We start from the raw sequence: 57,671 nt of genomic DNA on the forward strand, positions 1-57,671 counted from the left end.
CTAAATGCGTCACATCCAAGCCAAGGTGAATTCGACCTTCTCGATCCTCTGCGTGCAATATATCATTTGCTTTCGATCTGTTGATATGGGGATAGCGGCTCTCGAAGTCGATTTGATTAATATCGACTAATGCAATCTGGTTGAGTTTGTCCCGTTTTTTAATCTGGCGCATTTCATTTTTACAAAGTGGGCATAAGCCATCATAGTAAATTGTTAGCTCTGTACTTTGGTTGAATTGATTGTTCATTTTGCCCTCAGAATATTGATGCTTTATGTGTTCTTATTTAATTGTGAATAAAATGTCACAAATAAATTATGAGTGAAGGTCGTTTTAATTAGGCTAATTCGATACTTAATTAATCTGTACGATTAATTACCAAAAAAAGATTGATTTGATTAAATAAAAATTGTTATGTCAATGTCGATTTAATTGATTTCACTTAGGTAAGTTTTTTTATTTCAATAGAATAGGTTCATTTCTCGTTTTTTTTCCTTTTTTACTAATTCAAACTAACCTTTAAAAATACATCTTGGTTCATCCGTGTAACTGTAAATGGAAAACTAAGGGGGTTGTTACTTCCCAAATATTAATTTGAGGTTAATATGAAGCTGAAATTAGCACATTCACTGTATTTGGCATTTGGCTTAGTGTTAGCCATCTTGATACTGTTTTCGATGTTGGTTTATAGCCAGCAAAAAGAAATTATTAATATTTCTTCCGAGGTAGAGAGTGATGATGTACCTGGTGCCATGTTGTATATGCAAGTCTTGGATGAGATGGGCGATATGCAAACCAATGTATTAGAGTACTTAAATGGGGAGTTTGAAGAATCGCAAGCCTTTGAAGATAATTATCAAGAATTTAAAGGTTTTTTTAAACAACTCGTGCCATTAGAGTCTGGCAAACAATCAGATCGAGATAAAATGGCCTTACTCGAATCCTTGTCTGAGCAGTATGCCAGCGTGGTTCGAGCGGAAATCTTTGCTAAGTACAAACCAGAGCAAGAGCAAAAAGCTTATCGAGCCATTAATGAGTTAGAGGCAACTACAGGTAAGGCCTTAGAAGAGTTACTCGACAAGTTAAAAGATGAAGAATTCAACGATGCGTTAAAAAGTGTCGACCTGCAAGAATCACTTAATGATGACTTACCTGGCGTACGCTATTATCTCGAGATGGTTGATGAAGCTGGTGATATGCTGTCGTCCATTATCAAATACGTGGCGGGGGATACGAGTCGGAAAGACGACTTTGAAAAAGATCGAGCATCGTTTGCCTATTATCTTGAGCTCATTAAACCTTTAGAGCAAAAACCACAAGAATTACAAAACCTTGCCTTGATTCAAAAATATTTTGATGAGATTACAAAAACTGCGGCCGATATTTTTAAAAATTACGATCCTCAATCTAAAATAAATGCCTTAAAAACAGTAGATGATCTTGAAAAGCAAGTGTTTGACAAAATGGAGGCAATCCTTGATAGCTCTTCGGTAGAAGAGCGAGCTGATGCTTCTCTTGCATTGACAACCTTAAATGAGAAATTAACAGCCATGATGACCAAGCTAATCATCATTACTGTTGTGGCTGTTGTACTCGGTTTCTTTATTGCTTGGTATTTATCAAACCGCATTACTTCTCGAGTCAATCTAGTAATGGAAAAAGCAAAATTAATTGCAGCCGGTGATTTATCCAGCCCCGTTAGTGTGGATACATCAGGTGATGAGTTAGGCATGTTGGCGCGTTCGATAGATGAAATGCAAACATCGCTAAAAACCTTGATTGCCGAAATCAGTACGGTGGCGGGTCAAGTGGCAAATGAATCCGATGCCCTTGAAAGTGTCAGCCGTCAGGTAAGCCAAGGTAGTCAAGACCAAGCTCATAAAGCTCAGTTAATAGCGACCGCAGTTGAACAAATGACCGCAACGGTTAATGAGGTCGCAGAGCAATCTTCAATGGCAGCCACATTGGCGCAGCAAGCAGGAGATCAAGCCGATAATGGCGGCAATATCATGCAGCAAACGGTGACCAGCATTCAAAAAGTGTCTACCGTGGTTAATGAATCTGCCGCTGCGGTGGATGAGTTAGGTAAACGCGGTGAAGAAATAGGTCAAATAATTAAAGTGATCACCGATATCGCAGAGCAAACTAATTTACTTGCGTTAAATGCCGCCATTGAGGCGGCTCGGGCGGGAGAGTTTGGTCGAGGTTTCTCGGTGGTGGCTGATGAGGTGCGAGGCCTTGCGGAGCGTACTGCTAAGGCGACGAAACAAGTCGCTGAGTCTATCAATGCAACGCAAAGTGAAACGAATAAAGCGGTTGCGCGCATGGATGAGGGTACTGAGCTTGTTAATCATGGGGTTAAGCTTACCGAAGAGGCGGGAGAAGCCCTTAAATCTATTGTCGAAAACGCCAAAAATGTAAACAGTATGATCCACTCCATCGCCGCAGCAACAGAAGAGCAAAGTGCAGCAACGCGAGAAATAGCTTCGGATATTGTCTTTATCAGTGATGTGGCCGCTGAGACGGTTTCATTAGCGGGTAATGCCAACGAAGCTTCTGGCCGTTTAAGCGATAAGGTAACTCAACTAGAAGGCTTGGTTGCCAAGTTTAAATTGTAATTCTCACTGTGATCTAGTTTTACCGAAACAGGAAACAAGCTTTGGCTTGTTTCCTGTTTTACATTGCCATTGCCTCAACCCGCCTCATGAATGTCCCCTTAGCATCTAACACCTCAGCATCTAACCACTCAATATTTAGCAACTTAGCGTTTAGCTGTTTGAGCTGTCTAATTGGTTGGGCTTAGGCGCCCTTTTATTGCTCAAATGTTATTAGGATTTGCTTTTCCTTCTGAATTGACTGCCGGTTTAGCTTCTCGCTCTGCAGCTTCTTCCTTCGCCCTTTGCAAAATGGCGTGCTCTTGGGCATCCAGTGGCAGCAAACTAATCAGTTCAACGCCATTGGGCAGTTGGTTATTTTCTGTTGCCGAAATCACCTTCAGCTTGTTTTGTTTCGTAAGATAGACTAACGGTATTGCCGTGTCGCCATAGCGCTTTTTGAAATGTTCGAAGGTAAAGCTATCGGTAATACTGGTCAGCTTCAGCGTTGCTCCTTGCGCCATTAAGCTGGCTATTTTGCCATAGGTCACATTTTCACCAAATAGGCATAAGCGCTTCAAATAGGATTCCGATAATTGATGTCTTGCACTGCTATTTTCGGGATTATTTAAGCCATAGACCTTATCTTTTCCCAGTAGATCTTGATAATGAAAACTAACTAAAGGGTTTAACTGGCGATAAGGGGACATGACCAAAACGCGTCCTATGCCGCTCATGTCTAAATAATTACTGGCGTGCTCAGAGGCCGGATTACCAAAATAGACGGGTAAGTTTTGCATTCGAGCTAAGCGTATACTGTCGTAGTTGGTATCGGCCAATAGCACCGGAATTTGTTTTGACTGCAAAATAACCGCCAGCTCGCGGGAAAATTTGGATGCACCAAACATCAACAGGCCTTGTGGTGAGCCGGCTTTAACCCCTAAAAACTTAGCCCAACTACCTGCAGTTAAGCTTTGTATTATCACTGTGCCTATGATGATCAAAAATACCAAGGGGACTATCATTTCAGAGCCTTTAATATTGAGCTGCTCTAACTTGATAGCAAATAGAGAGGAAATGGCCGCAGCAACGATACCTCGAGGCGCAAGCCAGCTTAAAAACCACTTATCGGCTTGGCTGAGACTGGTTCCAATACCAGAGATCCAAACACTGAGTGGCCGAGCAATCAACATCACCACCATTAATACACCAATACCAGACCAACCAAGGCTGAGCATGGCCTGCGAATCAAGGCGAGCGGCCAAAAGAATAAACAGAGCAGAAATCAGCAGCACGGTGAGGGTTTCTTTAAACTCGAGAATATCTTCAATATCAACGCCGCGCATGTTGGCAAGCCAGATCCCCATCACGGTAACAGTAAGTAGCCCCGATTCTTCCTGCAGTGAGTTAGAGGCAACAAAAATGCCCAGCATGATGGTCAGTACCGCGGTATTGCGAAGATAATGAGGAAACAAGTTTTTACGAATAGCTAGCCCTATTCCATATCCGCCTAAGCAACCTAAACCAAGGCCGACCAGTAGCGTAAGGCTTAATGAGGTAAGTATATAGGTTGTTGGATCTGCAGTTACGGTAATAAATTCAAACACGAGTACCGCTAATAGCGCGCCAATCGGGTCAATGATGATTCCCTCCCAGCGAAGAATACTGGCCAGATTGGATTTCGGTTTGACCGAGCGCAGCATGGGTACGATCACGGTTGGCCCTGTTACCACGACTAATGCGCCAAATAACAAGGCGATAGGCCAATCAAAACCGAGTAGGTAATAAGCGGCTGGGGTAACACAAGCCCAAGTGATCAACATGCCAATGGACACTAAATGCGTGACCATTCGGCCATGCTCTCGAATTTCTTTAAAATTGAGGGTGAGGGCACCTTCAAACAAGATCACCGCTACACCAAGAGAAATGATCGGGAATAGAAGCTCACCAAACAACTCATCGGGTTTGAGAATATCTAAACCAGGACCAAGCAGTAAACCACACAAAAGCAGCGGTAAAATAGCAGGTAAACGCAAGCGCCAGCCAACCCATTGGCATAGTAACGACAGTACGCCGATCAGTGCTAGCATGCCTGTTATGTTTTCGTCCATAACGTATCCTTACGTTTTTAATGAAAAATTAACGATTTACAATGTAACAGTATAGCTACTCAAATGGAGATCATTTATGGCAGTGCTGTGATTAGAAAAGATAAATAACAGGAAAAAAGCCAAGAGGGGGGAGACTAAGTTAAGTCTCCATTGGTCAATTTAGAGCCTCAATATTACTCGGCTTGGCTAACGAGTTGCTCTAACTCTCGGTGCAGTAATTCATTGTCGCCCATATTGAGCTCAACCAGTCGTTTCAAGTGGGTGGCACTTTCTATGTCTATGCTGGTGGTTTTTAGGCCAAGGTGATCGGCTTGCTGATGACAAAGAATGACCTTCATGCTTAGCTCTATGTTGCTCTCACCTAAAGTGAAATTTAACACATATTCTTCACCTGTTTGACCGCTCCAAGATGCAGGCGTCTTAACTAAAGCACCTTTAAGGGATAAATCCAATAATTGCGTTGGCCAATGTTGCTCACCTAGTTCAAGAGATGCGCTGGCTTCATAGACCACGCGGGAAAATTTTCTACGTTCAGACATGCTATATTTCCTGTCGTTAAATTGACCTCAATGGCGATTGCCGTTGGCACAAACGGCAGATTAGCGCGTTTTTGATTAGAGATCACTTACTCTGTTTTTAAGCATAACTAAGATGTGATGATTGTGCGACTTTACCAAGAAAAACGCCCTGCAGAGCAGGGCGTTTAGAGCGATTAAGAAATTCGCTTGTACTTGATGCGGTGTGGCTCTGCCGCCGCCGCGCCATAGGTTTTCTTCAACCAAGCTTCGTATTCGGTGTAGTTACCCTCGTAGAAGTTCACTTGGCCCTCATCGCGGTAGTCGATAATGTGGGTAGCGATACGGTCAAGGAACCAACGGTCATGGGAAATAACCATGGCACAACCGGCAAACTCTAATAGCGCATCTTCTAATGCACGTAGGGTTTCGATATCCAGATCGTTGGTTGGTTCATCCAGTAACAGCACGTTACCGCCTGTTTGTAGCAGCTTAGCTAAATGTAAGCGGCCGCGCTCACCACCTGATAGCTCGCCAACACGTTTTTGTTGGTCGGTGCCCTTAAAGTTAAAACGGCTGACATAGGCGCGGCTAGGAATTTGGATATTACCTACCTGCATCATATCACCGCCACCGGTGACTTCTTGGAACACGGTTTTGCTGTCGTCCATGGCATCACGGAACTGATCCACGCTCGATAATTGCACCGTTTCACCAATTTTAATTTCACCTGAGTCGGGCTGCTCTTGGCCAGAGATCATCTTGAATAAGGTCGATTTACCCGCACCGTTGGGGCCGATAATACCGACAATCGCGCCTTTTGGAATGGCAAAAGACAGATCATCAATCAGCACGCGATCGTTGAATGATTTCTTAAGGTTGCTAACTTCAATAACTTGGTCACCCAAACGTTGCCCTGTTGGGATAAACAGTTCATTGGTTTCGTTACGTTTGGCGTAGTCTTGGTTGTTAAGCTCTTCAAAGCGTGCCATACGTGCTTTACTTTTCGATTGGCGACCCTTGGCATTTGAGCGAACCCATTCCAATTCTTTTTCAATCGACTTCTTACGAGCTTTTTCTTGTGACGCTTCTTGTTGCAGACGCGCATCTTTTTGCTCAAGCCAAGAAGAGTAGTTACCTTCCCATGGAATACCTTCACCACGGTCAAGCTCTAAGATCCAGCCAGCTACGTTATCAAGGAAGTAACGGTCATGGGTAATGGCCACTACAGTGCCTTCGTAATCGTGTAAGAAACGCTCAAGCCAAGCCACGGATTCTGCATCCAAGTGGTTGGTTGGTTCGTCTAATAACAGCATGTCTGGCTTTTCAAGTAGCAAGCGACAAATCGCTACACGACGGCGCTCACCACCCGATAGGTGTTTGATTTTAGCATCCCACTCGGGCAAACGTAGCGCATCGGCAGCACGCTCAAGTTGGTTGTCTAGGTTATGGCCGTCATGTGCTTGGATAATGGCTTCTAACTCACCTTGCTCTTTGGCTAGGGCGTCAAAATCGGCATCTTCAAGAGCATATTCGTTGTACACTTCATCAAGACGAACCAGTGCATTTTTTACTTCGGCTACGGCTTCTTCTACCACTTCGCGCACTGATTTTTCTAAATCTAGCTTTGGCTCTTGGGGTAAGTAGCCAACCTTGATGCCCGGCATAGGGCGCGCTTCACCTTCAATTTCCGTATCAACGCCAGCCATGATACGCAGTAAGGTTGATTTACCCGCACCGTTTAAACCCAATACGCCAATCTTAGCGCCGGGGAAGAAACTTAAAGAAATGTCTTTCAAAATCGTACGCTTAGGCGGTACGACCTTGCTCACGCGGTTCATGGTGTAAATAAATTGCGCCATTAAAATGTCCTTTAAATATACCGTTAAAAACGAGTCAAAAAGTATCGGCTAAATGATAGTGCACGTCATTGCAAATGGCAGTAAAGCATGTCGGCTTTGCTTATTTGTTCGCCGCAACGGCTAATCAAAAGCGATGATGGCGTTATTCTACTTTGTTTCGAGGTGGGTGCAATCATCATATACCCAAGACACTTCAAGATGTAGGATTCAGAGCCGCTCATTCTGTTCAGTTTGAGGCAAAAAGACGAAGGAATGGCATTCCCTTTCGAGGCTTTTTAACGACAAAATGGACATAATGAGCGGCTCCCAAAGGGCGAGTTTTGTAGGCTGTTATGCTTTGTTGCTGATTTTCAACGTAGTTTAACAACCGTGAATCACTATGTCTCAAAGCAGCGTCGCGCCTAACGACCTACGGCCAAGGCCTACAAATTCTCGCTGAACAAGCATCTTGAAGTAACTTGGGTATAGGTATGATCCAGAACTAAAAAGCAATCAGGTATACGCTTTAGCAAAGAGGCGAACGTCAAATTGGCTAGTAGCAATCACTGGTATATGAATAAATAACCTGAGCTTTGGATAAGCTATATCGTATGAATAATCCGCAAAAACGCGGTGAATATGTCCCTATACGCTCTGCGTTTTCATCCCTGAAAACGAAGTTTTGCTACTTATTCATACAATATTTATTGGCTGGCTCCATTAACCAGAATTGAGGCTAAATAGATAACCTAATCCTTAAGTCTCCTTGACCCATTGAAATTCATCGATTTAGCGCAGGGTTTTGGCATAACCAGATTGATGTTTTGTTTATTTACTAGTTATTATCTGTCCCGAGTTTGTTCTGATTTAACAGGTGGCAAAACAGTTCGATAGGCCAGCAAATACCTGTTATTAAAGTAAGGTGAGCATTGAAGCATTTAATTACCGCGTTGGAAAACGAGCTGCAAGTATTGCGGCATCATCAAATTGATTTAGCGGTACGCATTGACCAAGCAGAAGGTCAGCTTGCCGAGATTAAAAGCGAAATGGCCAAGGCCAACCTTGAGCCCAATGTCACCACGACGTCAATGGAAGTCGCGGTTGAAACGCCGCCATTGCGCTCTGTGGCACAAGCGCCGAGTATGCCTGTGGTAGGTGATACTGCACTTGTTGAACCAGCAACAAACATCACACCTCCAGCGGCGCCGATTACTCGTTCACTCACAGCAGAAAAATCACCGATACAAGAAGCTGAACAACCAGCACAAAAGCCAAAAGTGGTTCATTCAGCGGCGGCTCAACCAAGCACGTCTGTCACTTTGCAGCAAACGAGCGCCAAGGCTACTGAGTCTTTGCCACAAAAAATGCAAAAAAATGCCCTTGAGCAAGCCAGTAATGAGTGGCTCGATGCCTTGTTAGGGCCAATTGCTAAGGTATCTCGGCAGTTAAAGGGCTTCTACACCCATTATCAGCAGCGCGGTCTTGGTCCTGTGTTTTTAATGACCTTGGCGGGAATTGCGGCATTAACCTTAGGGTTTGGCTACTTGCTGCAATATTCATGGCACCATGTCTTTAGTGATGGCATGCGTATTGCGGTCTCTGTGTTATTTGCCAACTCCATTCTGGCGGCGGGCTTATGGGTCTATAAAAAGAAACCGGATATGTCTGAATATGGCTCGGGACTCGTTGGTCTGGCCATCATTTTAAATTATTTATGTGCCTATTTTGCCGGCCCTGATCTTGGGCTGCTTAACCCCTTATCATCACTGATTTGGTTAGCCGCGGTGACCTTGGTCGGTTATGGTTTTGCGCAAAAACTGGAAACAGAAATCGTTGCCGTGATTGCTTTGCTCGGCGGTGCGTTTTCTCCCTTAGTATTTGGAGTTGAGCAGAACTATCCAACCCTTTATCTGCCTTATATTTTATTGCAGGCCGTGTTTGCTTGGCGAGTTTGTCAGCTGTTGCGTTGGCATGGTCTGCTTACTTTGGCGAGCATGACCCATATCGCCAGTGTTGAAGCCTTTATTCTGTTGATTGATTTTCATGCGCAGCTTGATGTTTGGCGCACCTTGTTAGTTTTATTGTCTATTAACTTACTGTTTTTACTCTATACCCTTACGGGCATAGTGAAATTGCGTAAGCTAAAATTTGATCAACATTTGCTGGCTATACCCGTGGCGCAATTGGCCTTTTTTATCTTGGCCATGCTGCAACTGGATAATTGGGGAGGCAAAGTATTAGCCCTCAATAGCTTGTTATTCCTTGGTTTGTTCGCTTATTGGCGCAAGCAGAATGAGGTGAAACACCTGTGTTTAGTGTTTGCGGGTGTGCTCGCAGGGTTCGCAGCCACCATTTTGGTTTCGACTGAATTTCAAGGGGTTATTTGGTCACTTGAAGGGGCCTTGTTACTTTGGTTAGGGTTACGCCATGGTTACTTGGCTGTTCGTGGTGAAGCTTATGTGCTGTTAGTGATTGGTTTGCTTAGCACCGCTTACACTTGTATCAATTTATTACTGATACCCAGCGAAGCGGCGGCGCCTTTGTTTACTTTAGCTGCATTTGGGGTGAGTGCGCCTTGGTTGAGCTTTGCTATCACCTTGGCGATAGTACGTGGCTGTGAGCGGTTACTGCATCATTATGTTGATTTGGTCGGTACTGACTTTGGCAAAGCCGAGCGGGGCGTGACGCAAGGACTTGCCGAATTGCTCTCGCTGCTGTTGGCGTTATTTGTTTATTTCAGTTGTTATATTTGGCAGCCATCCTATGTCTTGGTGGCTTCCCTATTTGTGGCTCCCTTATTGCTGTGGCGTACTACGCGTCAAGCCTTACCTGTTACCGAGATATTGTCTTGGTTGGCCTACTTACCTTTATTCATTCAGATCCTAACCAGTGTCCAGCAGGCACAAAGCTGGCGCTTTGTTGAGCAAGATTTATTAGGGCAACTGGCGCGTGTGGGTGTATTTGCCCTAATGTGGTTAACTTATCGCGTTTATTGTCGTTATTTGCCAAGCTCTGCCTTATTGCCTGTTGCAAGAGGGATGAACTTACTTGTTTACTTGGCGATTCCGGCTTACGTTACGATTAAAGTGGGTAAGGTGGCTCTGGATTGGGTGTCACTGGCTGCATGGTTAAGCGTGGCCATTGCGTTGACCTTAGATTATTGGCGCAAGGTAAAAATACTGCGCATTGAAGCCTTGCTACTGCTTGTTGTGGCGCTATTGCTGTCCTTTTCGCAGGCTGTGGTCGTTGGCATTTGGCAAGGCTGGCTTGCTTTACTGCTTGGCTGCGCCATGTTCGCGGCGATTGAACTGAATGTCGCTCGTTGCCGAGCGCGTTTACGTGCGTTAGCACCGTTGTCTGTATTACTCAAACTGACGCCGGTCTATTTCTCTGTCGTGGTGGCGGCGCTGCTTTGTTTCTTATGGCGCTGGCCGTATTACCTAGCTATCTCTATTTGGGGCTGTGCACTGGTGGTGTTTGCTTTGCATGCTTGGCTGGCGCATGTTTGGTTCCGTTATCAATTACTGGCGCTGGTTTGCTTGGCCAACATCGCCATGGTGATCAGCTTATTTGCCGAAGTACCTCAAGGTTGGTTGTCCTTAGGCATAGGTTTGGTTGTGTTTAGCGCATTGCGAATTCGTTTAACCCAGTGGCGCGGTTGGCTGTTTAAACACCAACCTCTCACCTTGTTAAGAAAAAGCGTTCCGTATTATTTCTCTTTGCTGGTGGCCATTTGTGTTTATGTTGCCACTAAGTTTCCTGACGCGCTTTGGTTTAGTCTATGGGGCTGCGCTGCGTTTGCCTTGGCCTTGCATGTGCCGATCCGCCATGTTTTATTGCGCTCTTTGGCCATGATGTTGCTGATGCTGGCGAGCGGATTCAATTTATACCTTATCTTAAGTGAAGATTTTAATGGCGTGCTGGGGTTAGGGATAGGTTTAGTTGCGATAATGGCGTATAGCTATGTTTACCCAAGCCGTCAACGCTACCTGACGCGCTTTAAACCATTAGCCATGGCCTATCCGGTGAAGCCTTATTTTATGGCTATTGCCGGGTTAGCCTTGACCTATTATTTCACCGATTGGTTCGCGCCCGCTGTGCTGGTGGCTTTTGCTTGCTGGTGGAATGATTTAAATCGCTGGCCACTGCAAGGGGCTATTCGTCCAAGTTGGCGACTGGCTCTCGCTTGTGTGGTGATGGCTACGCTTAGCTTAATGGGCTTGCACGCCTTAGCATTACATTATGAACAGCGCGACGTTCTATTATTCGCCCTATTTGATGGCATTGCATTACTTGGCCTAGGTTGGCTGCTATTTTACACCCCGATTAAACGTGCGCTATCGGCATATTATCTAGGCTTATTGCTACTTTGGCATGGGCTCTTTATGGCCGCTTATTTATTAACCGGTTACAGCTTGGGTCCTGAGGTGTTTGCGCCATTAAGCTCAGTGGCTTTGGTAGCACATGGTAGCTGGCTGATGATGTTGAGTTTACAGGTGAGAAAACAGCGTTTAATCAGATTGGCCAGTGCCTTGTATGCGCTTGTTTTGATCAAAGTGATATTTTGGGACATGGCCGGTTTTGCTTTGGTGCAAAAAGTTGTGGCATTTATGGCTATCGGCGCGGTATTGCTGCTGGTCTCTTACTTTTATCTTAAACAAAGGAATAAACAGTTAGCTCAGGTGTCTATTGTTAAGCCAGTGCCGGACCTAAAAACTGAAGCCTAGCCAAATTGAAATATTCGACCGCATCAATGTGACTGATTTTTTAGACGGCTGTGGTCGTTAGTTCTTCGATGTTAGCTTGTGATGTCGAGATGAAATAGCATTCGTTTAGGTGCTTGATAAGGCAAGCGTAGACATCTGGATCTAGCCGGTGCTGATCTACCATAGGTTGCATAATGGCGATAATTTCTTGTTGACTCATTATTCCGCGATAGGGTCTGTCCTGTGAAAGTGATTGAAATATATCGGCAATGGCAATAATTCGTGAAGGTAAATCCAGTTCGTTAGCGGTTTTATTATACGGATATCCACTGCCATCTAATCTTTCATGGTGGCTTGAGGCCCATTCTCCTATCTTCGAGTTAGGGAACACCATATGCAAAGCAATTTCTGTATCCACCGCGTGCTTTTTCATATGGGCATATTCTTCATTGGTGAGCTTGCCTGGCTTGTGTAAGATCGCATCGGGTGTGCGAAGCTTACCTATGTCATGAACTAACCCCGCGACATAAAGCATTCGGCAAATCTTATGAGGTAGTTGCATTCTGGCACCAAGAAATCGTACTAGGTCAGCAACCCTGAGTGAATGCTGATAGGTAAAGGGGCTTTTGGCATCAACGATACCAGCAATAAAGCGGCCGAGTTCGGTTAAAGCGTCAAGGGATAAGTTCATTTTTAGCCAATCAAGATGGGTAAATGAAAGGGGGAGACTTTCTATGTGCTCCGATTCCATGGAATACCAAAAACCATCTTTAGCAACTTGCTTAACGAGTGCATCAACAAAGTCTGGATTGAATAAACTGCCTTTTTGTTGCTGAAGCTCTTCACTTATTGCCTGTTTGTGTAATGTGATGAGGTTACTATTTTGTTTATTTAGATAACGAGCTCGGATGAAGTCTAGTCGGTCAGCAAGAAAGATAATCGCGCTAATGTCTTTATCGTAGGGGGGGAGGTCAGTATGGATTAGGTCTGCCCAATGAGTGTGATGAAATAGCACGATATTGGCAAATCGAGTGAGTAGATGGCATCTATTTAGAGCTTGGTAACCCGCTACGCAATGACGTTGGCTATTATCCGGTGTCATCTTACTAACTAGAGCAATATGCTCTTCAGATTGTGAGACGCCGCAATCATGTAGTAACCCAGCCATAAAACAAAATTCTTGTTTTTGTTGGTCCCAGCCTAATTGTTTGGCGATTTCATAGGCAATATAGGCAACACGATGGCCATGATGATTATCATCTATGCCAACATAATCTAGCGCTCGCGCGATCCAAATCAGTGCGTGCTTTAAATCAATAGAAAAAGCCTGATCTTGATTCTCAGTAAGGACCTTCATCTTCTTCTCCACCAGCTAACGTTGAGTATTTTTGGAGACCTATATTTTAGATTAGCTCAATTTTTTGCTTTTTATTGATTTGTCAATTGCAGTGACTGGATTAAATGGACGGTAATTTGTGTGGGTTTTATTATCTACTTGTTTAAAAATAGATTTATTAATTTAGCTGGGTAAAAACGATTAATTATTTTGCGTGTGGCACTTTGAGGGGGGCATTTCAACTCGTTGTTTTAGCAAAATACCAAGCCTAGCTGATCCTAGGCTTGGTAAAAATAGCGTGATTACAATAGCGCAGGGAAACCTGGTAATTGACCAACAAGTGCCAATGAACCTACACAGATAATGAAGGTGATCAATGGAATCGTTAGTTTATCGGTCCAAGAAAGTGACTCTGCACGCTCTTTGTCACCGGTTAGACCTAAGTTATCTAGCAACATAGCTAGCGCCCAACCAAACACTGGGTTAACCAGTGCACATGAGAACATACAGATACCCGCACTTTGTGAGTTTTGTGCGCTGCGAACCATTTGCATACCCGCTTCAAGTAAAGGCAAGAATACGCCTACAAGTAGTGCTACGCGCAGTACTGGCTCCCACATTGCAAGATCCATTGGGTAGCCGATGATAGAGGCAAGCACACACACTAAGCCAGTTAGTACCGCACCGCCTGGGATTGGGCGCTTAGCAATCGCTGCTGGGATCATGTAAGTACCCCAAGAAGACGCTAAGTTACCCCCACCAAGACCGGCACCAACAATTTGGCGCACCGAACATACCGCCATGGTGTCATCCACGTTCATCAGTACCTTGTTGGCTTTACGTGGGTAGTTCAGCTCTTGGAATACGCGATGACCAAGGAAATCTGGTGACCACATGGCGACGGCTAAGATAGCGAATGGAATAACCGCAATATAGTGATGCAGCTCTGGCCAACCCATTTGCCAACCTGTGTCTTCACCCCACCAATAGAATGGGCTCATGTTAGGTAGACCTGGCTCGGTAACAAAGCTAAATGGCGTGCCCATAGCGTAAGCTATGATACCGGCTAAGGCCGAACAAAGCGGAATAGCTAACCAACGCTTTTCTACTTTTGCAAGGTAAGCGTAAATCACGATAGTGGCGAAGATAACCACAAAGAACACGGGCTCTTGGTCGATATTGACAGACCATTCATCAAATTTCTTGATTTGACCCACTAGCCCCATGGCACCTAAGTAAATTAACAAGCCGCCGCGAACCCCTTCACCGGTTAAGGTAACGAGTTTAGAGCCGCCTTTACTGGCACTAAGGAGTAAACCAAACACACCTACCATGATACCTAAGGCGAGCGGATGGCCTCCGGCCGCAGCAATCAAGGGAATCAGCGGGATCATGGGGCCATGAGTACCGGCCAAGTTGGTAAGCGGGTTAATTAAGGCAGAAAATAAAACCACAAACAGTACGCCGGCGATAAGTAACTCGTAGCGTACGTTTTCAACAATGAACTCGGGTGACAAATTAAATTGTGCGGCAAAAGCGGCCACCATGGCTGTTACCATTACGATTTTACCAATGGTGGCAGCAAAGGCGGGAACCCAGTCTTCCACTTCGATGCGGTAATCACGACCAGGTAAATTTAGCTTCCAGCGCTTTAGCTCCATGATCTCGAGCTCGTGCTCTAGATATTCATTGCGGCTGTTAAACTCACTGGCAGGCTTGTGTTTTTGCTGATAGTTACTTTGCTCTGCTGGTGGTTTTGATTCAGTTGGATTATTTGGTGAGTTCATATCTTCCCTCTATTATCCCTAAAAAATTAAAGCGTCTTGTATCCGTTTGACGGACATCCTTTGGGGTGCATTTAAAATGGCTTTGCTATTGGGTTTACTGATCTAAATCAGATTCATGTATTTATTTTTCTTATGAGCGATATAAGCGTTTGATATTTTTAACGGCTTTATACACTGTATTTTTGTTGTTTTACAGTTCAATATTTTGCTCGGGTGTGCACTTGTTATACTATTGTTATTAAATGGTTTATCAAAATGGCTTTTTTGAACTTTCTATATCCCCCCTATTTTTTTGCTAACTGTTTGCTGTTAAAGGATATAGATTAAAAGTTTATGTATTGGCTAGGGTTTTTTGGGTTTTTCTGAGGGGCAGATTATTTTGTTGTACCAATTATGAATTATGAGATCTTTATCTCAGTCAACTGAAACTGAGCAACATCTTTAGGTGGTTTGTTTTTGTACAGCTTGGTGGCAGGGAGCAAAAGTAATACCCCAAAAGCGACCTTTGATTCATAGCGGGTGTTTTTGAATAGATCTAGTTTAAGCGAGCGGATGCAGCTAAGTCGGCACGGTGTGGCGCAATAAAAATGAGCAAGCAAAAAATGAATACGCTTAACTGCAAGTCAATGCAGTTAAGCAAAATACAAAGAATAATACCTTGTTAGCCGATTAACGGACTCGGCTTGGGTAGGCTTGGGCGAAGCTGATGGGATCTTTGAAACACAATACATGGACAAAATTAGTGATGGCTACTAGCCAAAACTGAAATAAACTCAGAGGCTTAAGTTTTTTTTCAAACACCCAGTTACGATGGATTAATACCATCATGGTCACTAATGAAATGGCAACAAATAAATAAAACATGCTCAACTCCTTTGAACCTTGTTAAGTTCAACATGCCGCTGTTTTTTTTTAAGCGCAATCCTTTCACGGCAAAATTTCTAACTTGTTCACAAATGCATCGTTTGTAGTTAGGCATAGGCGAGTTTTTTGCGTTATGTCATAAAATGTCATTAACTATTTTAAGATGAACAACTTAACGGCATTTGCGGTGAACCGGCAGGGGCGGGCATGGCATAGTATTCGGATCCTGGCTGCTCATCAAAAGGATGCGCAAGCAAATTAAATAAACGGGCCATTTCTTGGTAATCACCTTGTTCGGCTTTGGCGATAGCCTGCTGTAGTAAATGGTTTCTTAAAATGTATTTGGGATTAACTTGGCACATTTGGGTTTGTCGCTGTTGCCAATTGATGTGCTCTAAACAAGCACGTTTAAGGTAACGGTTAAACCATGCCGTAAATGCCGGATCCTGGTTAAACAGATCTTGCATTTGCTGACTGTTTTTACACTGACTTAAACGGCGAAAGCACGTGCTGTAATCAACGTGGTGTGTGGCCATTAGCTGCAAAAGTTCACGGATTAAATCCCCATCTTGCGGCTGCGCGATGGCTAATCCAAGTTTACCTAGCATTAGCGTGCGATAATGATGGATCAGTTGAGGTTCAAATTTTTCAAGGGATTGATTAAGTTCATCATGACTGATTATGGGGGTTAAGGCATAAGCTAATGCGGTAAGGTTCCACAGCGCGATATCCCCTTGGCGATTAAAGGCGTAACGGCCCTCGTAGTCTGATGAATTACAAACATAATCGGCCTGATAGCGCTGCAAAAAAGCAAACGGGCCATAATCAAAGGTTTCGCCTAGGATTGACATATTGTCGGTATTCATCACCCCATGGCAAAAACCGACCGCTTGCCATTTGGCAATCAGTTGCGCAGTTTGCTCAATAATACGCTCAAACATGGCTTGATAAGGTGATGTATTTTCGGCTAAATCGGGCCAGTGTTGCTGAATTAAGCTATCAGCAAGCACAGCTAAAAGCTGGTGCTGGTTGCTGTGATATAAGTATTCAAAATGGCCAAATCGGATATGGCTTTTGCTTACCCTTACAAGCATTGCAGCGGTTTCAACTTGCTCTCGCTTGACTGGCTCATCACCGCTAATTAAACATAATGCGCGAGTGGTGGGAATGCCTAAATGATGCATCGCCTCACTGCACAGGTATTCCCGAATACTTGAGCGTAAAACCGCGCGACCATCGCCTTGACGGGAAAATGGGGTTTTACCGGCGCCTTTTAAGTGTAAGTCCCAAATTACCTTGTTCTGATCTTGTACTTGCCCCATCAATAAGCCTCGGCCATCACCTAGATGAGGATTATAAATACCGAACTGATGGCCAGCGTATTTCATGGCCACGGGTTGCATGTTGTTTAGTAGGGTATGCCCTGAAAACAGTTGCACAAATTCGGCGCGGCTTAATTCGCTTTGAGCCAAATTAAGTAACTGCGCCACCGCTTGATTGGTGTGCACCAACTGCGGATGGGGCAAAGGAGTCGGTGACACATGCCGATAAAGGACATTGGGCAGCTGAGTAAATGGGCTGACAAGCTTCAGTTGCTCTAAAGTATGGCTCATAGTGTGGTCTTTGGTTTTAGTTTGGTTTTAATGTTTTAGCTATAAAGGTATCCCTTCAAGCATAAAGCATCTTGAGATAACTTGGTTATATACCCAAGTTACTTCAAGATGCTTGTTCAGCGAGAATTTGTAGGCTGTTAGGCGCGACGCTGATTTGAGACATAGTGATTCACGGTTGTTAAACTACGTTGAAAATCAGCAACAAAGCATAACAGCCTACAAAACTCGCCCTTTGGGAGCCGCTCATTATGTCCATTTTGTCGTTAAAAAGTCTCGCAAGGGAATGCCATTCCTTCGTCTTTTTGCCTCAAACTGAACAGAATGAGCGGCTCTGAATCCTGCATCTTGAAGTGTCTTGGGTATAGAAACCGACAATCAGCAAGGTCAGCCTCAATGGGTGAGCAAAGCTGTCTATACTTGTGATATGCCGACAAGGTAGACGGTCAAGGACGCTCGCTATGATGCCAAGTTTAAGGGTACTGTTTTTTCGTGTTAGCTACGCTTTGTGCATTGTCTTATTCGTTGTGATATATCCCGAGCCTTGGGTGACATTGCGTGTGCCCATCGAGGTTGATTTTTGGCCGCAAGGCTATGCCTTTTTTAGTGGCCTTTGGCAGTGGGTGGCCCCGCTACAGCCTTTGGTTATTGCCTTGTTATTGATGGCTCAGTGGATCAGTTGGCGTAAGTATCGATTGGAAAAGGAAAAAATCTACCAACAAAAGCAAGAGCGTATGGCGGAGTACCAGCAGCTTGAAGCGCAAATTTATGAAGGTAAGCCGTTATTTGCAAAGGGAATGGGCGCGGTTGAATATAAGCCGCTATTGGATGCGTTATACTGGCAGCAGCAACAGTTAACCGCGTTACAGCACAAGCAATTGCAGTTAGATAAGCATTTTGCTCGTGAGCGAGAGCTTAAAGCCAAACTAGAGCAGGAAAAGCGCAGATTAAGCCTTTCCTTATTGGAAATTAAGGAAACTGATAAGCAACGATGCGAGCAAATTCGCCATCTCAAGCTTTGCTTTGCTGATGAAGTTGCCGACTTAAAAGAGCGTCTGAACTATTTTGGCGCATTACGCTCGAGTACTTATCAACATTGGGCTCAATTACTTCCTCAGCTGATAGAAACTTGCCAGTATCTTTACTTGGACGTTAATCACCCCGCCCATGCCATGTTAGTCAAACAGTTAAAATGCCAGTTAGAGGATGAGTTGGACGCCTTGGTCAGCTATTTTGATGTCTCTCCCGAGCGAGCACAAAGTATGCGCTGGCAGATGCCCAGCATGTTGTCGCCGCTTGCACAAGTGGCGCAGCAGCATCATCTTGTCAGTACGGCCCAAGCTAATCAGTGGCAGTTTATGTTAGTTGGCAATGGCTTAAATTCATTATTTGAGCAGCTTGTTCAACAAGGGTTTAATGCTCAGTTCGTCGCTGATATCGCATCACTGGTGCCACTGGTACAAAGCGCTGCCACGCAATCAAAATCAATCTGTGTCGTGGTTGATTGCAACTCAAGTTACCTATCCGGCCAAGGCCAGCAACCTCAGCAAGATAACCTTAGAGTTGATTATTCTGAGCTGTTTAATGAGTTAGACGCAGTGTTACCGCCCGATATTTTATTGGTGGCCGCTAGTCAACAATGGTCTTGGCAAGGGGTGCACCAGTACCAAATGCGTGTTGATGGCCTATTGACTTACCCCATTAGCTTGTTTGATCTGTTGCGCTGTTTACCCGTTTCATCGGTGCCAAGTGATGAGGATAACCTCAGTCAACTTGAGCAATTACTGCAAACTCAATTACCTAAAGAGCCAGACTTGACCTTACTCGCCAGTAATGAAGAGATGCAACAAAAGCACATTTTAGATACAGAGCAGCATTTATTACCTGAGGTACCCCAAGCCTTGTTTGATTTAGCTGAAGCCGCCGAAGCCCTAACCAAAGAGCAAGGGGTGGCGCAAAACAGTGCCACCTTGATCCGTTTGAGTGAGCAACTTGCCTTGCCTATGTTGGCTGTGGTGGCGAAAGAGCTGGTGGCACAGCATCAGCAAAACAAAGACATTAGCGCCTTGTGTATTGTGTTGTGGCAGTGCTATCAAGAATCGGTGCGCGCTTTTAATGCTCGCACCGAATTTTGATGTTATGTACCTAATGAAGTTGATGTTAGTTACTGGTTAAGCTTAAAACGCATAAGCCATACCAATCGAAGCCGCTACGCCTTCTTCGTCATAAAAATTGATGTTTGAGTCTTTCTCGCTATAGGTGGCCATGGCGGTAAACGTGGTATTTTCCCAATCAAAGGGCTCACTGTAACTATAGAAGGCAAACACACCAAACTCGTTGTCTTTACGAACCTTATTAAACACAGGATGGCGCTCGTCATAATTAGCTTGGCCGACCAAGACACTGGTGGCGAGATAGCTTCTTTCACTAATCAGAGTAAGCAGAGGTAATTGTAATTCCACATTGTCATAACGCATGGCTTTACCTTTTGCATCACCTAGGGTGTAAGTTAATCCCGGTTGGATCACTATCCCTTCGCTTATTTCAAATGCATATTCAACATAGGCTTGATGATAATGGCTATCTCGCACTAATAAAGCTTGTTGCTCAGGAGTGAGATTTAATGGGTCGCTGTAACCACTGCGCTCTTTGTCGTACTCGGCTTCAGCCCAGCTGTATCGAACTTTTAACGGCAGCGAGAACAGGTTCTCAAAGCTCATTCTTAAGCCTTGTGACTTGACATCGGTTTTACGTCTTTTTTGGTTAACTAGAAAAGGGTCTTGCCACGCATCGGATACAGAGAGTAGCGGCACATAAGCAAGCGAGAAAACGGTGCCATTATCAAATTCCTGACTGACGCCGAGTTCAACTTTAAAGTCACCTAAGACGACGTCATCTTCACTGTTACCAAGGTAAAATTGCGTTTTTTTATTTGATAAGGTGTATGAAAGCCGACCTAACACAAAGGCATCAATGCCACTGAGGCTGTGGCCGTTATTGTTTAAATCCTTGGTGATCGCATTTTTCTTATCCGTATTAAGTTGTGATGAAACCTCGCCAGCACCGATATTAAGATTTAATACAAAATCAAACCCCGGCTCTTTGGCTAAATCAGCAAAAGCTAACGTTGGAGCAAGGGTAAGTGTGCTTGCAGTCAGTGCTAAACAAAGTGATTTACAAATTCTAGATGCTTTGAACTTGGCGTGATTGCTCATGATAATGCCCTGTCATGGTGTAAGAGTTCCAATTAAGATGAAGCAAGGGCGAGGTAAAGTCTGTCAAAGAGTTGGAGGAAAAAGTCAAAATTTGTAAGTAATTGTTTTCCCTTTAGGCGTTATTCAATTTACTGAATTGAGTCGCCGCTATTGCTGGCGTAGCTTGACTACGGCTTTTTTCAAGTTAGTCGCATCATTACAATTTTTTACAAATTATCCTGCCTAACAGACTGAATTAAATATTTCATTAACATATAATTTTCACTTCTTTAGTTAATCATTTAAATGGAAGTAAATGACAACACTCCAAGGGATGGTCATGTTACTGCTGGCATTATTGATATTGCCAGTACTTGCTCATGCAGATAGCCCCTCCGACATAGAGCAACAAGAGACGTCCTTTTGGGATGACTTGCGCTGGGACGTGAGTGCTGGCGTTGGCGTCGACTTTAGTCACGATATTCTCGCGGTGGATGACGAACGAAATATCGGTGTTTTTGTCGATGTTAATTTGTCTCTGGAATATAAGAACTTCTACTTTGATGTTCAGCGCAGTAATTTGCCCGGCGGCGCCTTTATGGGCTACCAACTGTGGCAAGGCCCAGATTGGCAAATTGACCTAGTAGGGGGAACCTACACCACGGGGTTTGATGAAAGTGGTAATTTTTACACTAAAAAGGCTGGCCTTCGCTTAGCGGGTATCTCAGAGCGTGATGATGATTTTAACGTGGGGCTTAAGTTAGCTCGTCAATTTCAACATCTGGACTTTAGCTCAGAGCTAGTTAATGACATTAGCTCTGCCCACGGTTCTTGGATGTGGCGAACCGTGGTCAGTAAAGCTATTCCACTGGGTAACTGGGATCTCCGTGGTGGGTTTGGGTTTGATGTCTACTCAGCTCAATTAGCAAATTACTATTATGGCGTCAGCGCAGCAGAGGCCAATGACTATCGCCCTCAATACCAACCTGGCATCTCATTTGGTGGCTATGTCATGCTGGTGGCGGAATATCCCATCACTGAAAACTGGGTGTTCAATAGCGGCGCTTTGTTTGGCTTGGCCTCTCCCAGTATTTATAACAGCCCAATAACGAATAGTGATGTAAAAAGCGTCGGATATTTGGGGGTTAAATATGTCTTTTAATCCTCTTACTACGCTGATAACAGGCGTTTGGTTGTTGGTCTGGTTAATTCCTGTTTTGACTTTCGCACAGTCATTAAACGAACAGCTTGATTTACATGTAAAACCAGAGAAATGCGTGGCGTTGCGTGAAGGTCGTGATTGCTTAGCTGAGCTGACGTTTCAATGGCATGCCAAAGTGCCTGGGGATTATTGCTTGGTTGAGCAGGATAGTTTTGAAGTGCTGAGATGCTGGGAGCAGAGCACGCAAGGTGAATATCAGTTTAAATTTACCGGACAACAGACTACGCAATATAACTTGGTGGAAAAAGGTCAGCGTCATATCTTGGTTTCAACTCAGGTAGAAGTGAGCTGGGTGTATAAAACTAAAAATAAGAAGCGCCGTTGGCGTTTATTTTAGGAGGGGCCATGGAAAATCAAACGCATATATTGGTCGTTGAAGACGATATTTCATTGGCGCAATGGATCATTGAGTATCTAGATAATCAAGGTTTTAGCACCGCTCATTTAGGTCGAGGCGATGAAGTTATCGCATATATTAAAGCGCACCAAGTTGACTTGGTGTTGCTTGACTTAATGTTACCTGGCTTAGATGGACATCAAGTTTGTAAGCAATTAAGAACGTTTTATAGTGCCCCGATTATTATGTTAACGGCGCGTGATGACGAGTTTGATGAGGTACTCGGCTTGGAGCTCGGCGCCAACGATTATCTATTGAAACCCGTTCGGCCCCGTGCGTTATTAACGCGTATTCGTTCTGAATTACAAAAATACCAACAAGCTCAGGTTAGCTTAGGTCAACAGCAGTTGCAGCAGAGCTGTTCGCAACTGGTGTTTGGCTCGTTATTACTGGATGAAAAATCGCAACGGGCGGATTTCGCTGAGCAGGATTTGAATCTAACCACCACCGAGTTTGAGTTACTCTGGTTATTGGCGAGCTCAGCTGGGCAAGTGTTGGATCGTGATACTGTGTTTAAGAAAATGAAAGGATGGGAGTATGACGGCTTAGATAGGCGCATTGATGTACTCGTGTCTAGCTTACGTCGCAAAGTTGGGGATAGCCAAGGAAAAGCAAAGCGCATCAAAACGGTTTGGGGAAAGGGATATTTGTTTGTTGCTGATGCTTGGGAATAGGCATGCGTCGACTTTATTTAAGTTTAGTTGTGATGGCCTTGGCATCCTTGTTTTTTTTAGGCTGGACCTTAGATCAGTTTCAGGACAGTGATGCTGAACCCGTTTATCAGAGTGAATACCAAATTTATTTTGATTTAATGGAAGGATTTGCAAAACAAGCCGAGCGACTTTCAACCCTTAAGTTAGCAGAGCAAGTCAGTGCTTGGCAGCAGCTTTATCAATTACCTATTACCTTACATCACATTAATGAATTGGCTCTCCCTGCTGAATTAGAACAACAACTACTGGCTTATGGCGGGTTGTTGTTAGAGTCGGATCAACGGCCTTATTTGGTGCGCTCCTTGAACGCTCATCCAGAGCATCAGTTATATCTTGATTTACCTAAGGTCGCTTCTCATTCAACCTTAGATCTTGGTTTAACCTTGGCGTTTTATATTGGCGCTGGCTTACTGATGGCACTTTGGTTGTTGCCACTAACGCGGCGATTGAGCTTGATCCACAAGATGGCCACGGAGTTTGGTAAAGGTAATTTAGCCAGTCGGGTGCCGCCCAGTCGGTTTTCATATATTCATTGGTTGGAGGGGAGCTTTAACCGCATGGCCGCGCAAATAGAGCAACTGATTGCAGAAAATCGCATGTTAGCCAGCGGCCTCTCCCATGACTTACGAACCCCCTTGGCTTGCTTGCGATTTGGGATTGATGCGGCTCTTGATGCACCAACGCCAGAGCAAAAAGATGCCATGCTACTTCGGATGGAGCAAGATTTAGATCAAATGGAGCAGATGGTCACGGCGTTTTTGGATTTTGCGGGCTTAGAGAAAAAGCGCGAACAACTGCAACAAACTTGGTGTTCTCTTGATGAGCTAGCCGATGATATTGAACGTCAAGCGCAAGTACTGGCCAAGCAGCAAAACAAGACCTTTACTGTGATTAATCATAGCCAAGGGGGAGGGGTATGTGCCGATAAGGTTTGGTTAACCCGCGCGGTACTAAACATAGTGGCGAATGGGGTGCGCTTTGCCCAACACCAAGTTGAGCTTAGGATATCAGTGCAGGGCGCATTTTTGTTATTAACCATAGAAGATGACGGTCCGGGGATCCCCGTGGCTAATTGGCAGCAGGTGTTCAAACCTTTTGTTCGATTAGAGGCAACCCGAAATCGAGAGCAAGGCCACTATGGCTTAGGCTTAGCCATAGCGCAAAAAGTGTGTGAATGGCATGGTGGCGAGATTAAATTGCAGCAGCCGAAGTACTTATCGGGCTGCTGCTTTTGTCTTATGATTGAAGCTGTTAGCTAATTATTAAGGCAATTTCCTTAGAAGGTATAAGCCATACCCGCAGCAACGCTGAGCATATTCGATTCGTAAAAGCGAATGTTTGAGCTGGTATCAGTCCATGCGCCAAACAAGGTAAAGCTCGCATTTTGCCAGTTAAATGGGGCTTTATAGCTATAAAAAGCAAATGCTCCCCAGTTATCATCTTTTTGCTTGCGGTCAAATATAGGGTTGGTTTTGTCATGCTCTGCGTGGCTGTAGAATAAATTACCCGCGATCCTGTGCTTCCCCTGCATTTTTACTAAACTTAAGCGTGTGCCGTATTCGTCATAACTCATCGCCTCGCCTTTAGCGTCGCCTCGGGTATAGGTTAGCGCTGGCTCAAAAAACAATCCGTTGCCCAAGGGGACTAACATTTCTAGGCTGCCTCTATGATAGTCGCTATCACGGCGTAAGGTGCGAAGCTCGGCTTCTGATAAAGCAAGACTTTGACCACTTAACTCATGATCTAAGTCGTTTTTGGCATAGCCGTATTTGACGCTAAATAAGCTACCTGCAATATTTTCCCAAGCAAACCTTAAGCCTTGTGTGTCTTGATCGGTTTTTTGTCGTTCTTGATTTTGTAAGTAAGGATCTTTCCAGGTTTTTTGAAAGCTCGGCAATAATGGGATCCATGCTAAGGTCACCGTACTGCCGCTGGCAAGTTGGTGTTTACCGCCTAACTCTAACTGGAATTGGCCTTGGGATACGTTTTCTAAACTGTTACCGACAAATAGCTGAGTTTTTAAATCGGCAAAGGTATAGTCCAATCTGGCTAAGGGGAAGACGATGGCGGAATCGACTTCTTGACCATTATTATTTAGGTCTCGCGTCACCTTGTTGTCACTGTCGGTGCTCATTTGTGATTGTGAATGAATAAAGCCTGCATTAACGTTTAAGGTAAATTTCCAGCCCGCTTCGTCAGCCATAGGACGTGCGAAAGAGTGAGGCAAATAACTCACACAGGCAATGAGTAATGCCAGTTTAGTGGACCGATGTAGCATAGGAGACATCCTTGTTAATGATTAAATTCAAGTAATAGAAAGTTGTTGGTTAACAGTATAGTGATATTAAAATCAATCTAAAGTATAGCTTGCTGATCTATAACGATGTTGCCTTCTCTTTGGCTCATTTTTGCAGGTGCTAGAATCAAATTTCTTGTCTCCATTGGTTTTTAGCTAAGGCAATTGGCATTTTGCATGGGCTGACTTAATTTCACTGCAAAACAAAATTGATAGAGCCAATCTGGATGGAATAATTGCGCCAAAGGCTGGTTTGGCGATAAACAAAGTTGTTGAACTAACCTATCTTGGCGCTCAAGTAGATCTATTTGAAACTGCTTGGTTACTTGCGGTGTGTCATGGGGAATGTAAACCGAGCCGACGATTTCAGGTTGCTGATGTATGGTTTGCCAACTGAGGCTAGTGGTCAGCTGAAAAATGTTACTGGGCAAGGCGCGAAACAGGGAAATCAATAAGGACTTTTGCCACTTATTTAACGGCTGTGTGGCGTGCATAAAGACACCATTGCCACATAGTAAGATGGCAATGGCACTGGACACCAGTAAGGTAAAGTGGGCTAATGTTTCCGATTCAACCAATGCCGATGAAGGCTTAGTTTCTTCCTGCGCTGAGACCACTTTGCCAAGGCAATAGACTCCCTTGCCTTGGTAATAATGAGTAACCTTAACCAGCCCATTAAGATGATTGGTTGACGGGGTTAATTTGATTTCGGCTAGGGTACAAAAATAATCACATATTCGACTAATATCATCGACCGCCTCTGATTCTTGTTCGGTTAGCTTTAACGCAGCCAAGTGATGCGGGATTTCACTCATCCAATGACGAAAAATATGGCACCTTTCTAGCTGCGGCTGATTACGCCAATGATTTAGCGATTGGTTTAGTGCTTGCCAGCGTTTTGGCATAACGTTGACTCCATTTGGCTATAGGCGAGACAGGCTAGCTCATCATAGAGCATGGCATGATAAGCCGCTATTGATAGGCTATGGCTTTGATTTATGAGCAGGTGACGGCCTAGTATGCCGTGCTCTAACTGGCGTAATCGTGCTTGATGTTGGCTATGAATGGCGCAATAACCTTTGCTGTTAACGCTATTGATGTCATCAATTAGCTTGGGGATTGCGTTGCTTGAATAGCAATAGATATGCAGCACTGGCCCATCAATTTCTGGCTTAATGTGCTTGATATCCTTTACCTCAAATAAGCTGGGTGCAACATGATAACCATTGAGGTCATGTGCCATCGGCGTTTGCCGGATTAAGTTGGCGTGCTTGCTAAGCTGTTCAGCATATTGAACAAATTCAGCCACTTTAGTCGACTCTAATAGTGGGCCAATACAGCTTTGATCCAATTCATTATTTGCGATATCTAATTCGATCATAGCATTGCTGAGTAAATAGATTAACTTTTCGGCTATTTCTTGCTCAACACAAATTAGTTTCAAGCTTGTGGGTGACTGGCCAGCTAAATCAAACGCTAAGGTTAAGATAATCGGAATCAATCTGTCGAAAGCCGCAGAACTATCGATAATCATCGTATTCATCGTTGTGCCAGAGAGTTGCAATTGAATACTGGACTTAAGGCTTTGTTTTATTTTATGTATCTTTCGACATTGTGTTTCATTCATTGATCCACTAATTCCACTTAGCTCAGCTATACAGCGAGTGGGCATAGGCAGGCTCCAAGCCGGATCGCTAATAATTAAATGCAAGCATGCTGGCGGTATGCCGTGGTGTAAAAACAGGCTGACTATCTGTGCACTGATCTGCGCTGTTATTGGCGAGGCCGCTACTATCACGGTATTGCCGCAAATAAGTGCTGCTGCGAGTTGTTGTAACAAGGTGATCAGGGGATGAATAGGGGTCGCACAACAGAGCCAGATCCCGCGGCCTTGTCTTTGCCAATGATAAGGTGTGGTATCTGCTAGGCTGATTTCTTGTTGATTAAACACATCATCGGCTTGCTTGATAACTTGTTCAAATAGCTTAATGGCTTGCTTAAGCTCGTTTTCAGCGGCAAAAAGATGTTGGCCTGTACTTAGAATATAAAGGGGAAGCAGTTGAGGTGCGTTGGAAATTAGTATTGGCGTCAACTCGGTTAATAATTGCTTGCGTTGCTCAAAGGAGCTGTGTTGCCAGTCCTTATAGCCTTGCTTTGCGGCGTCGATGGCTAAGTGACAGTCGGCTTGGCTGGCAAACAGCAGCTGAGTATAAGTTTCATCGAGCGCGTTTGGCCGCCATTGTGGCTGAGGTAATTCTCTCGCGCCAGGCTCATCATGTTTATCGATAAATGGGGACTTACCGTTGATCAACGAGCTAGAGTGATATATCTGATTTAGGTAAGGATCAATCTTTCGCAACCATTGTGAGAGCACCTGTTGGCAGGCAAGATTTAAGCTAAATGGGGTATCAAGGGGAGAAAAAGTTAGGCGTTCACTTGTCTTCAGTTTGGCATATTTATCTATGGGGTGCTCGATAAGCTCACTTAAAGGCTGTTGTTGAGTCTGAAGGTGGGGCTGAAAGCCAGGTTGACTGGCAAATTCAAGTAACCGACGCAAGATAAATGGGACCAACTTTTGCTGAGGGCCAAAGGCGGCCAACACACAGATATTGGGGTGAGGATACAGGCTATAAAGTGGCTCTCCCATGCCGTACACTCTTTGTAGTTTTATGGGATGCTGGTTGGCCATCACTTCCAGCGCTGCGACCGTATAGGGATTATGAGTAGCAAACTCAGCCTTAAGGTACGGGGTAACATAACTGGATAACAACCACCTTGCACAGCAGAGAAAACTAATATCGGTGGCGGCTTGGCTAGTGAAAACAGGAGCAGCACTCAGGCCATTTAGTTGGCATTGCCTGATATCTTCACTGCCATAAGCGCCCTTGACTAAACGGATTAGAATGCTTGTTTGGTTTTTTTTAGCTAACACGGCCAACCAGCCTAAACAGGCTAAGCTGCGCTTAGAGTTGGCTTGAACGGCAATACCCAATTTGTCCCAACCGCGCAGAGCAGGATGAGTAAATAGACGTTCAAACACGGTTAAGCAAAGCTCCATTTTGGTCGCGGTTTCAGCATCGATATAAACCGCCACATCTAAGGCTTTTGCCAGCTCCAACAATGGTTGCAAGGTGGCGACTAATTCTGCCGTTGTCCGTTGGCGATAGCGATAATCAAATTGCGGTTGTAAAACAGACAACCTGATGGAAATGCTGTGGTGTTGGCCATGGTTTCTATTGTGATGAGCAATATGGTGAATGGCTTGGATATATTGATTTTTTGCCTGTTGAACTTGTTGGTTAATCAAGGCTGATTCGGTTAAATAATCAAATGAAAAATCCACTTGAGTCGATATATGTTTGGGGTGAGCTTGGCTAAGGCTTACTTCTAATGCTTGCTCTATGGTGCTGCCCATAATGTACTGCTCGGCTATCATTTTGATGGCTTTATTTAATGCCTTGCGCACCATGGGCTCGGTTAGATGACTGATAAGGTGCTTAACTCCTTGCTTCATTGTCATTTTTTGGTCGGCTTGTGTGGTAAGCCGACCGGTTAGAAGTAAGGCCCAAGTCGACGCATTGACTAAAAATGAATCGGAGTTTTTGAGATGTTTACTCCAGTTAATCTGACTAAGTCGCTCGCGCAATAAGCCGTCTAAGCTGGCGGGATCTGAAATGCGCAGTAGGGATTCAGCTAAACACAGCAGCAATATCCCTTCTTGGGTGCTTAGACTGTATTCTTCTAGAAAGGCTTGAGCGAGGCTTTTTTGACTATTATCCGCTCGTACTTTGGCAATAATATTGGCCGCTAGCTGGGTTGTTTTAGACATTTCCCAACTACTGATACTGGCATAATTTTGCATTTGCAAAATCAGGGGATGCTCTTGGCATAGGTAATGATCAGCCAGATCACGCCACAGCGTTTGCGCTGAGCATTCAAGTATCGAAGGCGAGAAATAATCGTCCACTTTTAGCATTCATCTCTCCCATCGTTTATTGCTCGCTATAAGTTTAGTCAGAGATTGCTATTTTTTTCGCAAAAGATGAAATAATTGACAGAAAACCAAGGAGTTAATCAAGGCGTTAATCAAGGAGTTAATCAGGAAGTGGGTTAACAGGCGGATATTGAAGGAGAGTAAGCGCCACCTGAAGTGGCGCGAGAAAATTATGCTTTATTATTTTTAGCTTTTTTTGCCCAGTCTGGTTTGCCTTTGTTCTTTTTGGCTTTGGCTTTTTCCTTGGGAGCCGATTTTTTATTATCAACCTTAGTGACAGGGCGCTTTTTCTTGCTGGGTATTGCGGCTTCTTTATTTTTTGGTCGCAGTGAGTCAATCACTCGGCGTTTTAGAGGCTCTTTCATGTAACGCTCTACCTTGCCTAGCATTTCCATGTCATGGGCTTCGATCAACGAGATGGCGGTGCCTTTACGACCACCGCGTGCGGTACGGCCAATGCGATGCAAGTAGATATCGGCCGTTCTTGGCATGTCGAAGTTGATTACATGGCTGATTTCTGGAACGTCAATGCCGCGCGCCGCGACATCGGTTGCCACCAGTACATTCACTTTACCGGTTTTAAAGCGCATGATAGCCGTGGTGCGTTTGGATTGCTCCATTTCACCGCGCAAGAAACAACACTTGATGCCAGCTTCTTCTAATTTAGTGACCAAACTTGTCAGGCGTTCACGGGTTTTAACAAACACGATTGCATGGGTGACTTCTGGTTTTTGTAATGTTGCCTTAAGCAGTTCAAATTTATGTTCAATATTGTCGGCAAGGTGCACCCACTGGATAATTTTGCCTCGTTCACTACGCGGCGCTGCAGCGGTAATACTGACCGGCTCTTTAAGCACTTTGGCGGCAAATTGAGTTAACCCTTTACCTTCCAAGGTTGCAGAAAATAAAAAGGTTTGTTTACGCCAACGCGCTTCCTCGGCAATGCGTTCCATGGTGCCAATAAAGCCCATATCTAACATGCGATCGGCTTCATCTAAGGTCAGGATTTCTATTTCACGACAGTCAAAGGCTTCTTGCTCTATGTATTCCATTAAGCGCCCAGGCGTGGCCACCACCAGATCCATGTTTTTGGTGAGCACATCTTCTTGGGTCTGATAGCTGATACCACCAATAATCGCACCGACTTTTAATGGTGTGTCTTGACATAATTTGGTGGCTTCAACTTGAATTTGTACGGCAAGCTCACGCGTCGGGGTTAAAATCAACACTCGCGGAGAGCCTGGCTTACGGCGAGGGAAATTCAGCATGTGCTCGATGGCAGGCAGTAAGAACGCTAGGGTTTTACCCGTTCCTGTTGGTGAGCTTGCCATTAGATCACGGCCATCAAGTGCATGCGGGATGGCTTCTTGTTGAATAGTAGTCGGCTTATCTAAACCCATTCGGGTCAATGCATCAACGAGTGTAGGATCTAACTCTAGATCGGCAAAAGACATAATGATTTCCAGTGTAACTAAATTAGCAGGGGATTATAGTGGATTCCCACTGCCTTGGGTATAGGTGTTATTTCAATAAGCAAAGAGTATAGTTGGCATTTTTGTGCTGAGGAGGGGGCATGAAGAGGCAAGGCTTTAGCTTTAAGCGTTTTCATATAGAGCATGATTTGTGCGCGATGAAGGTGGGCACGGATGGGATTTTACTGGGCGCTTGGGCCAAGGTTGACGGCGCTCAACGGGTGTTAGATATAGGCACAGGATCAGGCTTGATCGCCTTACAAATTGCCCAGCGCAGCGAACAACATTGTCACATCACTGCACTTGAAATTGATCCACAAGCTGCGCAACAAGCTAAGGCCAATGTAGCAGCAAGTCCTTGGCCAGATAAAGTGTCGGTTATCGAGCAAAGCGTTCAGCAATTTGCAGCGGCCTCGAATCAGCAATATGACGTTATTGTCTCTAATCCGCCATATTTTCCTGCTGGCCAAGTGTTAGCTTGTCAAGCTCGCGCAACGGCGCGCCACACAGGCAGCTTAAGCAAAATGGATTTGCTCACCGCGATTGAGCAGTTACTCACGCCGACTGGGCGCTGTGATATGGTGCTCCCTTATGATGTTGCACTTGATTATATTGCGACAGCAACGTCGCTCGGTTTGCATCTACACGAGCGTGTTGATGTCGTGACTAAAGCCAATAAGCCTCCTCATAGAATGCTGTTTAGCCTTAGCAAAACAGCGCACAAGGGGGCGCACTCTCAGCTCACGATTCATCATCAAGAGGGTGGTTATTCATCTGAGTACATTGCGCTTACTAGCGATTTCTATCTTAAAATGCCTTAGCTTCGGTTTTATATTGTGTAACTTTTGATCTTGATTAGGTTTTATTCGGACTAGGTGAAACTAGGTATTTTAAGTGGGGGCGGGTTGCTTTATCCTGTTGCGAAAAAATAAAACAACAGACTAATTATCCAATCTTTTAATTATTATATAGTTGATTGTTTGGTTTTTAGTGTTGATATAAATAGACAGGACACACAACATGAAAAACCGTTTATCGGGCCTAGACATCTTGGGTCTAGGCTTAATGACCTTTGCTTTTTTTCTCGGCGCAGGCAATATTATTTTCCCTCCGTTGGCTGGCGCGCAAGCGGGAAGTGAACTCGTACCAGCTATGTTAGGCTTCTTGGTGACTGCGGTTGGTTTGCCCCTGATCACCTTGATTGCGGTGGCAAAGGCCGGTGGTGGCATTAGTACCATGGCTAGATACCTTCCCACCACCGCAGCCACTATTTTGGCTTTGGCTGTCTATATCATCATAGGACCCAGTTTTGCCACGCCAAGAACGGGCTTAGTGGCATATGAAATTGGGGTAAAGCCATTTATTGAGCATAGCTCGGTGGCTTTGGCGTTGTTTTCTGTGGTGTTCTTTTCGGTTGTTGCTTGGTTGGCAATTAATCCTGGTAAATTATTGGACTACATTGGTAAGTTCATAACGCCTCTGCTAGTGCTACTGCTTGTGGCATTAGCGCTAGCGGTATTTATTGCGCCGTTAGATACCCTTGGGGTGGCCACGGCAAGTTATCAAGATTCGGCCTTTATCAATGGCTTTTTGGAAGGCTATAACACCATGGATACGTTTGGCGCCCTGGTGTTTGGTATGTTGATAGTTAACGTGCTCATTACCAAAGGCGTGAATCAAAAAGCTTATATTTATAAATACTTAATGATCGCAGGTTGTATCGCAGCGGCTGGGCTTGCTTTTGTTTACATTGCGCTATTTTATCTTGGAGCGACCAGTCAAGCGGTTGCAGCGGGGGCAACTCAAGGCACCGATATTTTAGCTCAGTATGTATTTGCTATGTTCGGCACCCCTGGGGTGTTAGCCCTTGCTTTAGTGGTGATGTTAGCGTGTTTGACCACGGCGGTGGGGTTAGTCAGTGCGTTGACGACTTTTTTGACTCAGTTACAGCCAAAATGGAATTACACCCAGTTAGCCTTAATTAATTGCGCCATCTGCGCACTGGTTACGAATGTGGGGTTAAGCCAGTTAATCAGTATTTCTATTCCGGTACTTTTTGCTGTGTATCCTGTGGCCATTGCACTTGTCGCACTGACCTTTCTTAGCGAGCAGTTTGCTAACAAAAAATTGTCTTATCAATTTGTCCTAGCGATTGCTTTGATATTTGGTGTACTTGACGGCCTAAAAGTAGCGGGTGTGGATATGCAATCTTTTAACTACCTTCCCTTGTTTAATAGCGGCATGGCATGGTTGTTACCCACGGGGTGTGCATTATTAATTGCTCGGTTTACCTTTAAAAAGCGCACAAGTGTGGCAACTTATTCAAAAGTTTAACCGAGGTTATCTATTTCAAGGGAGCTTTTTGCTCCCTTTGATTTATTCGCTTAAGTAAGGATTTTTTAACTTTAACACGCTGACAGGTTGAGTAAATTTTGCTGCTATATCGGCCTTAGTCTGTTCGGGTTGTTGGGTTGTCATCGTGGCTACGGCTTCTTGCTCCGTTTTGGTAACACACTCTGCAATAATCGCCTTGGCTTGCTCTGAATCCCTTTCTTCGTAAACTTCTGCTTCGCAGCTTTCGAAAATAGCCTTTTGCTGATCGGCGCTTAGCATTGGGCTAGGCTTGTCATTTAACACGCTTAAATAAGTTTGGTTGATCAGGGTTTGATACATGGCAATGTTACAAGCCGAGGTAGCTACTTGCTCTTTTAAAGATGAGCTGAGCTTTTCTTCGTCGGACAAACCTTGATAGCCGAGATAGGCTTGTTGATGACGTTGCCAGTCGGTGATGATGGCGTTAAGTGACGTAGTCAGGTTGTCTACACGGTTGCCTGTCAAAGGTATGGTTTGATCGCCACATTGGCACTGCTGAGTTTGACAGCTAGGGCTAGCGGGTAACATTTGTGGGCGAGCAAACCAAGATGCATGTAAGCCTGTGTCATGTTTAGTCGGATGCATTACTGTTTGTTTTCCAACAAAACAAGCGCTTGATTGATAGACTGTTTTGCCATTAACTTGGCATTTGTATACGGCACTGTGGCCACTAAAGCTTAATCCTAATAGGACTAACGCGCTGCTTATTAGGGTAAATTTGCCAAGTGTTGACTTACTCATTTTTCGCTCTGCCTTTGCCATTCATTTTAGTTTGTCATACTAGCCTAGTTCTTTAATTAGGCTAACAAGCAGGCAACTAAAACTTGAGCAAGTGCAGATTATTTAACTGATAAAAGGCTAACTTTGTTATGAAAGCTCTTGTATTTCAGTCAATATTTGAATCGCCCAGTCTTGAATTCGCTGATCAGATAAATCGTATTGGTTATCTTCATCTAGGGCTAAACCGACAAAATGTTCGCCGTCAGATGCAAGGGCTTTAGATGCTTCAAATTGATATCCCGCAGTGCTGGTATAACCAATAAAAGTGGGTTGTTGTGGCAATAGCTCATCATGAAGCATACCGAGCGCATCTTGAAACCATTGGCCGTAACCTTCTTGATCCCCCATACCATAAAGCGCCACGATTTTGCCTTGTACAGATAAGCCATTAACTTGTTGCCATAGCTCTGCCCAGTCTTCTTGTAGCTCGCCATAATCCCAAGTAGAGATGCCAAAAATCAGCACTTGATAGTCATTGGTTTTGCTTAGTGGGGTTTCTTTTATATTGAAGATATCAACCAAGTCGGGGCCGATTGCATCGCGAATTTTTTCAGCGGCAATTTCGGTATAGCAAGTGGTTGAGCCATAAAATAAACCAATTTTCATTACAGTCCCCTTTGTTAAACTGGTCGCATTCTAGCAAGGATTGAGGCCGATTAGCGAGCCGTGCCTTGAGTTTGTAGGGAAGTGATTTAGAATCGAGCCAATTAAACTTGGGGTGATAGGCAATGAACACGCTAATTGATGACTTTTTAGATGCCATGTGGCTTGAACGGGGCTTAAGTGATAACACCACAAGTTCGTATCGCCATGATCTTAACCACCTTGCAGCTTGGTGTGATCAGCATGGCTTAGCCTTATTGACCTTAAGCCGAACGGATATACAAGATTATTTAGCAGCGCGTCAAGACGCGGGTTATAAGGCTACCTCTAGTGCCCGTTTACTCAGTGCGGTGCGCCGTTTTTATCAATATTTGTGTCGTGAAAAAATCCGTGAAGATGATCCTAGCGCACTGATTGTTAATCCCAAATTGCCAAAATATTTGCCTGCTGATTTATCCGAATCAGAGGTAGATGCCTTGTTAATGGCGCCCGATTTGGACGACGCTATTGGGCTTAGAGATAAAGCCATGTTAGAGCTACTTTATGCAACGGGTTTGCGTGTATCGGAATTAGTAGGACTCAGCACCGAGCGCATTAGCTTACGTCAAGGGGTGATCCGCATTGTCGGCAAAGGTAATAAAGAGCGGCTAGTGCCGATGGGCGAAGAAGCCATTTATTGGTTGCAGCGCTACTTTAATCAGGCGCGCGGTGCACTGCTTAATCAGAACAGTTCTGATGTGGTGTTTCCCAGCCGCCGGGGTCAGTATATGACGCGGCAAACATTTTGGCATAGGATCAAGCATTATGCGCAAGTGGCGCAGATCAGCACGCATTTGTCACCTCATACCTTGCGCCATGCCTTTGCGACTCATTTATTAAACCACGGTGCAGACTTACGCGTAGTGCAATTATTATTGGGCCACAGTGATTTATCCACCACACAAATTTATACTCATGTCGCCGGTGAACGATTGAAAAGCCTGCATCAGGCGCATCATCCACGGGCATAAGCAAATGACATTGCAAGAAACAGGAATAAACTACTTGGGCTTTTGCAATGGGTGTGCATAATTGGGCTGTAGCCATTTTTGTTGCCTAGTTTACTGAGGCAACTATTCAACCAGTATTTGGAGTTGTTATGTGGAAGAAAACCTTGCTAGCAGTTGCCTTGATGGGCGCCATCAGTGCCCCGGTGATCGCTGAGACTACGGACAGTCAAACCAAGGCATTGCAAGCTCAACTAAGTTCAGCAGAGCAGCGTATTGCCGAGTTGGAGCAAGTGCTCAATGAGCAAAACCAAAAGAACAGTGATCTTGTCACTGAGCTGCGCGCACTAAAAGCCGAGCATCCTGATTTAGAAGCGGCACGTGAACAATCACAACACTTTGAAATGATCCGTGAGCAGCTAGCGGCTATTGGCATTGAGCCATTTACCATGGATCGCAGCATTATCCCAAGCATGTACGAAGTGAAAACCAATCGCGGTATTTTATACAGTAACCCAACGGGTCGTTATCTGATTTTTGGTAACCTTTACGAAGTAGAGAATAAAGAGGTCACTAACCTGACCGAACAGGCGCAATCTAAACTTCGCGCAGAGCAGTTAAAAGCGTTTGAAAAAGACATGATAGTTTACCCCGCGAAAGACGAGAAATATGTCGTCACTGTATTTACCGATACGGATTGTGGTTACTGTCAAAAGCTACACAGTGAAATGGCTGACTACCATAAGGAAGGCATCACCATTCGCTATTTAGCTTTCCCAAGAGGTGGTGAGCGCTCACAAACTTATCGTGATATGGTGTCTATTTGGTGTGCTGAAGATCAAAACGCCACCATGGACGCGGCAAAAAGTCGTCAACCTTTCCAAGCTAAAACCTGTGATAATACCGTACTTAAACAGTATGAGTTAGGTGGCATGTTTGGCGTCAATGGCACGCCGGCCATGGTGTTGTCAGATGGCTCAATGCAACCAGGTTATGTGCCAGCCGCGCGCCTTGCGCCTTTGTTAGAAGAAATGACCGCAAAGGCACAAGCTGAGCAAGCTAGCACGAATACTGCGCAGTAAGATTGCGCACAGTATGTTTTAAGGCGGCTTAGGTCGCCTTTTGTATTTCTAAAGAGGCAGTTTAGCCAATGGCGACATTTTCAATCCAGCGTCGTGAGCGTGTGGATGACAGTTTTTTACCCCCTGAGATCCCAGCTGTATTACGTCAAATTTATGCCAGCCGCGGCATTAGTTGTGTCAGTGAGCTTTCCATGGCGGCGGCTGCATTGTGTCCCCCAAGTGCGATGCACGGCATAGAGCGAGCATGTCAGGTGCTTTATGATGCGATGGTCGCAGAGCAGCGCATTATTATTGTCGGTGACTTTGATGCCGATGGCGCGACCAGTACGGCTTTGTGTGTGTTGGCATTAAAAATGTTGGGCTGTCGCAATGTTGATTTCTTAGTCCCCAACCGATTTGATTACGGTTATGGTTTAAGTCCAGAAACGGTGCAGTTGGCCGCGGATATGGGCGCGCAGCTGATCGTCACGGTTGATAATGGTATCTCTAGCATTCAAGGGGTGCAGGCGGCTAAACAAATGGGCTTAACGGTTGTGGTTACCGATCACCATTTACCGGGCAGTGAATTACCGCCAGCCGATGCCATTGTAAACCCGAATCAAAATGACTGTGGTTTTCCCAGTAAAAATCTAGCCGGTGTTGGCGTGGCGTTTTATTTGATGTTGGCGCTGCGTCAATTTATTAACGAGCGCGGCGGTTTCACCGGCAATCCACCTAACTTGGCAAGCTTGCTGGATATTGTTGCCCTTGGCACGGTGGCGGATGTGGTCGCGTTGGATGCCAATAACCGTATATTAGTGCATCAAGGTATTAGCCGTATTCGCGCTGGCCATTGTCGCCCTGGTATTCAAGCCTTAATTGAAGTAGCAGGTAGAAACCAACAGCAGTTGGTGGCCAGTGATCTGGGCTTTGCGTTAGGGCCGCGTATTAATGCGGCTGGGCGACTTGATGAAATGAGCTTGGGGGTGTCGCTATTGTTATGCGATGACTTACCCAAAGCGCGCACCTTAGCCGTTGAGCTTGATGCCCTAAATCGCGATCGCCGTGATATCGAAGGCGCGATGCAACAAGAAGCCATCAGCACCTTACAGCGCCTTGAGTTAAATGAAGACGATTTGCCAACGGCCATTTGCTTATATCAAGAAGATTGGCATCAAGGGGTGATAGGCTTGGTCGCTTCGCGGATTAAGGAGCGTTATTATCGCCCGACATTAGCGTTTGCCAGCGCAGGTGAAGGGGAAATAAAGGGCTCTGCGCGCTCCATCCCCGGCATTCATATGCGCGATATGCTGGATTTAGTGGATACGCAAAATCCGGGGTTAATTACTAAGTTTGGTGGTCATGCGATGGCGGCTGGCTTGTCATTGCCGTTAGCTCATTTTGCCGACTTTAAAATGGCTCTCAATAAAGTGGTTAATCAGCATATTAGCCCAAGCGTGTTGCAAGGCTGCTTATTAACCGACGGCGAATTAACCGCATCCGATCTGAACATAGAGCTTGCCCAGCAACTCAAATTTGCAGCACCTTGGGGGCAAGCCTTCCCTGAGCCCTTGTTTGATGGCAAGTTTAAGTTATTACAGCAACGTTTGGTTGGTCAAAAGCATTTAAAAATGGTGCTAGAGCCAGAGGCGGGTGGGCTAGCCATCGATGCCATTGCCTTTAATGTTGACTTAGAAAAGTGGCCTAATCCCATGATCCGCTGGGTAGAGCTGGCTTATCGGTTAGACATTAATGAGTTTCGCGGCAATCGCAGCGTGCAGCTGATAGTTGAATTGATTAATCCCTTATAAGGCATCTTATGCAAAAAGTTCTTGTGATTGGCTATGTTTGGCCAGAGCCTAACTCGTCGGCGGCGGGCAGCCATATGATGTCGTTATTGCGTTTATTTAACAGCCAAGGTTGGCAAGTCACCTTTGCAAGCCCAGCACAACGCACCGAGCACATGGTGGATCTGGCGCAAGAGGGCATAGACAGCGTGACGATTGCCTTAAATTGCAGCTCGTTTGATGCCTTTATCAGCGAGCTTCAGCCGGACATGGTGATGTTTGATCGTTTTATGATGGAAGAGCAATTTGGTTGGCGGGTAGAAAAAAACTGTCCAAATGCGCTGCGGGTGCTTGATACCGAAGATTTGCAGTGTTTACGCCAAGCGCGTCACGAGGCCGTCAAGCAGCAGCGTGCGTTTTCTAGCTCAGATTTATTGAGCTCTGAGCTAGCCAAGCGAGAAATCGCCGCTATCTATCGCAGTGATTTATCGCTGATCATTTCGAGCTATGAAATAAAGCTGTTAGCCGAGCTCTTTACGTTGCCAGAGACGATATTGCATCACTTACCCTTTATGGTCACTCCCGTTGAGGGGGAGAAAAAATCCTTTGCGCAGCGCGCGCACTTTGTCTCTATTGGTAACTTTCGTCATGCCCCGAATTGGGATGCGGTATTGCAACTAAGCCAGCTTTGGCCGCATATTCGTCGTCAATGCCCAGATGCCGAGCTGCACATTTATGGCGCTTACCCGCCGCCCAAAGCCACCGCATTGCATAATCCCAAAACCGGTTTTTTAGTTAAAGGCTGGGCTGATGATGCGTTTGACGTGATGGCCAATGCGCGGGTATGCCTCGCGCCACTGCGCTTTGGTGCGGGCATTAAGGGCAAGTTTATTGACGCCATGCAAATGGGCACGCCAAGTGTCACCACGCCCATTGGCGTTGAAGGCATGACCAATGGTTTCCCTTGGCCCGGCGCGGTAGCTGAAACAGAGCAAGCCTTTATCGACGCCGCGGTGAGCCTTTATCAAGATAGCGCTAAATGGCAGCAAGCCAGTGAAGCTGGCACTCAGTTATTAACTCAAGTGTATGATGCTCAGTCCTTAGGGGCTGAGTTAATCACTCGACTTTATGAGTTACAAACTAATTTAACATCGCATCGCCAAGCTAATTTTACCGGCGCTATGCTGCGTCATCACAGCATGAAAAGCACCCAATATATGTCGCAGTGGATTGAAGCGAAAAACCGCAGTTAAGGTTACTGGGGATACAGAAAGAAAAATGCCGCCCGTGGGCGGCATGGAGGGCCAAATTAATCGCTGATTAATAGTGAGGTACGCATAACATGGCGCAAGATTATGGATGGATAGTCAGCATTTACTCGTCTCACAAATGTAATTAAGCTCAAGAATATGTAGAACTAAGCTAATTAGTTGAGTGAGCAAACTCGAGTTTGCTTGACAAGGTTTATCATTATCGCTTTCGCTCAATACCGAGTTCGCCTACACTAAGGCTAATAGAAGTTAATCAATTCACGTCAATGAACTCATGCCAATGAACCTAGTCTCTGCCTTATCCGATGACAAAAAACTAACCGTGCTGTTTCGCGTTGAACCGGGGTGTCTAGGGCCTAAGGGTAAGGATTACATTGAAGATTTTTGTCATTTTGCAGGCAAGGAATTTGCCGAGGTTGATGCCGATTTTGTGCGTTGGCAAATCGTTCCCCGTTATGATAAATCACTGCCAGAAACCCAGTATCTACTAGCGGGAAAACAGTTAACTTACTCGCAAGCGTGTAAGTATTTAACCCTGTTTGGCAAAGAATTGGATGATTTTGAAATGCACCTCAATGATAAACTCTCAGAGCTAATTGATGAACATCTAGGCCGCTAAAGTAGAATTGCTATCTTTAATTGGCTAATTTTGCTTGTTGTCAAACAGGAGCAGCCCTCCCAAGACCACTAAAATGGTGCCGGTTAACCCTTCCATCCAAAGGCTAAATGTCCCTTGATTTAACCATCTTTTCGCTTTATCAACACTGGCGGCAATAGCACATTGCCAGATCATCGCGATCACAAAGTGGATCCCTGCCATGGTTAAAGATTGCCATAGCGGAGAGTAATCTGGATTGATAAATTGCGGTAAAAAAGCCAAGTAAAATACAGCGGTTTTGGGATTGAGCACATTGGAAATAAAGCCTTGCTGAAAGCTCTGTATGGTTTGAGTGGATTGCACAGCAACGGGGGCGGCATCTAATAGCGTTGTTGAAGCCATCGTTGCTGCATTGACTCTATTTTTTATGATGCCAACTAAACTGCTCATTCCAAGCCAAATTAAATACAAGGCGCCGACCCACTTGATGATGTTAAACCAGTGGGCAGATTGGGCGAGAATTGCCGAGATGCCGATGGCCGAAAACAGCGCATGGACAAATAACCCGCAGCAAATACCTAAACTGGTCACGTATCCTGCTTTGGCATTCCCCTTACTGGCATTGCGGATCACTAAGGCGGTATCAAGCCCAGGGGTTAATGTCAGCAAGGTGATGGCGATGATAAAGGCTTCAAAATTGACAATCATAAAGTCAGCTTCATTAATGTAAGCAATAACTCGGCTGAGCCGATGTGATTGCATCATCACTTAAATAAGGGGCAATCATAGGTGCCATTGCCTTGAGCACTTGTGAAGGCAGTGCGGAAGTAAAGCTAAATTTATCCGCCGCATTACCCGCGACGTAGGCGGTTAAGGTACCAAAATAGGAGTCACCTATATAAAACACTAAGGTCGCGGTGCGGTTACGCGCTACTGAGCGGGTTACTTGGCCACTGCTATTGACGCTTTCGATGCGGTTATCTCCGGTGCCAGTTTTTCCTCCAACCGCGAGACTGTTGCCATCAGGTAATTGAAATACACCGGCTAACCGCCTTGCTGTGCCGTCGTTGACTACCTGTGCAAGGGCTTGTTTTAAGGTGTCTGCAACCTCCTTTATCATAACCCGCTCTCCGGCAATAACTTGCGGACTAAAATGCGTTTCATAAGGGGTTTGCTGAGCAAAAGCTAAGCTTTCAATCCGCATTGTGGGGTATTTCACTCCGCCATTTTGAATGATACCGAGTAAGGTTGCCAATGCTACGGGGCGATCACCCGAGCTTCCCAATGCGGTGGCTAATGATGGTACTAAATGCTGAAATGGGTAGCCCAGCTTCGCCCAGCGCTGATGAATGTCCAAAAAGGCTTCCACTTCTAGCATGGTGCGAATGCGAGAATCTCGGGCATTACGATGCCTGGTTTTAAACAGCCAACCATAGACTTCTTGGCGCTGTACTTGGCTCGCTTGGATGGCATCGCTAAAGGTCACTTGATCTGTTTGCATCAGGTAAGCCAGCAACCAGAGTTCGAGCGGGTGCACTCGCGCAATATAGCCTTGATCTGGGAGCGAATATTTGCCTGGTCCATAACGTTCATAGAGCTGATTTAGTGTGCGACTATCTGGGGTTTGATTACCCAAGCGTTGGTGAATAAATTGCGCAAATTGTTCCGGTGTCGATTGCGGTAGAATATACCGGTGCACAGCGGCCAGCCTGACTGGCGTTTGTTTCAAGCCGTTTAAGAAGATATCGAATTGTTCAATGTCGGTTTTACCCGCGTATTTTTTCCAAAATCGGCTTAAAAATGCCTTCCCTTCACGGTCGGCAAAGCGGCTTAGATATTCTTGGCGCTGCGGGTGCTTATCATCACTAAGTAATCGAGCGCGGTTAATATCTTGATAGGTGCTATAACGCACTATGTCACGCATTAAGCGAACAAAAGGCAAGTTGAGCGACAGCCTCAAAGAATCCGTTAGCGTGGCATTGAGGTGATTATCCTGCGGGCTAAAGTTATGAAATACATGGATACCACCGCCGGTGAAAAATTGTTCAGACGGATTTGCAGAGTATTTTCTGTTCATCGCAGCGTCTAGCATCTTGCGCAAATCTCGCTCTTGATTTGTCATAAGATAGCTTAGCGCCCAGCGGGTCAGATTGTCTTGTTGTTGGTTAGCAAGCTTCTTTAACTCTTTATTATCTGTGGTGGCGTATTTTTGGTGCAGCTCTGCAATGATTTCTAAATAGGTGGTGAGTACGCGAATTTTAGCCGTGGAGCCCAATTCAAGTTTACTGCCTTCATTGATATCAAAGGGCTGGTTGGTGTTATCGGTTTGTACCCGTACTTTAAAACCTTGCGGCGATTGCTGCATTAGGGTGAAGCTGTAATTAACTTGTGCCGTGTGCTCAGGGGCCAACAACCTATGGCCAATCAGGCCCGCTTGTTTAGCCACTTCGGGGTCAGCCAGTTTGGTTAGATAGTCGGAAGCCGCGCGCTGTAATGGGATATTTAAACTGGTGTTGGCGGTTAAATCCATTCTATCAAGATCGTAAAATTGAGTCGCCAATAGCTGACTTAATCTTGCTCTTGATAATTGTAACCCTTTACTGTTTTCTACCCGCATCAGCGCTGGAGCGGTTTTAAAATCGCGAAATTGCGTTTTGGCTTCTAATGCGGCAGCCATTAATGGACCTGATATCATGCCTTGCTGCATAAATAAGCGAATATAGCTATCGGTCAATCTGGCTAGTTCATCTCGTCCTTTTGCTGCAAGATAAAATGAGGGGCGTCGGTGCGCTATCATCAAGGCGGTAATTTGCCGCAGCGCCAGGCCAATATCTTTTAGGGTGTCATTTTGATTACGGCTGGGATCTAACAGTCGATTCACTTCCTGAAAATTAGCACTAAACCAAACCCATAAGCCATCGCCTATGCCGTGAACCTCGCCGTAGCTCGGCGCAGCAGATAAGGGCACCGAATTTAAGTAGGCCCAAACAACCAGCTTACGCGCTGCCAATGTCTCTGGTCCGTGGCGATAAGCTCGCACACTGGCTGATACCATTTGTTTTAATTTCTCAACTGGCGAGTCGGTTAAGCCATCTTCGGAGTGGCGATACTTTTCCACTTGGGTGGCTAAGGTACTACCGCCTGAAGATTGACCAGGCATCCCCAGAGCTTTCGTCACTTGGCTGATTGCTGCGATGGCTAGGCGTGGCCAGTCTACCGCCGGGTTGGCAAGGGGATTCTCACTGCTTAGTAGGTGTCTGTTTTCTATAAATAGCAGGGATTGGATAACCAGTGGCGGTATGTCGGAAAATTCGTTGTAATAATGATAGGGGTAGTTAAAGCGGTAAAACGGGGCACCACTGCAATCTTTAAGGGTAAGTCCCGCTTGTACTTTTTCAGTATAAGGAGCAAAAAATCCTTGTTGGGTATAGTCATACAGAGCAGGGGAAAACCTGACTTGTTGTGAAATTTCGAATCCGCGATTTAACAATCTGGTTTGTACTTCGGGCAAGGCAACATACCCTAAGCGTTGATCAAAAGGTCCCTCACTGGGGAATACGATCCGCTCACTGGGGCCAGACTCAAGTTGATAGCTAAGGGTGCGCGCATAGTCCGAAATAAATAAGGACTGAAAATGAGAAGTCTTAGCTTCAAATAAGCCAAGCATAATCACAATAACGATAAATGCGAGCAAGGTTAGTTTTATCACTCGCTTAACTGATAATGAAGCAGGTGGCTCGTGTTGAGTTTGTTCCATGGCGTTAAAGGAGATTTCCCTTGCCTAAATGACGATAAATATAATGCTGTATGTTAACAGGTGAATTTGCACAATGGCAGGGGGAAAAGTAGAAATAGGGTGCTTTTTCAATAAGATTGGATAGGCTTTATGCAGATTTTTGGATCGCTTTAGCACTGGCGCCAAATTTGGCTTTCCTATACTCTAACTCAGCCTGATGCACCGAGCTGCGTAGTTTATGAACATTGCTGAAGTGGTATTACCTTTACTGTTATTGAGCTTAAGTGGCTTTATTGTGATGAAGCGCGCTTGGCTTAGTCCTCGCCAAGCGCAGCAGCTAAGCCATCTGGTATTTAATATGGGTTTGCCTGCTTTATTGTTTGTGAGTGCCGCCAAGGCGCAATTTCCTCAACCTATGCCGTGGGTGTTTTTAGCTTGTTATTATGGCGTAGTTTTCGTTTTGTTTTTACTGGCCATTATAATAGCGCGCAGGTATTGGGGGTTAAACCAAGGCGCATTAGGTGCGTTTGCCATCACAGGGGTGTATTCCAACATCACCATTATAGGCATTCCCCTTTGTGCCTATGGATTGGGAAAGCCGGCGTTAGTACCCTTACTTATTCTCATCTCAATCCATAACCTGGTGTTATTTACCTTAGGGTTATTGGCTGCCCAGTGGCAACATTTATCACTGAGGGACTTAGGTCAAAGTGTTTGGCATATTCTGATACAGTTAATTCGTACGCCCATCACAGCTAGTTTATTTGCAGGGTTAATGTGTAACTTGTTTGCCATCGAGTTATACCATCCCTTAATGCAGGGGTTAAGCTGGCTAGGCGAGGTAGCGATCCCGCTGGCCTTGGTGATATTGGGGATGTCATTAAGCCAATATCAGTTGCAAGCGAACTTAGCGCCGGCATTATTTATCGTTGTACTGAAAATGGTTTTATTGCCGTTATTGGTTGGCTTGTTGGTCTTTGTCTGTTTTAACCTTGATCCCATTTGGTCCGCAACGGCAGTCATGGCCGCATCCTTACCGGTAGGCATTAGTTGTTATGGCTTTGTACAGCGTTATATTGGGCAACCACAAGGTGAGCAAGTCGCAGCAATCATTGCTACTTCTATTGTGATTTCGACATTACTAAGTATTGTGACCTTGTCACTGTTATTGCACATTTTAGGATAGCGGCGTTGTAAATACCTCTATAAAGAATGAGGTTTAATTGATTGTTTTGTGCTTTTTGATAAGCTGCAGTTCTTAATCACTTTTTGAGTCTCATTCCCTAGGGGGAGCCTTGTCTATCTATTTGCTCAAGTCCCGTTTTCAAGCTTGTCTGCGGCCTCTGGTTGGCTGGCTTTATCGGCACAAGGTAACAGCCAATCAAATCACCATGTCGGCCATGTTTATCTCGGTGATCCTTGGTGTATTCCTGTGCCTTGAAAATCTAGAGCCAACTTGGTTTTTACTGATACCGATTTGGATGTTTTTTCGCATGGCTTTTAATGCGATTGATGGCATGCTAGCTCGAGAGTTTCACCAGCAATCCGCGCTAGGAGCCTACTTGAATGAGCTGAGCGATGTGGTTTCAGATGCCGCCTTGCTACTGCCTTTTCTCTTTATCCCTATTGCCGAACCTATTTGGTTACTGGCGATTATTTTTTTCGCCGCTTTAGCCGAAATGACCGGTGTGCTTGGCCTCATGGTCGGCGCATCAAGGCGTTATGACGGTCCGATGGGCAAAAGTGACAGAGCGTTTGTGTTTGGTCTGTTAGCCCTGTTATGGGGGCTGGATCTTATTTCTGAGCCTTGGTTTAACGCCATTTTGATTTTTACCTTGTTATTACTGCTGATGACCTTGGTCAATCGCGTTCGTGGCGGTTTAGCCGAGTTAAAGTGAATCAGTTACGCCAAATGAGTGAGTAACACATTTTTAGGAGCTTTACATGGACATAGCCACGCAAGTTATCAGCTCAAAGCCAAGTGATGCCTTGAGCTTGGAGCAGCAAGAATCCGCTCAGAACAGCCCACAGTTATTGAGCTTTCAATGCCACGATGGCATTGAATTAAAGTACCGCTATTGGCCAGCAAAAAAGCCCGCTAATGGGGCTCGCAAAGCGGTAGTCATGTTTCATCGCGGCCATGAGCATAGTGGTCGCATGGAACACTTAGTTGATGAGCTAGGTTTGGATGACTGTGACTTTTTTGCTTGGGATGCCAGAGGCCATGGCCTGTCTCCCGGTAAACGCGGTGAAAGCCCAAGTTTTGGCACCAGCGTTCGTGATGTGCAAACCTTTATGGCGCACCTAAGTGAGCAGCATCAGCTAGTAATGGAGCAAACTGTGGTGTTGGCTCAAAGTGTAGGGGCGGTGCTGGCCGCCACTTGGGTGCACGACTATGCGCCTAAATTGCGCGGCTTAGTGCTAGCGTCACCGGCGTTTAGTATTAAATTGTATGTGCCTTTTGCTATTCCCGGATTACGATTACTGCACCAGTTAAAGGGCAACTTCTTTGTTAATAGCTATGTTAAGGCTAAGTTATTAACCCATGATCCGCAGCGCATTGCCTCTTTTGAGCAAGATCCTCTTATTGCACGCCCCATCTCGGTCAATATGTTATTGGGCTTACATGATACGGCAAAGCGCATCGTTGCTGATGCTGCGGCGATCACTGTGCCAACGCAAATGTTTATCTCTGGCGCTGACTATGTGGTGCGTAAGGCGCCGCAGCGCGCCTTTTTTGCTAATTTAGGCTCCCAATGTAAAGAGTTACATGAGTTACCCGGTTTCTATCACGATACCTTAGGCGAGCGAGATAGAGGGGAGGCATTAGCTCGAATCAAACGTTTTGTTGAGCAGCGTTTTTCTCAGCCTTACCAACAGGTAAATAGGCTTAATGCCGATAAAGAAGGCCACTTTTGCGCCGAAGCGGAAGCGTTGGCAACCCCGTTACCTCACTCATCGCTGCAAGCTTTGGCTTGGCGCAGTTATCGTAAGTGTTTGGCATTTGCTGGCCGTTTTAGTGCGGGTATTAAGCTTGGTTTTGATACCGGTTTTGATTCGGGTAGTACCTTAGACTATGTCTATCGAAACCAGCCCACGGGCACCAATGAGCTGGGTAAGCTGGTCGACAAAAATTATCTTAACTCCGTGGGCTGGCGCGGTATTCGCCAGCGTAAAGTCCATCTCGAAGAATTATTGGCTCAGGCGATGCAAAGGCTGCAAGCAGAGCAAGGTGATGTGCGCATGTTAGATATTGCCGCGGGTCATGGCCGCTATATTCTCGAAGCCATTAGCAAAGCCAAGACCAAACCTAGCTCGGTGCTGCTACGCGACTATAGCGATATTAATGTGCGAGATGGCCAAGCGTTGATTGAGGCCATGGGGCTCGATGATATTGCTCAGTTTGTAAAAGGCGATGCCTTTGATCAAGCAGATCTTGCTGCCATTGAGCCTAAACCTAACTTAGCCGTGGTTTCAGGTTTATACGAGCTGTTTGGCGATAATGAGTTAGTGGGCCGCTCCCTTGCTGGGGTGGCACAAGCGGTAGAGCCGGGCGGCTATCTGGTTTACACAGGCCAACCTTGGCATCCGCAATTAGCGTTAATTGCACGCGCCTTGACCAGTCACCGTGAGGGGCAAGCTTGGGTTATGCGCCGCCGTAGTCAACAAGAAATGGATCAACTGGTTGCCGCCGCGGGTTTTACCAAGATAGAGCAGCGCATTGATGAAATGGGTATCTTCACCGTGTCGATTGCACAAAAAACTGCACAACAAAAGGATAGCTAGCAGATGAGGCCAACTGAATTAGCGCGCGAAACCGGGCCGATATTATGGCGTCGCAGCCTAGCTTGGTTGGCCTTGTTAGCACCGTTATTTTTTATTAGTTATAACTTTGCTAATCAATATGCGGCTAATCAAACGGACGTGCCTAGCCTGATGCTGGCGTGGGAGATGTATATTCCCTTAGTGCCTTGGACCATTATTCCCTATTGGTCGATAGATTTACTTTATGGCTTGGCCTTTTTATTGCCGCGTAGCCGTTGCGGCATCGACCGTTTGGGATTAAGGCTGCTGAGTGCACAAGTCATTTGTATCAGCTGTTTTCTTATTTGGCCGTTAAAGTTCAGCCTAGCGCGCCCCGAGTTAACGGGCGTGTTTGGCACTATGTTTGATGTACTGATGGGATTTGATAAACCCTTTAACCAAGCGCCTTCGTTACACATTACCTTGCTCGTGGTGCTATGGGCTTGTTTTGCCGATTTTTTACGCGGGCCTTGGCGCTATGTTATGCATGTTTGGATGGCGCTGATTGGCATCTCGGTGCTGACCACTTGGCAGCATCATTTTATCGATGTACCTAGCGGTATTTTGGCGGGCGCATTTTGTTTATGGTGCTGGCCAAAGGGGCGTCCAAGTCCATTATTGGCATGGCAAGGGCGGATGAAGCCACGGCTAAGGTTAGCCAGTTATTACCTGAGTGGTAGCGTGCTATTTGGCTTATTAGGCTGGACTGGATTTGAGCTAAACACGGGACTGAGTTTACTGCTGTTTTGGCCTTGTGCATCCTTGCTATTGGTCGCGCTGAATTATGCCGTTGTGGGTGCGGCTGGATTTCAAAAGCAAGCCAATGGCCAGTTAAGTTTGGCTGCTAAGATGTTATATGCGCCCTACACCTTAGCGGCTTGGGTGAATCATAAACTATGGACGGCCAATCAACTGCCCGCCAATGAAGTGGTGCCGGGGGTGTTTTTAGGGCGAAAGCCTGATCGTTATGAAGCTCAAAACTATGTCGCTTTGATGGATTTATGCCCTGAGCTGCCGGTGACGGTGCCAGCAAAATGTCATTATCAACAGTTGGAGTTGCTCGATCTCGCTCCCTTAACCGCGGCGCAATGTTGGTCTGCGGCTAAAGCCATTGATAGCCTAAATCCCACACGTGAAGTGCCCTTATTGGTATTTTGCGCGCTCGGTTATTCACGCAGCAGTGTGGCATTAATGGCGTGGTTACTGTTAGCAGGCTATGCCGATAGCGTTGACCAAGCTTATGCCTTGGTGAGTAAAGCTAGGCCCCAAGTGGTGATTAAACCTTACCATTTAACAACCTTAGCTGAGCTTATCAGCAGCGACGATTTTATTGCTTATCAACGTCATCGCAGTCAAGTGAGTAAGCAAAATCAGCAGCAAAGAAAAATGGCAGCGATGCAAACCAAGGTACAAGCATGACCACAATAAGCTTATTACAGGTGCAAGCCAGTTTATTGCGACAAGGGCGGCAATTAGATAGCTTGTCGGTAAAGCTCACCTTGGTCAGTTTAGTGTTGCTGTTGCTGCAGCAGCCGTTAGGGCTTGGTTTATGGCAAGTTATTAGCCTGTGGCTATGTATCGTGTTGGGATTAATGCAAAAATACTACGCCCTTAGAGTCGATTTCGATGCTCAGCTGTTTAGCCATTTAGCCGCCGAGCTAGCGCAAACAAGCCAAAGCGAAGCTGAGTGTGGCGAGCAAAGGTTAACGGCAGCGCTGGCGAAGTTAGATCAAGCCCTCGTTCAGCAAGGTCTTATCTCTTGTCCTGACAACACGCGTGCATTAACGCCGCGCTGTAAAGGGGCAAAAAGTTTGTTAAAGCGCCAAGTCATGTGTTTAGTCGGGCAATTATCCACGATGCTAATGATGGGGATGTTGGCCAGCTTGGCTCTCTGGGCCTGATTCTTTTATTTACTAAAATGGAGCGATATTAGCTTGAAATGGTTTGTGAGTTTGGCTGTCAGTATGGCGGCGGCCTTCGCCCGATTCGCGATAATTATTGCGGCTAAAATGATTACCGGCGCGAAAGCCTTAGGGCAAGTGCCTAGTTTGGATACTTATGGCCAGGGGCGGGTTTATATTGCTAATCACACCAGTCATGGTGATTTTGTTTTATTATGGGCGTCGCTCCACCCCAAATTACGTGCCCGTGTGCGCCCCGTCGCGGGGGCTGATTATTGGCAAGCGGGGCCATTACGCCGCTTTATCATACATCATGTATTTAATGGTGTGTTGATTGCTCGTCAACCAAGATCTGAGCCAAGCAAGATGGACCCGTTGCAGCCTTTACTGGATGCCTTGCACCAAGGGGACTCGCTGATATTTTTTCCGGAAGGGACGCGTAATCTCGCCGAGCCAGATCCGCAGCTTGGTTATACGCCTTTATTGGCCTTTAAATCCGGTTTGTTTCATTTATTGCATCAAGTGCCTCATATTCCTTGTGTTCCGGTGTGGATTGCTAATTTAAATCGGGTGATGCCAAAAGGGCGCACCTTGCCTTTGCCTTTACTTTGCACCCTTAATTTTGCGCCGCCGTTATTACTTCAACAAGATGAAGGCAAGAAAGACTTTCTACAGCGCGCCGAGCAAGCTTTATTAGGCCAAGCGCCAAGGGAGGCGCAATGAGTCACGATATGCAAATGTTGTTTTTAGGACTCGGGCTGTTTTTAACCCTTGCCAGCGTCATAGCTAAAGGGTTACAAATTCGTTATCAAAGCAAACAGCAGCGAGCTGGACAGCTAGTGATTAGTTCACCGGTATTGGAAAACTTGTCGGCTAGGATCAAGGCGTGGTGGGGCATGATTATCGTGCTGGCCATGGCGTTTTATTTTGGCTCCATGGGCGTGATTGTGCTGTTTTTCTTGGTGTCATTTTATGCTTTGCGAGAGTTTCTAACCTTAGTGCCAACACGTCACAGTGATTATCCCGCGCTGTTTGCGGCGTTTTATTTTGCCTTGCCGATGCAGTATTTTTTAATTGCGATTGACTGGTATAGCTTGTTGGTTATTTTTATTCCGGTCTATTTATTCTTGCTGTTGCCCATCTTGGCTGCGTTAGGCGGCGATACCACACACTATTTAGAGCGGACCAGTAAGGTGCAGTGGGGGCTGATGATCGCCGTCTATTGCGTTTCGGCCATTCCGGCCTTGTTACTGTTAGATATTGACGGTTTCGAGGGGCGAAATCTGTTGCTAATTGCTTGGTTTATTCTCGTAGTGCAGCTGTCGGATGTGTTGCAATACGTTTGTGGTAAGTTATTTGGTAAAACCAAAATTGCCCCGACCTTATCCCCGTCTAAAACCGTGGAAGGTTTTGTCGGTGGGATCTTGCTGTCGATGGGGGTGGGTGCTGCAATTTATCATTTAACCCCTTTTTCACCTTGGCAAGCTGCCTTAATTGCATTGCTGGTCAATTTATTGGGGTTTGCTGGTGGTATAGTGATGTCGGCAATCAAGCGCGATTGCAAGGTGAAAGATTGGGGTCATATGATAGAAGGCCACGGTGGCATGTTTGATCGCATTGATTCGGTATGTTTTGCCGCGCCGGTGTTCTTTCATCTGGTGCGATATTGGTGGACTTAAAGCGAGTAATTAAGATGAAAAAACTCACGGGGAAATGGCGTTTAACCATAGCGCAATTTGCAGTCTCGGTTGAGGTGCAAGAATATGAAGGCGATCCCGCCTCTGCTTATTGGCGCGAGGCTAAGGGCAGCGATTTATGGGCCAGAGTGCGCAACAAGGATAATGTAAAATGGCAATGCGTCAGGTAGCAAACAACTTAAGTTGTCTTCTCGGCGGGCTCGCTCTTCTATTATGGCTATTCGCCCTGCCGACGTTTGCTGCGGCGCAGCCAAATGAGCCACAAGTAAGTGCATTTAGCCAACAACTTGTCGATGCGGCTTTATATCGCACCACGCAAAATGTGCGCTACGATGGCCGCTATATTGCCATCCCTTATCCTAATGGCGATGTACCGGCCGATATTGGTGTGTGCACCGATGTGATTGTGCGTAGTTATCGCGCTTTAGGCATAGATTTGCAGCAGCGTGTGCATCAGGACATGGCCAAGCACTTTAATGCTTATCCGTCGAAGCGTATTTGGGGATTAACCCGCCCCGATCGCAATATAGATCATCGCCGAGTGCCCAATCTGCAAGCTTATTTTACCCGTCATGGTGAGGTGCTGCCTGTTTCAGACCAAGGCGATGATTACCAAGTGGGCGATATCGTGACTTGGATGCTACCGGGCAATTTGCCCCATATCGGTATTCTAGTGCCGCCGCCAGAGGGGCAAGGTCAATCAGGCGCACCTTGGGTGGTACACAATATTGGCGCGGGGCCGATGCGAGAGGATATGTTATTTAGTTATCCCATTACTGGGCGTTATCGTTATCAGCCTGTGAAATAAGGTGCTAGTTAATGAAAGTTATCTGTATTGGGTTATTTGTGCTGCTGTTGGCGAGTAATGCTTTCTGGTTTTTTGCTGCTATTGATCAAGGGATCAGCTTTACTTATCTTGAGGCAAGTTATGAAACGCTTGAACGTGCACATCAGCAGTTAATTCAATTGTCTAATCTAAACTTAATAGGACTGACAGCAGATGAAGCCAAGCATTTGATTGGGCATGATGTTTACAATTCAGAGCCATACATTAAAGAAGGTTGTTTGCAAGCGGGGCAAATTTGTATGAAGCTAGATGGTGCTAATCAAATAGTTGCGATTGAGTAGGAGCCGTAGAAAATGCAGCAAGTCTATCTATTTGACTGGGGCGATACCTTAATGGTGGATTTCCCAAATCAACAAGGCAAGATGTGTGATTGGCCAAATGTGGAAGCGGTGGATGGTGCTGTCGCAACCCTTGCCGAGCTAGCTAAGTGTCATTCTATCTATATAGCGACTAATGCGGCCGATTCCAGTGAGTCAGAAATACAGGCTGCGTTTGCTCGAGTAGGACTCGATAAGTTCATTAGCGGGTATTTTTGCCGCGCAAATCTAGGCGTGTCCAAAGGAACGCCGGCATTTTTTCATCGCATTATCGAGCAGCTTAAGGTGTTACCCGAAAGCGTGGTGATGGTCGGCGATTCATTGCAAAATGACGTGAAGCCGGCCATGGCGGCAGGGCTTAAAGCGGTTTGGTTTAACCCCGACGCTAAGGTGCATGAGTTACCTAATCAGGTTAAACAAATCAGTTGCTTAAATGAGCTAGTTGGCTTTGAGATAAAATGAAAATAAGCGACCTACCGGGACTTGGGCCGAAATCAGAGCAAATGCTACAAGCTGCTGGGATCAGCAGTGTTGAGCATTTAAAGGAGCTTGGCGCAATTGCTGCTTTTATCAAAGTAAAGCAATCGAGCGGGGCAACGCCCAGTTTAAATCTACTTTATGCCTTAGTGGGCGCGTTAGAAGGCGAGCATTGGTTGACCATAGCGAAATCACAAAAAGCCGAGCTGATTATGCAGCTCGAAGGTTACGCTCAATTAGAGCAAGTGTTTGCTGAGGCGGGTGAAGAATTATACTTACCCGTTAAGCCATAACGACATAAATGGTGACTTAAGTCGCTTTTTAATGATAAATGTGTTTCTATAAGTGGCTGTTAATATATCCTTTCGACATTTCATACCTTGTTGTAATTAGGTTCGTTTTGACCAAACGTATCAGCGAAGTCAGGGCAACTCCATCGCTGTCTGGTTTAATCGAGGAATTTAATGATTTTAATCAACAGCATCTATTTATCAGCCTTAAGGTATGTTTCTAAGGCAACGCGTTACGGACTTACATTAACTTCGAATAAGGATATTGCAATGAAGCTAAACCAAGCAAAGTTAAACAAACCTTCTACTGCTTATGTGATGGCGACATGGGCTGCCCTTGTCATCGGTGTATTGAGTTATTTAATTGGTTTATGGAACGCCTCCTTTGAGCTCAATGAAAAGGGCTATTACTTTGCTGTGTTTTTGTTGGCCATGTTTGCCGCGGTGACACTGCAAAAAAGTGTTCGAGACAAGGAAGAAGGCCTGCCGGTGACTAAGATTTTTTTCGGCATGTGCTGGGTTGCATTTGCCTCGGCCATTGCCTTGTTGGTGATAGGCTTAATTAATGCGAATATTTTACTCAGTGAAAAAGGCTTTTACGGCATTTCGTTTTTGTTGGCCTTGTTTGCCGTGATCACGGCGCAAAAAAATACCCGAGATTTAACCAATGAGTTGGGGCAAACAGATCCTTCCGCTTATCCTAAATCGGCTTCGAGAATTGATGCCGCTATCAAGGCAGGCGAGCTGATTCCTTAATCTCATCCATTTCCCATAGCGCCTTTGGGATTTGTCTTCAAAGGCGCGTTTATCAAACTATCCATGTTATCTCTTTGCTATCAACTGATGTTTATTCGTTTGGCCATGCAGGCAGGGCGAGCGCATGAGTGTACAAAATGCAATCAACCAAGCGAACAAAGTGGAATTTTCTTATACGAAACGCCGTGAAATCATCCCTCAAAGGCTGTCGATGGCTTAACTGCCGCATCCTTGCGGCAGATATTCGTCTAAGAAAACACCACTAAACGTTCAAAAAACATTCATTCGTTTTCTCTGGTCATGCAGGCCTTTAATCAAAATGCCCAATTTAACGAGGGTGAGTCCCCCTATGATACCAAGCCAGACAACCAAATCAGGTGCCATGTACCAGAGCATATAATAAGTTATGCCTCGTCCAAGTAACCACTGCACCAGATAGGGCAGGGCAAGGATAAAGACCAGCTGGATAACTATCCCAGTCAAATCACGTCGTGTTGATTGGCGGGTGAATTTTCCGTTGACGAGATATTTATAGTAGTACTTTTTTGTCGACATAATATTGCTGATCACGTCGGTCAAAATAAGTAAGGGATAAAGCAAGATAAGCCAAGCAACTATGCGATTGTTTGGGTCTGGTTTACCTTGTAGCGCAGCCATTAACGCTGATTTTAGCTGCGGGTGAGCAAAATAGACTAAGGGTAACCCCGATTTATTGGCAAGGATCACTATGCTGATATTTTGTTCGGGAATAGCGAATACGTCGGCCATATGATTTGCTAGCACGCCGTCATGGCCAAAGGCGGAAATGTCGCCATCGGAGTAATTAAACCAACCTAGACCATTTGGGGCTGCGGTGTTTAATGCTGGACGCAGCATCGCGAGCAAAGAAGGGCTAAGTAATCGCTTACCTTCTTTATCTAATCCAGTGAGCTGAAACTGCATAAAGCGGGAAAGATCATGGGCGCTGCTGATAATAAACCCCGCCGGAATTTCACTTAGGTTGTGAGTGAGCTCTTGGCGCGTGAGATTAAATCCCCAAAAAGCACTATGGCCAGAATGTTTCACGGTTTTACTGGCGATAGTGGCGGAGTGGCTCATCCCTAAGGGGATAAATAGCTCATCATGAATAAATTGTTCGAAGCTTTGACCACTGACACGCGCGATAATTTCGCCCAATAAATGATAGCCCGTGTTGCTATACGAAAAATGCTCACCGGGTGTCGTCGCCAAGCTCACTTGAGCTAAATCGTCAATGATATGGGCAATATCAAATTGCCTATCAGGTCGGTATTTGTAATCGAGTGATGAGAGTCCTGATGTGTGATTGAGCAAGTGCCTTATTTTTATCTTGTCTTCCCCGCCGAACTTAAATTTCAACTCATTAAGGTAATCGACAACGTAGGCGTTGAGATCTAACTTACCTTGGGCGACGAGTAGCATAATGGCGCTGGCCGTGATGGGTTTAGAGACTGAGCCGATATACATGGGGCTATGACTGTTGACGAGCGAGTTCGACTCGCCCGCTGCCTGTTGGCCGTGGGTTTTATCGTAAATTATTTTATCGCCTTGGCGAATAACCACGCTCAATGCTGGAATTGCATAGGTTTGTGCATGCTCTTGTAAGATCTGATCAATACTTTCTAGGGAGCTGGTTGCATTGGTGACCTGACAAAAAAACAAGCTAAGGAAGAAAAATATCACCTGCAATGCTTGGTATCGAGTTAACTTTTTACGACCTGATGGCCTATGTTTAAAATAGTTATGACTAAGTGGCACGTTGCTCTCTAATTGGTTTGACGTGAGAGAATATGGTTAATATTGCTCCCGTACATGTAATTTATGGCTATCTTATTGATATATAAAGATACCTTGTTCGATAGTCGATATCTGACCGAAAGTGCGGATTGTAAGCTACAGTTTGGCCAATCTATGGGGGGACGGATGCTTACTGCGCGCTATTTAGAGGAACAAAGTGATGACAGGATTAGATGTTTTCGTTGCCGTTATGGGGTGGTGTAGCCTGATTAATGTGCTCTTGTTGAGCTTGTCGACGTTAGTTTTAGTTGTTTTCAGAGCGAGTATAGTGCGGTTTCATAGCCGTTTATTCGGGGTCGAAGAGGCTCGTCTAAATATGCTTTACTTAACCTATTTAGGTCATTTCAAATTAATTACATTGTGCTTTTTCGTGGTGCCTTACCTAAGCTTAAAAATGGTTGTTTGAAGTTTGTCGAAATAAACGAAACCTGTTATGTTTCTTGCCTTTACTAGATAGGTGTAAGGGATTGCCGTGTTTATTCCAAAGACGTTTCGCCAAGACAATATCGAGGCCTGCTTGGCTTTGATGCAACAGTACCCGTTTGTTACCTTAGTCGCGCAGAGCGAAGTAGGCGTTGAAGTTTATCATTTGCCTGTGTTGCTTAAGCCCAATGGAGAAAGTTGGTTATTGCAAGGGCATATCGCCAAGGCCAACCCCTTGTGGCAAAAAGTGACAACAGGTAGTCAGGTACAAGTCATATTCAATGGCCCAAACTGTTATATCTCGCCAAATCACTATCCAACCAAGGCCGAAGATGGCCGCGGCGTGCCGACTTGGAATTATGCCGTGGTGCATGTGCAAGGCAACATCCACTTTACTCGCGATCATGATTGGATCATGGCTTGTATTGAAGAGTTAACCTCGATTCATGAGGCCGGCTCTGCGACACCTTGGACCTTTGATGAAGCGCCAGAGGGGTATATCGAGCGCATGTTGCCCGCTATTGTGGGGATTGAAATAGACATCACATCTATTCAAGGCAAATGGAAGCTCAGTCAAAATCAGCCTGTCGTTAATCAACAAGGTGTGATTAATGGCTTAAATCAACTCTCGCCACAGTCTCAGCAAGTTGCTGTTATGGTTGATGAAGCCATGGTGAAAGCCGCGAAGAAGGCATCCCAGTAAGCTTGATTTTCTAACCCCAAATATTTAGCTAACTTGCCCTGTTTGGCGAAACAGATACAGGGCAAGGGCTTGCTGTTCATTTTGGGATAAATACAGGCCGAGCTTAGTGCGTCGCCATAGCAGATCATCGGGTTGATATGCCCATTCGTGCTCGATTAAATAGTCCACCTCACGCTGATATAAATCATGGCCAAAGTGGTGACCAAGCTCAGACTGGTTTGTCATATTGGCTAATAATTTCTTCGTATCTTGGCCGTATTGATGCAAGTAACGTGTTATTAAATGACTGGCTAAAAAAGGGTAATTAGCCCTCAGTTCTGTCTCTAGTTGAGCTAAGTCTCCGGTTGAGCCGGGTAGGGGAGTGTCTGCTGTCCAATGGGAGGGCGTTTGGCTGAGAGGTTGGTTAAAAAAGGGCTCAATCTTTTCCATACAACGCTGGGCTAGCTTACGGTAGGTGGTGATTTTACCGCCATAGATGGTTAACAGCGGAGCCTTATTTTTACTTAAACTGACGTCTATTTGATAGTCTCGTGACGCTGTTTGTGCGCTGCTGTGCTCACTGGCAAATAACGGCCTCACGCCGCTAAAGTGCCAGACGATATCCTGCTCGCTAATCGAGTACTTGAAATGTTGATTGACCACATTAAGCAGATAAGCGCGCTCGTCTTTATCTAAGCTGCAACGACGAGGATCGCCCTGATAGTCCACATCTGTGGTGCCGATCAGGGTGAAATCATCAAGGTAGGGAATAACAAACACGATACGTTTGTCGCTGTTTTGCAAAATGTAGGCTTGC

At 45.4% G+C, this 57,671-nt stretch carries 48 protein-coding genes (1 of these 48 running past the window's edge); 29 read left to right on the top strand and 19 right to left on the bottom strand.

The window, feature by feature from the left end; genetic code table 11:
- Window positions 1-247 (bottom strand): thiol-disulfide oxidoreductase DCC family protein (locus ACK8OT_RS09250; RefSeq protein ID WP_410196223.1); only part of this gene is annotated, 247 nt, incomplete at its 3' end.
- Between the two features lie 356 nt (window positions 248-603).
- Here ACK8OT_RS09250 and ACK8OT_RS09255 point away from each other — a divergent pair.
- Window positions 604-2,616: a methyl-accepting chemotaxis protein gene (locus ACK8OT_RS09255; protein WP_410196224.1), complete on the top strand. Its 2,013-nt coding sequence runs from the start codon at window positions 604-606 to the stop codon at window positions 2,614-2,616.
- 200 nt (window positions 2,617-2,816) lie between these two features.
- Here ACK8OT_RS09255 and ACK8OT_RS09260 read toward each other — a convergent pair whose 3' ends face one another.
- The 3 genes from ACK8OT_RS09260 to ettA all read right to left on the bottom strand — a co-directional run bounded on the left by ACK8OT_RS09260 (window position 2,817) and on the right by ettA (window position 7,080).
- Window positions 2,817-4,703 carry a cation:proton antiporter domain-containing protein gene (locus ACK8OT_RS09260; RefSeq protein ID WP_410196225.1) on the bottom strand — a complete coding sequence of 629 codons (1,887 nt, stop codon included), beginning with the start codon at window positions 4,701-4,703 and terminating at the stop codon, window positions 2,817-2,819.
- A gap of 173 nt (window positions 4,704-4,876) precedes the next feature.
- Complete coding sequence (locus ACK8OT_RS09265; protein ID WP_410196226.1) at window positions 4,877-5,242, bottom strand: PilZ domain-containing protein; 366 nt, start codon at window positions 5,240-5,242, stop codon at window positions 4,877-4,879.
- Window positions 5,243-5,415: 173 nt separating this feature from the next.
- Entirely contained in the window at window positions 5,416-7,080 is a 1,665-nt protein-coding gene (gene ettA, locus ACK8OT_RS09270; protein ID WP_410196227.1) for an energy-dependent translational throttle protein EttA, read from the bottom strand.
- A gap of 908 nt (window positions 7,081-7,988) precedes the next feature.
- Between ettA and ACK8OT_RS09275 the strand changes: the two genes are divergently transcribed.
- The gene (locus ACK8OT_RS09275; RefSeq protein ID WP_410196228.1) at window positions 7,989-11,786 is read left to right on the top strand and encodes a DUF2339 domain-containing protein; all 3,798 of its coding nucleotides are present in this window, start codon (window positions 7,989-7,991) and stop codon (window positions 11,784-11,786) included.
- A 40-nt stretch (window positions 11,787-11,826) separates the two neighbouring features.
- On the opposite strand, the gene ACK8OT_RS09280 is transcribed toward ACK8OT_RS09275, so the two are convergent.
- The 4 genes from ACK8OT_RS09280 to ACK8OT_RS09295 all read right to left on the bottom strand — a co-directional run bounded on the left by ACK8OT_RS09280 (window position 11,827) and on the right by ACK8OT_RS09295 (window position 17,365).
- Complete coding sequence (locus ACK8OT_RS09280) at window positions 11,827-13,122, bottom strand: HD-GYP domain-containing protein (protein ID WP_410196229.1); 1,296 nt, start codon at window positions 13,120-13,122, stop codon at window positions 11,827-11,829.
- Window positions 13,123-13,403: 281 nt separating this feature from the next.
- Entirely contained in the window at window positions 13,404-14,888 is a 1,485-nt protein-coding gene (locus ACK8OT_RS09285; protein ID WP_410196230.1) for a DUF3360 family protein, read from the bottom strand.
- Between the two features lie 669 nt (window positions 14,889-15,557).
- On the bottom strand, window positions 15,558-15,752 hold the full coding sequence (locus tag ACK8OT_RS09290) for a hypothetical protein (protein WP_410196231.1): 195 nt from the start codon (window positions 15,750-15,752) through the stop codon (window positions 15,558-15,560).
- 158 nt (window positions 15,753-15,910) lie between these two features.
- Complete coding sequence (locus ACK8OT_RS09295) at window positions 15,911-17,365, bottom strand: protein adenylyltransferase SelO (RefSeq protein WP_410196232.1); 1,455 nt, start codon at window positions 17,363-17,365, stop codon at window positions 15,911-15,913.
- A gap of 458 nt (window positions 17,366-17,823) precedes the next feature.
- Here ACK8OT_RS09295 and ACK8OT_RS09300 point away from each other — a divergent pair, with 458 nt between their 5' ends.
- Entirely contained in the window at window positions 17,824-19,497 is a 1,674-nt protein-coding gene (locus ACK8OT_RS09300; RefSeq protein WP_410196233.1) for a hypothetical protein, read from the top strand.
- 42 nt (window positions 19,498-19,539) lie between these two features.
- Here ACK8OT_RS09300 and ACK8OT_RS09305 read toward each other — a convergent pair whose 3' ends face one another.
- The gene (locus tag ACK8OT_RS09305; protein ID WP_410196234.1) at window positions 19,540-20,577 is read right to left on the bottom strand and encodes a DUF2860 family protein; all 1,038 of its coding nucleotides are present in this window, start codon (window positions 20,575-20,577) and stop codon (window positions 19,540-19,542) included.
- A 295-nt stretch (window positions 20,578-20,872) separates the two neighbouring features.
- On the opposite strand from ACK8OT_RS09305, the gene ACK8OT_RS09310 reads away from it, so the two are divergent.
- From ACK8OT_RS09310 to ACK8OT_RS09325, 4 genes are read left to right on the top strand one after another with little or no spacing between them, the layout of a single operon-like run.
- Window positions 20,873-21,718 (top strand): MipA/OmpV family protein, encoded by an 846-nt coding sequence (locus ACK8OT_RS09310; protein ID WP_410196235.1) that lies wholly within the window; start codon window positions 20,873-20,875, stop codon window positions 21,716-21,718.
- On the top strand, window positions 21,708-22,115 hold the full coding sequence (locus ACK8OT_RS09315; RefSeq protein ID WP_410196236.1) for a DUF3019 domain-containing protein: 408 nt from the start codon (window positions 21,708-21,710) through the stop codon (window positions 22,113-22,115). Before ACK8OT_RS09310 ends, ACK8OT_RS09315 begins: the two co-directional genes overlap by 11 nt.
- Before the next feature lie 8 nt (window positions 22,116-22,123).
- Window positions 22,124-22,849 carry a response regulator gene (locus ACK8OT_RS09320; RefSeq protein ID WP_410196237.1) on the top strand — a complete coding sequence of 242 codons (726 nt, stop codon included), beginning with the start codon at window positions 22,124-22,126 and terminating at the stop codon, window positions 22,847-22,849.
- Between the two features lie 2 nt (window positions 22,850-22,851).
- Window positions 22,852-24,147, top strand: a complete 1,296-nt coding sequence (locus ACK8OT_RS09325; RefSeq protein ID WP_410196238.1) for a sensor histidine kinase — start codon at window positions 22,852-22,854, stop codon at window positions 24,145-24,147.
- 17 nt (window positions 24,148-24,164) lie between these two features.
- Here ACK8OT_RS09325 and ACK8OT_RS09330 read toward each other — a convergent pair whose 3' ends face one another.
- From ACK8OT_RS09330 to srmB, 4 genes are all read right to left on the bottom strand, one after another.
- Window positions 24,165-25,166, bottom strand: coding sequence for a DUF2860 domain-containing protein (locus ACK8OT_RS09330; RefSeq protein ID WP_410196239.1), 1,002 nt, complete (start codon window positions 25,164-25,166; stop codon window positions 24,165-24,167).
- 170 nt (window positions 25,167-25,336) lie between these two features.
- Complete coding sequence (locus tag ACK8OT_RS09335) at window positions 25,337-26,089, bottom strand: hypothetical protein (protein ID WP_410196240.1); 753 nt, start codon at window positions 26,087-26,089, stop codon at window positions 25,337-25,339.
- The gene (locus tag ACK8OT_RS09340; RefSeq protein ID WP_410196241.1) at window positions 26,065-29,160 is read right to left on the bottom strand and encodes a proline dehydrogenase family protein; all 3,096 of its coding nucleotides are present in this window, start codon (window positions 29,158-29,160) and stop codon (window positions 26,065-26,067) included. Before ACK8OT_RS09340 ends, ACK8OT_RS09335 begins: the two co-directional genes overlap by 25 nt.
- 188 nt (window positions 29,161-29,348) lie before the next feature.
- Window positions 29,349-30,632 (bottom strand): ATP-dependent RNA helicase SrmB, encoded by a 1,284-nt coding sequence (gene srmB / locus ACK8OT_RS09345; protein ID WP_410196242.1) that lies wholly within the window; start codon window positions 30,630-30,632, stop codon window positions 29,349-29,351.
- Window positions 30,633-30,751: 119 nt separating this feature from the next.
- Here srmB and ACK8OT_RS09350 point away from each other — a divergent pair, with 119 nt between their 5' ends.
- Both ACK8OT_RS09350 and brnQ read left to right on the top strand, forming a co-directional pair.
- Complete coding sequence (locus ACK8OT_RS09350) at window positions 30,752-31,471, top strand: tRNA1(Val) (adenine(37)-N6)-methyltransferase (RefSeq protein WP_410196243.1); 720 nt, start codon at window positions 30,752-30,754, stop codon at window positions 31,469-31,471.
- A gap of 199 nt (window positions 31,472-31,670) precedes the next feature.
- Complete coding sequence (gene brnQ / locus ACK8OT_RS09355) at window positions 31,671-32,984, top strand: branched-chain amino acid transport system II carrier protein (protein WP_410196244.1); 1,314 nt, start codon at window positions 31,671-31,673, stop codon at window positions 32,982-32,984.
- Window positions 32,985-33,026: 42 nt separating this feature from the next.
- On the opposite strand, the gene ACK8OT_RS09360 is transcribed toward brnQ, so the two are convergent.
- Both ACK8OT_RS09360 and fldB read right to left on the bottom strand, forming a co-directional pair.
- Window positions 33,027-33,764: a hypothetical protein gene (locus tag ACK8OT_RS09360; RefSeq protein WP_410196245.1), complete on the bottom strand. Its 738-nt coding sequence runs from the start codon at window positions 33,762-33,764 to the stop codon at window positions 33,027-33,029.
- A 126-nt stretch (window positions 33,765-33,890) separates the two neighbouring features.
- A complete protein-coding gene (fldB, locus tag ACK8OT_RS09365) occupies window positions 33,891-34,409 on the bottom strand; it encodes a flavodoxin FldB (protein ID WP_410196246.1) in 519 nt (172 codons plus the stop codon).
- A gap of 122 nt (window positions 34,410-34,531) precedes the next feature.
- Here fldB and xerD point away from each other — a divergent pair, with 122 nt between their 5' ends.
- From xerD to ACK8OT_RS09390, 5 genes are all read left to right on the top strand, one after another.
- Entirely contained in the window at window positions 34,532-35,416 is an 885-nt protein-coding gene (xerD, locus tag ACK8OT_RS09370) for a site-specific tyrosine recombinase XerD (RefSeq protein WP_410196247.1), read from the top strand.
- A 128-nt stretch (window positions 35,417-35,544) separates the two neighbouring features.
- Window positions 35,545-36,474, top strand: coding sequence for a bifunctional protein-disulfide isomerase/oxidoreductase DsbC (dsbC, locus tag ACK8OT_RS09375; protein WP_410196248.1), 930 nt, complete (start codon window positions 35,545-35,547; stop codon window positions 36,472-36,474).
- Window positions 36,475-36,542: 68 nt separating this feature from the next.
- On the top strand, window positions 36,543-38,264 hold the full coding sequence (gene recJ, locus ACK8OT_RS09380) for a single-stranded-DNA-specific exonuclease RecJ (protein ID WP_410196249.1): 1,722 nt from the start codon (window positions 36,543-36,545) through the stop codon (window positions 38,262-38,264).
- An 8-nt stretch (window positions 38,265-38,272) separates the two neighbouring features.
- The gene (locus ACK8OT_RS09385; protein WP_410196250.1) at window positions 38,273-39,493 is read left to right on the top strand and encodes a glycosyltransferase family 4 protein; all 1,221 of its coding nucleotides are present in this window, start codon (window positions 38,273-38,275) and stop codon (window positions 39,491-39,493) included.
- A gap of 298 nt (window positions 39,494-39,791) precedes the next feature.
- A complete protein-coding gene (locus ACK8OT_RS09390) occupies window positions 39,792-40,130 on the top strand; it encodes a hypothetical protein (protein ID WP_410196251.1) in 339 nt (112 codons plus the stop codon).
- A 24-nt stretch (window positions 40,131-40,154) separates the two neighbouring features.
- Here ACK8OT_RS09390 and ACK8OT_RS09395 read toward each other — a convergent pair whose 3' ends face one another.
- Window positions 40,155-40,817, bottom strand: coding sequence for a LysE family translocator (locus ACK8OT_RS09395; RefSeq protein WP_410196252.1), 663 nt, complete (start codon window positions 40,815-40,817; stop codon window positions 40,155-40,157).
- A gap of 13 nt (window positions 40,818-40,830) precedes the next feature.
- The gene (locus tag ACK8OT_RS09400; RefSeq protein ID WP_410196253.1) at window positions 40,831-43,866 is read right to left on the bottom strand and encodes a transglycosylase domain-containing protein; all 3,036 of its coding nucleotides are present in this window, start codon (window positions 43,864-43,866) and stop codon (window positions 40,831-40,833) included.
- Between the two features lie 217 nt (window positions 43,867-44,083).
- On the opposite strand from ACK8OT_RS09400, the gene ACK8OT_RS09405 reads away from it, so the two are divergent.
- From ACK8OT_RS09405 to yiaA, 13 genes are all read left to right on the top strand, one after another.
- Window positions 44,084-45,031, top strand: a complete 948-nt coding sequence (locus tag ACK8OT_RS09405; RefSeq protein WP_410196254.1) for an AEC family transporter — start codon at window positions 44,084-44,086, stop codon at window positions 45,029-45,031.
- Between the two features lie 109 nt (window positions 45,032-45,140).
- Entirely contained in the window at window positions 45,141-45,743 is a 603-nt protein-coding gene (locus ACK8OT_RS09410; protein ID WP_410196255.1) for a CDP-alcohol phosphatidyltransferase family protein, read from the top strand.
- 46 nt (window positions 45,744-45,789) lie between these two features.
- Window positions 45,790-47,631, top strand: coding sequence for a bifunctional alpha/beta hydrolase/class I SAM-dependent methyltransferase (locus ACK8OT_RS09415; protein ID WP_410196256.1), 1,842 nt, complete (start codon window positions 45,790-45,792; stop codon window positions 47,629-47,631).
- A 3-nt stretch (window positions 47,632-47,634) separates the two neighbouring features.
- On the top strand, window positions 47,635-49,068 hold the full coding sequence (locus tag ACK8OT_RS09420; protein ID WP_410196257.1) for a phosphatase PAP2/dual specificity phosphatase family protein: 1,434 nt from the start codon (window positions 47,635-47,637) through the stop codon (window positions 49,066-49,068).
- A complete protein-coding gene (locus ACK8OT_RS09425; RefSeq protein WP_410196258.1) occupies window positions 49,065-49,550 on the top strand; it encodes a hypothetical protein in 486 nt (161 codons plus the stop codon). Before ACK8OT_RS09420 ends, ACK8OT_RS09425 begins: the two co-directional genes overlap by 4 nt.
- Window positions 49,551-49,583: 33 nt before the next feature.
- Window positions 49,584-50,273 (top strand): lysophospholipid acyltransferase family protein, encoded by a 690-nt coding sequence (locus ACK8OT_RS09430; RefSeq protein ID WP_410196259.1) that lies wholly within the window; start codon window positions 49,584-49,586, stop codon window positions 50,271-50,273.
- Window positions 50,270-51,229 carry a phosphatidate cytidylyltransferase gene (locus tag ACK8OT_RS09435; protein ID WP_410196260.1) on the top strand — a complete coding sequence of 320 codons (960 nt, stop codon included), beginning with the start codon at window positions 50,270-50,272 and terminating at the stop codon, window positions 51,227-51,229. The genes ACK8OT_RS09430 and ACK8OT_RS09435 overlap by 4 nt, the downstream gene beginning before the upstream one ends.
- A 14-nt stretch (window positions 51,230-51,243) precedes the next feature.
- On the top strand, window positions 51,244-51,417 hold the full coding sequence (locus ACK8OT_RS09440) for a hypothetical protein (protein WP_410196261.1): 174 nt from the start codon (window positions 51,244-51,246) through the stop codon (window positions 51,415-51,417).
- Window positions 51,405-52,055, top strand: a complete 651-nt coding sequence (locus ACK8OT_RS09445) for a DUF1287 domain-containing protein (RefSeq protein WP_410196340.1) — start codon at window positions 51,405-51,407, stop codon at window positions 52,053-52,055. Before ACK8OT_RS09440 ends, ACK8OT_RS09445 begins: the two co-directional genes overlap by 13 nt.
- A gap of 11 nt (window positions 52,056-52,066) precedes the next feature.
- Complete coding sequence (locus ACK8OT_RS09450; protein WP_410196262.1) at window positions 52,067-52,375, top strand: hypothetical protein; 309 nt, start codon at window positions 52,067-52,069, stop codon at window positions 52,373-52,375.
- Window positions 52,376-52,387: 12 nt separating this feature from the next.
- Entirely contained in the window at window positions 52,388-52,873 is a 486-nt protein-coding gene (locus tag ACK8OT_RS09455; protein ID WP_410196263.1) for an HAD family hydrolase, read from the top strand.
- On the top strand, window positions 52,870-53,181 hold the full coding sequence (locus tag ACK8OT_RS09460; RefSeq protein ID WP_410196264.1) for a TfoX/Sxy family protein: 312 nt from the start codon (window positions 52,870-52,872) through the stop codon (window positions 53,179-53,181). Before ACK8OT_RS09455 ends, ACK8OT_RS09460 begins: the two co-directional genes overlap by 4 nt.
- Before the next feature lie 267 nt (window positions 53,182-53,448).
- The gene (yiaA, locus tag ACK8OT_RS09465; RefSeq protein ID WP_410196265.1) at window positions 53,449-53,934 is read left to right on the top strand and encodes an inner membrane protein YiaA; all 486 of its coding nucleotides are present in this window, start codon (window positions 53,449-53,451) and stop codon (window positions 53,932-53,934) included.
- A 270-nt stretch (window positions 53,935-54,204) separates the two neighbouring features.
- On the opposite strand, the gene ACK8OT_RS09470 is transcribed toward yiaA, so the two are convergent.
- Window positions 54,205-55,710 (bottom strand): serine hydrolase domain-containing protein, encoded by a 1,506-nt coding sequence (locus ACK8OT_RS09470; RefSeq protein WP_410196266.1) that lies wholly within the window; start codon window positions 55,708-55,710, stop codon window positions 54,205-54,207.
- 199 nt (window positions 55,711-55,909) lie between these two features.
- Between ACK8OT_RS09470 and ACK8OT_RS09475 the strand changes: the two genes are divergently transcribed.
- Complete coding sequence (locus ACK8OT_RS09475; RefSeq protein ID WP_410196267.1) at window positions 55,910-56,155, top strand: DUF6868 family protein; 246 nt, start codon at window positions 55,910-55,912, stop codon at window positions 56,153-56,155.
- Between the two features lie 66 nt (window positions 56,156-56,221).
- Window positions 56,222-56,875: an FMN-binding negative transcriptional regulator gene (locus ACK8OT_RS09480; RefSeq protein ID WP_410196268.1), complete on the top strand. Its 654-nt coding sequence runs from the start codon at window positions 56,222-56,224 to the stop codon at window positions 56,873-56,875.
- A 24-nt stretch (window positions 56,876-56,899) separates the two neighbouring features.
- On the opposite strand, the gene glpD is transcribed toward ACK8OT_RS09480, so the two are convergent.
- A protein-coding gene (gene glpD / locus ACK8OT_RS09485; protein ID WP_410196269.1) for a glycerol-3-phosphate dehydrogenase crosses the window boundary here: on the bottom strand, window positions 56,900-57,671 show its 3' portion. 788 nt of this gene lie beyond the right edge of the window; only the last 772 of its 1,560 coding nucleotides appear in the window; its start codon lies beyond the right edge, outside the window; its stop codon occupies window positions 56,900-56,902.

The sequence above is a fragment of the Motilimonas thetidivivens genome (assembly GCF_046452435.1).
Lineage (GTDB): Bacteria > Pseudomonadota > Gammaproteobacteria > Enterobacterales > CBDFNC01 > Motilimonas.

Coding starts and splice junctions, on each gene's coding strand:
- ACK8OT_RS09255 (WP_410196224.1), top strand. CDS start 604: ATGAAGCTGAAATTAGCACATTCACTGTATTTGGCATTTGGCTTAGTG.
- ACK8OT_RS09260 (WP_410196225.1), bottom strand. CDS start 4,703: ATGGACGAAAACATAACAGGCATGCTAGCACTGATCGGCGTACTGTCG.
- ACK8OT_RS09265 (WP_410196226.1), bottom strand. CDS start 5,242: ATGTCTGAACGTAGAAAATTTTCCCGCGTGGTCTATGAAGCCAGCGCA.
- ettA (WP_410196227.1), bottom strand. CDS start 7,080: ATGGCGCAATTTATTTACACCATGAACCGCGTGAGCAAGGTCGTACCG.
- ACK8OT_RS09280 (WP_410196229.1), bottom strand. CDS start 13,122: ATGAAGGTCCTTACTGAGAATCAAGATCAGGCTTTTTCTATTGATTTA.
- ACK8OT_RS09285 (WP_410196230.1), bottom strand. CDS start 14,888: ATGAACTCACCAAATAATCCAACTGAATCAAAACCACCAGCAGAGCAA.
- ACK8OT_RS09290 (WP_410196231.1), bottom strand. CDS start 15,752: ATGTTTTATTTATTTGTTGCCATTTCATTAGTGACCATGATGGTATTA.
- ACK8OT_RS09295 (WP_410196232.1), bottom strand. CDS start 17,365: ATGAGCCATACTTTAGAGCAACTGAAGCTTGTCAGCCCATTTACTCAG.
- ACK8OT_RS09300 (WP_410196233.1), top strand. CDS start 17,824: ATGATGCCAAGTTTAAGGGTACTGTTTTTTCGTGTTAGCTACGCTTTG.
- ACK8OT_RS09305 (WP_410196234.1), bottom strand. CDS start 20,577: ATGAGCAATCACGCCAAGTTCAAAGCATCTAGAATTTGTAAATCACTT.
- ACK8OT_RS09310 (WP_410196235.1), top strand. CDS start 20,873: ATGACAACACTCCAAGGGATGGTCATGTTACTGCTGGCATTATTGATA.
- ACK8OT_RS09315 (WP_410196236.1), top strand. CDS start 21,708: ATGTCTTTTAATCCTCTTACTACGCTGATAACAGGCGTTTGGTTGTTG.
- ACK8OT_RS09320 (WP_410196237.1), top strand. CDS start 22,124: ATGGAAAATCAAACGCATATATTGGTCGTTGAAGACGATATTTCATTG.
- ACK8OT_RS09325 (WP_410196238.1), top strand. CDS start 22,852: ATGCGTCGACTTTATTTAAGTTTAGTTGTGATGGCCTTGGCATCCTTG.
- ACK8OT_RS09330 (WP_410196239.1), bottom strand. CDS start 25,166: ATGCTACATCGGTCCACTAAACTGGCATTACTCATTGCCTGTGTGAGT.
- ACK8OT_RS09335 (WP_410196240.1), bottom strand. CDS start 26,089: ATGCCAAAACGCTGGCAAGCACTAAACCAATCGCTAAATCATTGGCGT.
- ACK8OT_RS09340 (WP_410196241.1), bottom strand. CDS start 29,160: ATGCTAAAAGTGGACGATTATTTCTCGCCTTCGATACTTGAATGCTCA.
- srmB (WP_410196242.1), bottom strand. CDS start 30,632: ATGTCTTTTGCCGATCTAGAGTTAGATCCTACACTCGTTGATGCATTG.
- ACK8OT_RS09350 (WP_410196243.1), top strand. CDS start 30,752: ATGAAGAGGCAAGGCTTTAGCTTTAAGCGTTTTCATATAGAGCATGAT.
- brnQ (WP_410196244.1), top strand. CDS start 31,671: ATGAAAAACCGTTTATCGGGCCTAGACATCTTGGGTCTAGGCTTAATG.
- ACK8OT_RS09360 (WP_410196245.1), bottom strand. CDS start 33,764: ATGAGTAAGTCAACACTTGGCAAATTTACCCTAATAAGCAGCGCGTTA.
- fldB (WP_410196246.1), bottom strand. CDS start 34,409: ATGAAAATTGGTTTATTTTATGGCTCAACCACTTGCTATACCGAAATT.
- xerD (WP_410196247.1), top strand. CDS start 34,532: ATGAACACGCTAATTGATGACTTTTTAGATGCCATGTGGCTTGAACGG.
- dsbC (WP_410196248.1), top strand. CDS start 35,545: ATGTGGAAGAAAACCTTGCTAGCAGTTGCCTTGATGGGCGCCATCAGT.
- recJ (WP_410196249.1), top strand. CDS start 36,543: ATGGCGACATTTTCAATCCAGCGTCGTGAGCGTGTGGATGACAGTTTT.
- ACK8OT_RS09385 (WP_410196250.1), top strand. CDS start 38,273: ATGCAAAAAGTTCTTGTGATTGGCTATGTTTGGCCAGAGCCTAACTCG.
- ACK8OT_RS09390 (WP_410196251.1), top strand. CDS start 39,792: ATGAACCTAGTCTCTGCCTTATCCGATGACAAAAAACTAACCGTGCTG.
- ACK8OT_RS09395 (WP_410196252.1), bottom strand. CDS start 40,817: ATGATTGTCAATTTTGAAGCCTTTATCATCGCCATCACCTTGCTGACA.
- ACK8OT_RS09400 (WP_410196253.1), bottom strand. CDS start 43,866: ATGGAACAAACTCAACACGAGCCACCTGCTTCATTATCAGTTAAGCGA.
- ACK8OT_RS09405 (WP_410196254.1), top strand. CDS start 44,084: ATGAACATTGCTGAAGTGGTATTACCTTTACTGTTATTGAGCTTAAGT.
- ACK8OT_RS09415 (WP_410196256.1), top strand. CDS start 45,790: ATGGACATAGCCACGCAAGTTATCAGCTCAAAGCCAAGTGATGCCTTG.
- ACK8OT_RS09420 (WP_410196257.1), top strand. CDS start 47,635: ATGAGGCCAACTGAATTAGCGCGCGAAACCGGGCCGATATTATGGCGT.
- ACK8OT_RS09425 (WP_410196258.1), top strand. CDS start 49,065: ATGACCACAATAAGCTTATTACAGGTGCAAGCCAGTTTATTGCGACAA.
- ACK8OT_RS09435 (WP_410196260.1), top strand. CDS start 50,270: ATGAGTCACGATATGCAAATGTTGTTTTTAGGACTCGGGCTGTTTTTA.
- ACK8OT_RS09440 (WP_410196261.1), top strand. CDS start 51,244: ATGAAAAAACTCACGGGGAAATGGCGTTTAACCATAGCGCAATTTGCA.
- ACK8OT_RS09445 (WP_410196340.1), top strand. CDS start 51,405: ATGCGTCAGGTAGCAAACAACTTAAGTTGTCTTCTCGGCGGGCTCGCT.
- ACK8OT_RS09450 (WP_410196262.1), top strand. CDS start 52,067: ATGAAAGTTATCTGTATTGGGTTATTTGTGCTGCTGTTGGCGAGTAAT.
- ACK8OT_RS09455 (WP_410196263.1), top strand. CDS start 52,388: ATGCAGCAAGTCTATCTATTTGACTGGGGCGATACCTTAATGGTGGAT.
- ACK8OT_RS09460 (WP_410196264.1), top strand. CDS start 52,870: ATGAAAATAAGCGACCTACCGGGACTTGGGCCGAAATCAGAGCAAATG.
- yiaA (WP_410196265.1), top strand. CDS start 53,449: ATGAAGCTAAACCAAGCAAAGTTAAACAAACCTTCTACTGCTTATGTG.
- ACK8OT_RS09475 (WP_410196267.1), top strand. CDS start 55,910: ATGACAGGATTAGATGTTTTCGTTGCCGTTATGGGGTGGTGTAGCCTG.